Origin of the sequence: Amycolatopsis sp. NBC_00348 (assembly GCF_036114655.1) — a bacterium.
Lineage (GTDB): Bacteria > Actinomycetota > Actinomycetes > Mycobacteriales > Pseudonocardiaceae > Amycolatopsis.
In genome coordinates this window covers 3007022-3064692 of the sequence record NZ_CP107994.1, presented here as the reverse complement: position 1 = coordinate 3064692, position 57671 = coordinate 3007022, and the positions used below count along the sequence as shown (strand labels likewise).

The 57671-nt window shown below is 72.7% G+C and carries 40 protein-coding genes (2 of these 40 running past the window's edge); 25 read left to right on the top strand and 15 right to left on the bottom strand.

Annotation, left to right across the window (positions count from 1 at the left end; all coding sequences use genetic code 11):
* Window positions 1–7397: the end of an SDR family NAD(P)-dependent oxidoreductase gene (locus tag OHS58_RS13455; protein ID WP_328648430.1), read on the top strand. The gene continues 20176 nt to the left of window position 1, outside the view; 7397 of the gene's 27573 nt are visible here — the last part of the coding sequence; its start codon lies beyond the left edge, outside the window; the stop codon is at window positions 7395–7397.
* A gap of 57 nt (window positions 7398–7454) precedes the next feature.
* Here OHS58_RS13455 and fbaA read toward each other — a convergent pair whose 3' ends face one another.
* A complete protein-coding gene (gene fbaA / locus OHS58_RS13450; protein WP_326945215.1) occupies window positions 7455–8486 on the bottom strand; it encodes a class II fructose-bisphosphate aldolase in 1032 nt (343 codons plus the stop codon).
* Window positions 8487–8732: 246 nt separating this feature from the next.
* Between fbaA and eno the strand changes: the two genes are divergently transcribed.
* A complete protein-coding gene (gene eno, locus OHS58_RS13445) occupies window positions 8733–10019 on the top strand; it encodes a phosphopyruvate hydratase (protein WP_328648429.1) in 1287 nt (428 codons plus the stop codon).
* 27 nt (window positions 10020–10046) lie between these two features.
* On the opposite strand, the gene OHS58_RS13440 is transcribed toward eno, so the two are convergent.
* Window positions 10047–10673, bottom strand: a complete 627-nt coding sequence (locus OHS58_RS13440; RefSeq protein WP_326953353.1) for a MerR family transcriptional regulator — start codon at window positions 10671–10673, stop codon at window positions 10047–10049.
* 201 nt (window positions 10674–10874) lie between these two features.
* Here OHS58_RS13440 and OHS58_RS13435 point away from each other — a divergent pair, with 201 nt between their 5' ends.
* Complete coding sequence (locus tag OHS58_RS13435; RefSeq protein ID WP_328648428.1) at window positions 10875–12275, top strand: class I adenylate-forming enzyme family protein; 1401 nt, start codon at window positions 10875–10877, stop codon at window positions 12273–12275.
* Window positions 12276–12357: 82 nt separating this feature from the next.
* On the opposite strand, the gene OHS58_RS13430 is transcribed toward OHS58_RS13435, so the two are convergent.
* Complete coding sequence (locus tag OHS58_RS13430; protein ID WP_328649804.1) at window positions 12358–13533, bottom strand: CaiB/BaiF CoA transferase family protein; 1176 nt, start codon at window positions 13531–13533, stop codon at window positions 12358–12360.
* 214 nt (window positions 13534–13747) lie between these two features.
* On the opposite strand from OHS58_RS13430, the gene OHS58_RS13425 reads away from it, so the two are divergent.
* The 8 genes from OHS58_RS13425 (at window position 13748) to OHS58_RS13390 (ending at window position 26448) form a co-directional block, all read left to right on the top strand.
* Window positions 13748–16573 carry an ATP-binding protein gene (locus tag OHS58_RS13425; RefSeq protein WP_326949542.1) on the top strand — a complete coding sequence of 942 codons (2826 nt, stop codon included), beginning with the start codon at window positions 13748–13750 and terminating at the stop codon, window positions 16571–16573.
* A gap of 178 nt (window positions 16574–16751) precedes the next feature.
* The gene (locus OHS58_RS13420; protein WP_328648427.1) at window positions 16752–19355 is read left to right on the top strand and encodes an AAA family ATPase; all 2604 of its coding nucleotides are present in this window, start codon (window positions 16752–16754) and stop codon (window positions 19353–19355) included.
* Between the two features lie 3 nt (window positions 19356–19358).
* The gene (locus OHS58_RS13415; RefSeq protein WP_328648426.1) at window positions 19359–22118 is read left to right on the top strand and encodes an AAA family ATPase; all 2760 of its coding nucleotides are present in this window, start codon (window positions 19359–19361) and stop codon (window positions 22116–22118) included.
* 206 nt (window positions 22119–22324) lie between these two features.
* Window positions 22325–23647: a M20/M25/M40 family metallo-hydrolase gene (locus OHS58_RS13410; protein WP_326949547.1), complete on the top strand. Its 1323-nt coding sequence runs from the start codon at window positions 22325–22327 to the stop codon at window positions 23645–23647.
* Entirely contained in the window at window positions 23647–24540 is an 894-nt protein-coding gene (locus OHS58_RS13405) for an alpha/beta fold hydrolase (protein WP_326949548.1), read from the top strand. Before OHS58_RS13410 ends, OHS58_RS13405 begins: the two co-directional genes overlap by 1 nt.
* A gap of 31 nt (window positions 24541–24571) precedes the next feature.
* Complete coding sequence (locus OHS58_RS13400; RefSeq protein ID WP_326953348.1) at window positions 24572–25171, top strand: ArsR/SmtB family transcription factor; 600 nt, start codon at window positions 24572–24574, stop codon at window positions 25169–25171.
* 1 nt (window position 25172) lies between these two features.
* The gene (locus OHS58_RS13395; protein ID WP_328648425.1) at window positions 25173–25919 is read left to right on the top strand and encodes an SRPBCC family protein; all 747 of its coding nucleotides are present in this window, start codon (window positions 25173–25175) and stop codon (window positions 25917–25919) included.
* 31 nt (window positions 25920–25950) lie between these two features.
* Window positions 25951–26448 (top strand): DUF2975 domain-containing protein, encoded by a 498-nt coding sequence (locus OHS58_RS13390; RefSeq protein WP_328648424.1) that lies wholly within the window; start codon window positions 25951–25953, stop codon window positions 26446–26448.
* 43 nt (window positions 26449–26491) lie between these two features.
* Here the strand turns inward: OHS58_RS13390 and OHS58_RS13385 are convergent, their stop codons facing one another.
* From OHS58_RS13385 to OHS58_RS13375, 3 genes are all read right to left on the bottom strand, one after another.
* A complete protein-coding gene (locus tag OHS58_RS13385; protein ID WP_247051714.1) occupies window positions 26492–26716 on the bottom strand; it encodes a DUF5703 family protein in 225 nt (74 codons plus the stop codon).
* Window positions 26713–27720: a hypothetical protein gene (locus OHS58_RS13380; protein ID WP_328648423.1), complete on the bottom strand. Its 1008-nt coding sequence runs from the start codon at window positions 27718–27720 to the stop codon at window positions 26713–26715. Before OHS58_RS13380 ends, OHS58_RS13385 begins: the two co-directional genes overlap by 4 nt.
* 130 nt (window positions 27721–27850) lie before the next feature.
* Window positions 27851–28819 carry an aldo/keto reductase gene (locus OHS58_RS13375; protein ID WP_326949552.1) on the bottom strand — a complete coding sequence of 323 codons (969 nt, stop codon included), beginning with the start codon at window positions 28817–28819 and terminating at the stop codon, window positions 27851–27853.
* An 87-nt stretch (window positions 28820–28906) separates the two neighbouring features.
* Between OHS58_RS13375 and OHS58_RS13370 the strand changes: the two genes are divergently transcribed.
* The 4 genes from OHS58_RS13370 to OHS58_RS13355 all read left to right on the top strand — a co-directional run bounded on the left by OHS58_RS13370 (window position 28907) and on the right by OHS58_RS13355 (window position 33728).
* Complete coding sequence (locus tag OHS58_RS13370) at window positions 28907–29944, top strand: LLM class F420-dependent oxidoreductase (RefSeq protein ID WP_326949553.1); 1038 nt, start codon at window positions 28907–28909, stop codon at window positions 29942–29944.
* Window position 29945: 1 nt separating this feature from the next.
* Entirely contained in the window at window positions 29946–30788 is an 843-nt protein-coding gene (locus OHS58_RS13365) for an undecaprenyl-diphosphate phosphatase (RefSeq protein ID WP_326949554.1), read from the top strand.
* 70 nt (window positions 30789–30858) lie between these two features.
* The gene (locus OHS58_RS13360; protein ID WP_326949555.1) at window positions 30859–31578 is read left to right on the top strand and encodes a histidine phosphatase family protein; all 720 of its coding nucleotides are present in this window, start codon (window positions 30859–30861) and stop codon (window positions 31576–31578) included.
* Between the two features lie 95 nt (window positions 31579–31673).
* Complete coding sequence (locus OHS58_RS13355) at window positions 31674–33728, top strand: M3 family metallopeptidase (RefSeq protein ID WP_328648422.1); 2055 nt, start codon at window positions 31674–31676, stop codon at window positions 33726–33728.
* A gap of 143 nt (window positions 33729–33871) precedes the next feature.
* On the opposite strand, the gene OHS58_RS13350 is transcribed toward OHS58_RS13355, so the two are convergent.
* Window positions 33872–34465, bottom strand: a complete 594-nt coding sequence (locus tag OHS58_RS13350; protein WP_247051721.1) for a ClpP family protease — start codon at window positions 34463–34465, stop codon at window positions 33872–33874.
* A 98-nt stretch (window positions 34466–34563) separates the two neighbouring features.
* Between OHS58_RS13350 and OHS58_RS13345 the strand changes: the two genes are divergently transcribed.
* On the top strand, window positions 34564–35427 hold the full coding sequence (locus OHS58_RS13345) for a Vgb family protein (RefSeq protein ID WP_328648421.1): 864 nt from the start codon (window positions 34564–34566) through the stop codon (window positions 35425–35427).
* A 57-nt stretch (window positions 35428–35484) separates the two neighbouring features.
* Here OHS58_RS13345 and OHS58_RS13340 read toward each other — a convergent pair whose 3' ends face one another.
* A complete protein-coding gene (locus OHS58_RS13340) occupies window positions 35485–36465 on the bottom strand; it encodes a malate dehydrogenase (RefSeq protein WP_328648420.1) in 981 nt (326 codons plus the stop codon).
* Between the two features lie 87 nt (window positions 36466–36552).
* A complete protein-coding gene (locus tag OHS58_RS13335; protein ID WP_328648419.1) occupies window positions 36553–37011 on the bottom strand; it encodes a MarR family winged helix-turn-helix transcriptional regulator in 459 nt (152 codons plus the stop codon).
* A gap of 105 nt (window positions 37012–37116) precedes the next feature.
* Between OHS58_RS13335 and OHS58_RS13330 the strand changes: the two genes are divergently transcribed.
* Together OHS58_RS13330 and OHS58_RS13325 are read left to right on the top strand one after the other, a co-directional pair.
* Window positions 37117–37518, top strand: a complete 402-nt coding sequence (locus tag OHS58_RS13330) for a nuclear transport factor 2 family protein (RefSeq protein ID WP_328648418.1) — start codon at window positions 37117–37119, stop codon at window positions 37516–37518.
* The gene (locus tag OHS58_RS13325; RefSeq protein WP_328648417.1) at window positions 37518–37886 is read left to right on the top strand and encodes a VOC family protein; all 369 of its coding nucleotides are present in this window, start codon (window positions 37518–37520) and stop codon (window positions 37884–37886) included. The genes OHS58_RS13330 and OHS58_RS13325 overlap by 1 nt, the downstream gene beginning before the upstream one ends.
* A 382-nt stretch (window positions 37887–38268) precedes the next feature.
* Here the strand turns inward: OHS58_RS13325 and OHS58_RS13320 are convergent, their stop codons facing one another.
* Together OHS58_RS13320 and OHS58_RS13315 are read right to left on the bottom strand one after the other, a co-directional pair.
* Complete coding sequence (locus OHS58_RS13320) at window positions 38269–40362, bottom strand: FUSC family protein (RefSeq protein WP_328648416.1); 2094 nt, start codon at window positions 40360–40362, stop codon at window positions 38269–38271.
* Window positions 40359–43481: a GH92 family glycosyl hydrolase gene (locus OHS58_RS13315; protein WP_328648415.1), complete on the bottom strand. Its 3123-nt coding sequence runs from the start codon at window positions 43479–43481 to the stop codon at window positions 40359–40361. Before OHS58_RS13315 ends, OHS58_RS13320 begins: the two co-directional genes overlap by 4 nt.
* Before the next feature lie 67 nt (window positions 43482–43548).
* Between OHS58_RS13315 and OHS58_RS13310 the strand changes: the two genes are divergently transcribed.
* Window positions 43549–44322, top strand: a complete 774-nt coding sequence (locus tag OHS58_RS13310) for an alpha/beta fold hydrolase (protein WP_328648414.1) — start codon at window positions 43549–43551, stop codon at window positions 44320–44322.
* 63 nt (window positions 44323–44385) lie between these two features.
* On the opposite strand, the gene OHS58_RS13305 is transcribed toward OHS58_RS13310, so the two are convergent.
* Window positions 44386–44925 (bottom strand): YciI family protein, encoded by a 540-nt coding sequence (locus tag OHS58_RS13305; RefSeq protein ID WP_328648413.1) that lies wholly within the window; start codon window positions 44923–44925, stop codon window positions 44386–44388.
* An 84-nt stretch (window positions 44926–45009) separates the two neighbouring features.
* Window positions 45010–49320, bottom strand: coding sequence for a GH92 family glycosyl hydrolase (locus OHS58_RS13300; RefSeq protein WP_328649803.1), 4311 nt, complete (start codon window positions 49318–49320; stop codon window positions 45010–45012).
* Between the two features lie 152 nt (window positions 49321–49472).
* Between OHS58_RS13300 and OHS58_RS13295 the strand changes: the two genes are divergently transcribed.
* Both OHS58_RS13295 and OHS58_RS13290 read left to right on the top strand, forming a co-directional pair.
* Window positions 49473–49676, top strand: coding sequence for a hypothetical protein (locus OHS58_RS13295; RefSeq protein ID WP_328648412.1), 204 nt, complete (start codon window positions 49473–49475; stop codon window positions 49674–49676).
* Window positions 49677–49717: 41 nt separating this feature from the next.
* A complete protein-coding gene (locus tag OHS58_RS13290) occupies window positions 49718–50362 on the top strand; it encodes a class I SAM-dependent methyltransferase (RefSeq protein ID WP_328648411.1) in 645 nt (214 codons plus the stop codon).
* 192 nt (window positions 50363–50554) lie between these two features.
* Here OHS58_RS13290 and OHS58_RS13285 read toward each other — a convergent pair whose 3' ends face one another.
* Entirely contained in the window at window positions 50555–51853 is a 1299-nt protein-coding gene (locus OHS58_RS13285) for a M20/M25/M40 family metallo-hydrolase (RefSeq protein ID WP_328648410.1), read from the bottom strand.
* Window positions 51846–52673 (bottom strand): M55 family metallopeptidase, encoded by an 828-nt coding sequence (locus OHS58_RS13280; protein ID WP_328648409.1) that lies wholly within the window; start codon window positions 52671–52673, stop codon window positions 51846–51848. The genes OHS58_RS13285 and OHS58_RS13280 overlap by 8 nt, the downstream gene beginning before the upstream one ends.
* 180 nt (window positions 52674–52853) lie before the next feature.
* Here OHS58_RS13280 and OHS58_RS13275 point away from each other — a divergent pair, with 180 nt between their 5' ends.
* The 4 genes in view from OHS58_RS13275 to OHS58_RS13260 are tightly spaced (at most 3 nt apart) and all read left to right on the top strand, a layout consistent with a single transcriptional unit that may run on beyond the window.
* Entirely contained in the window at window positions 52854–54686 is a 1833-nt protein-coding gene (locus OHS58_RS13275; RefSeq protein ID WP_328648408.1) for an ABC transporter substrate-binding protein, read from the top strand.
* A 3-nt stretch (window positions 54687–54689) separates the two neighbouring features.
* A complete protein-coding gene (locus tag OHS58_RS13270) occupies window positions 54690–55709 on the top strand; it encodes an ABC transporter permease (RefSeq protein WP_326949573.1) in 1020 nt (339 codons plus the stop codon).
* Window positions 55706–56608, top strand: a complete 903-nt coding sequence (locus OHS58_RS13265; RefSeq protein ID WP_326949574.1) for an ABC transporter permease — start codon at window positions 55706–55708, stop codon at window positions 56606–56608. Before OHS58_RS13270 ends, OHS58_RS13265 begins: the two co-directional genes overlap by 4 nt.
* Window positions 56605–57671, top strand: partial view of an ABC transporter ATP-binding protein gene (locus tag OHS58_RS13260; protein WP_326949575.1) — the 5' portion only. It continues 583 nt past the right edge of the window; only the first 1067 of its 1650 coding nucleotides appear in the window; its start codon is at window positions 56605–56607; its stop codon lies off the right edge, out of view. The genes OHS58_RS13265 and OHS58_RS13260 overlap by 4 nt, the downstream gene beginning before the upstream one ends.

The window sequence follows — 57671 nt, the reverse complement described above, 5'->3', positions numbered from 1 at the left end:
GCCTCGGCGCGCCCGGGCACCCGCTGCTCGGCGGGTCGGTCGAGCTGGCCGAGGACGCCGGTCTGCTGTTCACCGGCCGGCTCTCGACGCAGACGCAGCCGTGGCTGGCCGACCACACGGTCCTCGGCACGACGGTGCTGCCCGGCACGGCGTTCGTCGAACTCGTCCGCCGCGCCGGCGACGAGGCCGGCTGCCCGGCCGTCCGCGAGCTGACCCTCCTGGAGCCACTGGCCCTCGACACGGCCGCGCACCTGCAGATCCGCGTCGCCGCGCCGGACGCCGCGGGCCTGCGCGACGTCGACGTGTTCTCCCGCCCCGAAGGCGACCACGGCAGCTGGACCCGGCACGCGACCGGCGTCCTGGAGCCGTCGACCGGCACGGCCGCGACCGACGTGACCCGCCCGGCCGACGCGATCCCGGTCGACGCCGACTACGAAACCCTCGCCGCGCCAGGCCTCGGTTACGGGCCCGCGTTCCAGGGCCTGCGCCGGGTCTGGCGCAGCGGCGAGGACGTCTACGCCGAGATCGAACTGGGCGAGGACACCGCCGCGTTCGGCCTGCACCCCGCGTTGCTCGACTCGGTTCTGCACGCGGTGGCCCTCACGGCGGACCACACCCGCCCGCACGTGCCGTTCAGCTGGCGCGGCGTCCGGCTGCACGCCGCCGGGGCGTCGTTCCTGCAGGCCCGCATCACCCCGGCCGGGACCGACACGGTCTCCCTGGCCCTCGCGGACGCCGACGGCAACCCGGTCGCCACGGTCGACGCCGTGACGTTCCGGCCCGCCGCGGTCACCCGCTCCCGGTCCGCCGTCAAGGACGCCCTGCTGCGGCTCGACTGGATCCCGGCCACGGCCGCACCGAGCACGTCGTCCGTGCTCCTCGAAGGCACGCTGGCCGACCTGGCGGAGGTGCCGGACCACGTCGTCGTCCCGATCTCCGGAGGAGACGTCCACGAAGTCACCGCCGGGGCGCTCACCCTGGTCCGCGACTGGCTCGCCGACCCGCGCTTCGCCGACGCGAAACTCGTTTTCCACACCCGCGGCGCCACCGACGGCACCGACCTCGCCGCGGCCGCCGTCTGGGGGCTCGTCCGCTCCGCGCAGACCGAGCACCCGGACCGCTTCCTGCTCGTCGACGGAGAACTCGCCTTCGTCGCCGGAGAACCGCAGGTCCGCGTGCGTGACGGCGAGCTGGCCGTGCCGCGCCTGGTGCGCGCCGACGTCACATCCGAGCCGTGGACCTGGGATCCCGACGGGACCGTCCTGATCACCGGCGGCACCGGGGGACTGGGCCGCCTGCTGGCCCGGCACCTGGTGCGGGAGCACGGCATGCGGCACGTGCTGCTGGTCAGCCGCAGCGCTCAGGTCGACATCGACCTCGGCGCCGAGGTGACCGTCGCGCGCTGCGACGTCACCGACCGCGCAGCGCTCAAGGCCCTGATCGACGGCCTCGAGCACCCGCTCACCGCCGTCGTCCACGCGGCCGGCGTCCTGGACGACGCGACCGTCGAGACCCTGACCGACGACCAGCTCCACCGCGTCCTGCGCACCAAGGCGGACGCCGCCTGGGCGCTGCACGAGCTGACCGCCGACCTCGCCGGGTTCGTGTTGTTCTCCTCGATCGCCGGCACCATCGGCGGCGCGGGCCAGGCGAACTACGCCGCGGGCAACGCGTTCCTCGACGCGCTGGCCCACCACCGCGCCGCGCTCGGGCTACCCGCCGTCTCGCTGGCCTGGGGCCCGTGGTCCGGCACCGACGGCATGACGGCGGACCTCACCGACGCCGACGTCCGCCGGATGGCCCGCGACGGCATCTCGGTCCTCACGGCCGAGGACGGCCTGGAGCTGTTCGACGCCGCCCTCGGCGCCGGGACGCCGGTGCTCGCGCCGGTCCGGCCGGCCGCGTCGGCGACCGGCGAGGTCGCGCCGCCGCTGCGGGGGCTGGTCCGCGCGACCACCCGCCGCGCCAAGGCGGCGAGCACCGGCGAGCTGGGCCGGCGGCTGGCCGGGCTCACCGGGGCCGAACGCCGGGACGTCGTCGCGGACCTGGTCGCCGGGCAGGTCGCCGCGGTGCTCGGGCACGCCGACAGCACGTCGATCGACCCCGGCCGGGCGTTCTCGGCCATGGGCTTCGACTCGCTCACCGGCGTCGAGCTGCGGAACCGGATCGCCACCGCGACCGGGCTGCGGCTGCCCACGACGCTCGTCTTCGACCACCCGAACGCGGCCGCGCTGACGGCCCACCTGCTCGCCGAACTGGTCGGCACGACCGAAACGGCCGCCGAGGCACGTCCGGTCCGCGCGGCCGACGACGACCCGATCGTCATCGTCGGCATGGGCTGCCGCTACCCGGGCGGCGCCGGCTCCCCGGCCGAGTTCTGGGATCTGGTCGCCGCCGGTACCGACGCGATCGGCGGCTTCCCGGCCGACCGCGGCTGGGACCTCGGCGCGCTCTACGACCCGGACCCCGACCACACGGGCACGACCTACACCCGCGAAGGCGGTTTCCTGCACGCCGCGGCCGAGTTCGACGCTGCGTTCTTCGGGATGAGCCCGCGCGAGGCCGTCGCCACCGACGTCCAGCAGCGGCTCCTGCTGGAGACGTCGTGGGAGGCCCTGGAACACGCGGGGATCGACCCGGTGAGCCTGCGCGGCTCGTCGACCGGCGTGTTCGCGGGCGTGATGTACAGCGACTACGGCGGCCTGCTCACCGGCGGCGAGTACGAAGGCCAGCAGGGTTACGGCAGCGCCCCGAGCGTCGCCTCCGGCCGCGTCGCCTACACCCTCGGCCTCGAAGGTCCCGCGGTCACGGTGGACACGGCGTGCTCGTCGTCGCTGGTGGCGCTGCACTGGGCGTCGCAGGCCCTGCGGGCGGGGGAGTGCTCGCTCGCTTTGGCCGGTGGCGTGACGGTGATGTCCACCCCGGCCACGTTCGTCGAGTTCTCGCGCCAGCGCGGGCTGTCCCCGGACGGCCGGTGCAAGGCGTTCTCCGACGACGCCGACGGCACCGGCTGGTCCGAGGGCGTCGGCCTGCTGGTGCTGGAACGCCGGTCGGACGCGCTCCGCAACGGCCACCGCATCCTCGCCGTCGTGCGGGGGAGTGCGGTCAACCAGGACGGCGCGTCCAACGGCCTCACCGCCCCGAACGGCCCGTCGCAGCAACGCGTCATCCGCCAGGCCCTGGCCAGCGCCGGACTGTCCACTTCGGACGTCGACGTCGTCGAGGCTCACGGCACCGGCACGAAACTGGGCGACCCGATCGAGGCTCAGGCCCTTCTGGCCACCTACGGCCAGGACCGGGAAACCCCGCTGCTGCTGGGCTCGGTGAAGTCCAACTTCGGGCACACCCAGGCCGCCGCCGGTGTCGCAGGCATCATCAAGATGGTCGAGGCGATGCGCCACGGAATCGTGCCCAAGTCGCTGCACGTCGGCGAGCCGTCGTCCCATGTGGACTGGGACGCCGGCGCCGTCGAGCTGGTCGGCGAAACCCGCGGCTGGCCGGAGGTCGGCCGGGCGCGGCGGGCCGGGATCTCGTCGTTCGGGATCAGCGGCACCAACGCCCACGTGATCATCGAGCAGGCTCCCGAGCCGCCCGCCGCACCGGTCGCCGGGCTCGCCGTCTGGCCGCTGTCCGCGCGCTCCGCCGCTGCGGTCCGGGCCCAGGCCGCGCGGCTCGCCGGCGTCGTCGACCGTCTGGACGCGGGCGACGTCAGTCGTGCGCTGGCCCTGCGGTCGCCGTTCCCGCACCGCGCCGCGGTGGTCTCCGAAGACCCGGCGGCCGCGCTGGCCGCGTACGTCGAGGCGGGCCCGTCCGCCGACGTCGTCGAGGGCACGGCATTGACCGGGCCGACCGCGTTCCTGTTCTCCGGACAGGGCGCGCAGCGACCGGGGATGGGCCGGCGGCTGGCCGAGCGGTTCCCGGTGTTCGCCACGGCGTTCGACGAGGTCCTGAGCCTGCTGGCCCCGGACGTCCGGGCGGCACTCGACACCGATCTCGTCGACCGCACGGAGTACACCCAGCCCGGCCTGTTCGCGTTCGAGGTCGCCGCGGCGCGGCTCCTCGAGTCGCAGGGCGTGCGCCCGGACTTCGTCACCGGCCACTCGGTGGGGGAGATCGCGGCCGCGCACATCGCGGGCGTGCTGACGCTCCAAGACGCGTGCACGCTGGTCTCCGCCCGGTCGCGCCTGATGGGCGCACTGCCCGAAGGCGGCGTGATGGTCGCCGTCCGCGCGTCCGAGGCGGACGTCTTGCCGCTGCTGAGCGACGGCGTCGACATCGCCGCGATCAACGGTCCCGAGTCGGTTGTGTTGTCCGGCCTCGAAGACGCGGTCGAAGCGGTGGCGTCGAAGTTTGCGAAGCAGCGTCGGTTGCGCGTGTCGCACGCGTTCCACTCGCTGCTGATGGAACCGATGCTGGCCGAGTTCGGCGAGGTCGTCGCGGGCCTGGAGTTCTCGACGCCGGCCGTGCCGATGATCGCGGCGGGCGACGTGACGTCACCCGGGTACTGGGTCCGGCAGGTGCGCGACGCGGTCCGTTTCGCCGACGCGGTCGACCGGCTCGCCGAGTCCGGCGTGACGCGGTTCGTCGAGGTCGGCCCGGACGCGGTGCTCGCGAGCCTGGTCGACGTCCCGGGCGCGCTCGTCGTCCCGGTGGCGCGCCGCGACCGCGACGAGGAGCGGACGTTCCTGACCGCCCTGGCCGAGCTGTACGTCTCCGGCGTCGAAGTCGCCTGGTCCACCCCCGGGCCGCGCGCGGACCTGCCGGGCTACCCGTTCGAGCACCGCCGCTTCTGGCCGCCCGTGCGTCAGGGTGACGCGCGTGGCACGGCCGGGCACCCGCTGCTCGGCGGCGTGCTCGACCTGGGCGCGTCCGGCACCGCCGTCTGCACCGGCCGGCTGTCCGCGGCGGCCCTGCCGTGGCTGGCCGACCACACGATCTTCGGCTCGATCGTGCTGCCCGGCACGGCGTTCCTCGAACTGGCCCGCCACCTCGGGACGCAGGTGGGCTGCGACCGCGTCGACGAGCTGACCCTGCTCGCCCCGCTGGTCCTGCCCGCCGACGGCGCCGCCACGATCCAGGTGTCGGCCGGCCCGGCCGACGACGCCGGGAACCGGCCGGTCGAGGTCCATTCCCTGCTCGAAGGCGGTACCTGGACCCGGCACGCCACCGGCGTGCTCACCCCGGCCACCCCGGCACCCGCGTCCGACACGGGCGAGTGGCCGCCCGCCGGAGCGTCGCCGGTGGATCTCACGGACGCCTACTCGCTGCTGGCGGACCGTGGTTTCGACTACGGCCCGGTGTTCCAGGGCCTGACGGCACTGTGGCGACAGGGCGACGAGCTGTTCGCCGAAGTGCGGCTCGACGACCCGGAGACCAGCGCGTTCGGGCTGCACCCGGCGTTGCTCGACGCCGCCCTGCACCCGAGCATGGTGGCCGACCCGGACGGCAAGCCCGCCCTGCCGTTCACCTGGCGCGGCGTGTCGTTGCACCAGACCGGCGCGGCGGACCTGCGCGTCCGGCTGGCCCCGGCGGGCCCGGACACGATCAGCATCACCATCACCGACCCGGCGGGCGCACCCGTGGCCACGGTCGACGGCCTCACGGTCCGCGAACCGGCCGCCGACCAGCTCCGGTCGAGCCACCTCTACCGGCTCACCTGGACCCCGCTGTCGGCGATCCCGGCGGCCGAGGTGACCGCCCCGGACCGCACGCTGACCGACCCGGCCCGCGCGCTCGACGACTTGGCCGCGCTGGGCACCGACGGCCCGGTCGTGGTCACCGTCCCGGCGTACCCGGGCGGCCCGACGGCCGCGACCCGCGCCGCGACCACCGCGGTCCTGGCGTTGCTGCAGGCCTGGCTGGCGGACCCGCGGTTCGACGACGTCCTCGTCCTGCGCACCAGCGGGGCCCTGACCGGCGACGACCTCGCGGCCGCCGCGGTGTGGGGCCTGGTGCGCTCGGCACAGCAGGAGAACCCGGGCCGGTTCGTCCTGGCCGACACCGACGATTCGCTGCCCTTGCGGGACTTCCTCGGTGCCGGCGAGCCGGAACTGTCCATTCGGGACGGAGCCGCGTCGGCCGCCCGGCTCGACCGGGCCGTCACCGGTCCCGACGTCACGGAGTGGGACCCGGAACGCACGGTCCTGATCACCGGTGGCACCGGCGGTCTCGGCGCCCTCGTCGCGCGGCGGCTCGCCGCGGCCGGGCAGCGGAAACTGTTACTGGTCAGCCGATCCGGCGTCGCCGAGGACGGGCTCGAAGCCGACCTTCGCGCGCTGGACGCCGCGGTCACCGTCGCCGCCTGCGACGTCGGCGACCGAGCGGCACTCGTCGCGCTGCTCGACGGCGTCGACCTCACGGCCGTGGTGCACGCCGCGGGGGTGCTCGACGACGGCGTCCTCGGGTCGCTGACGCCGGACCGCTTCGAGACGGTGCTGCGGCCCAAGGCCGACGGCGCGTGGCACCTGCACGAACTCACGGCCGGGCACGACCTCGCGGGCTTCGTGCTGTTCTCGTCGCTCGCGGGGACGATCGGCGGCGCGGGGCAGGCCAACTACGCCGCGGCGAACGCGTTCCTCGATGCCCTCGCCGTCCACCGCCACGCCCACGGCCGGCCCGCGGTCTCGCTGGCGTGGGGCCCGTGGACGCCGGAGGCGGGCATGACCGCCGCCCTGCCCGACGCCGAGATCCGGCGCCTGGCCCGGGCGGGCGTCGAGCTGCTGGCGGCCGACGACGGGCTGGCCGTGTTCGACGCGGTCCGCGCGGGCGGCGACCCCCTGGCCGTGCCGGTCCACCTGAACCTGCCGGCGCTGCGCGGCCAGGACGTCCCGCCGGTGCTGCGCAAGCTGGTGCCACCGCGCCGGACCGCGGCCCCGGCCCGGGCGGACCTCGCGCCGCGGCTGGCCGGACTGTCTCCGGCGGACCGGATCGAGGTGCTCCTGGAGGTCGTGGCCGACGCGGTGGCCGTGGTGCTGGAACACGGGCCGGCGGACGTCGTCGGGCCCGACCAGGCGTTCACCGAACTCGGCTTCGACTCGCTCACCGCCGTCGAACTGCGGCGGCGCCTGGAGGGCGCCACCGGGCTGCAGCTGCCGGCGACGCTCGCGTTCGACCAGCCGACCCCGCGCGACCTCGCGGCCTACCTCGCCGAGCTGGTCGCCCCGGAGGAGAAGCCGGAGCAGGCGATCCTCGCCGACCTCGCACGGCTGGAGAAGGTGCTGCAGGACGCCGTGCTCGACCCCGGTTCGCACGAGGAGATCGCGACTCGGCTGGAGCAGCTGCGCGGCACGTGGAGCGCCCGCGAAGACGTGGAGGGCGACGGCTTCGACTTCGACGCGGCCAGCGACGAGGACGTCTTCGCGCTGCTGGACGAGAAGCTGAGCGCCGACTGGGACTGACACACGCGAAGGGGCGGCACTTTCACGTGAAAGTGCCGCCCCTTCGTCGTTGTGGTCCTACTTGAGCTTGGTGCCGGCCGAGCCCAGGGCCTGGCAGGCCTCCACGATCCGGGCGGCCATGCCACCCTCAGCAGCCTTGAGGTAGGAGCGGGGGTCGTAGAACTTCTTGTTGCCGACCTCGCCGTCGATCTTCAGGACGCCGTCGTAGTTCTTGAAGAAGTGGTCCACGATCGGGCGGGTGAATGCGTACTGCGTGTCGGTGTCCACGTTCATCTTCACCACGCCGTAGGAGACGGCTTCGCGGATTTCTTCCGGCAGCGACCCGGAGCCGCCGTGGAAGACCAGCTCGAAGGGCTTCGACCCGGCGTCGAGGCCGAGCTTCTTCGACGCGGCTTCCTGACCGCCCTTGAGCACGTCCGGGCGCAGCTTGACGTTGCCCGGCTTGTACACGCCGTGCACGTTCCCGAACGTGGCGGCGAGCAGGTAGCGGCCGTTCTCGCCGGACCCGAGCGCGTCGATGGTCTTCAGGAAGTCGCCTTCGGCGGTGTAGAGCTTCTCGTTGATCTCCGCCTCGACACCGTCCTCTTCGCCGCCGACGACGCCGATCTCCACCTCGAGGATGATGTTCGCGGCCGCGGTCTTGGCCAGCAGCTCCTGCGCGATGACGAGGTTCTCGTCGAGGTCGATCGCGGAGCCGTCCCACATGTGGGACTGGAACAGCGGGTTCTGGCCGTTCTTGACGCGTTCGGCGGAGATCTCGATCAGCGGCCGGACGAACCCGTCGAGTTTGTCCTTGGGGCAGTGGTCGGTGTGCAGGGCGACGTTGACGTCGTAGCGGGCGGCGACGACCTGCGCGAACTCGGCGAGGGCGACGGAGCCGACGACCATGTCCTTGACTTTTTGGCCGGAGGCGAACTCGGCGCCGCCGGTGGAGAACTGGATGATCCCGTCGCTCTCCGCTTCGGCGAAGCCGCGGATGGCGGCGTTCACGGTTTCGGACGAGGTCACGTTGATGGCGGGGTAGGCGAACTCGTTCGCCTTGGCCCGATCCAGCATCTCCGCGTAGACCTCGGGGGTCGCGATGGGCATCGGTCAGGTCCTCTCGATCTCCGGCTGGGGAACCCGTCGAACATAGCGTGACGGCCGGTGCGCGCCGGGCCGCTGTGACCCATCGCTGGGGTTTTCCCCAGTGGGGGACGCGGTACAACGGGTCGGCTCGGCGGCCGGCGACGACGAAGTCGCGCCCGCCGGGTGCGAGTGGTGTCGACGACGACCTTCCCGTAACCGAATCCCAGGGTGCGCCGAAGTCGTGGGCACCCGCCGCCGAGGAGTGAAATGACTGCCATCGTCCAAGTCACGGGCCGGGAGATCCTGGACAGCCGGGGCAATCCGACCGTCGAGGTCGACGTCGAGCTGGCCGACGGCTCGTTCGGGCGCGCGGCGGTGCCCTCGGGCGCGTCGACGGGCACCCGGGAGGCGGTCGAGCTGCGCGACGGCGACCCGCACCGGTACCTGGGCAAGGGCGTGACCGGCGCGGTCGCGGCCGTGAACGGCGAGCTCGCCGGCGCGGTCATCGGCCTCGACGCCGACGACCAGGCCGCCGTCGACCGCGCGATGATCGAGCTCGACGGCACGGCGAACAAGGCCCGCCTCGGCGCGAACGCCATCCTCGGCGTCTCGCTGGCCGCCGCGAAGGCGGCCGCCCAGACCCACGTGCTGCCGCTCTACCGCCACCTCGGCGGCGCCGACGCGCACCTGCTGCCGACGCCGATGATGAACATCGTCAACGGCGGCGCCCACGCCGACAACGGGATCGACTACCAGGAGTTCATGATCGCCCCGGTCGGCGCGACGAACTTCGCCGACGCCGTCCGGATCGGCTCGGAGATCTTCCACACGCTGCGCAAGATCCTCCGCGACGCCGGGCACAACACCAACGTCGGCGACGAGGGCGGCTTCGCCCCGCAGCTCGGCTCGGCCGACGAGGCACTCGACTTCGTGGTCCGCGCCGTCGAGAAGGCCGGCTACGTGGCGGGCGACGACGTCGTGCTGATGCTCGACCTCGCGGCGTCGGAGTTCTACGAGGAGGGCGTCTACCACTACCGCGGCGAAGGGCGGAAGCGCTCGGCCGAGGAGCACGTCGACTACCTGGCCGGGCTCGTCGACCGGTACCCGATCGCGTCGATCGAGGACGCCATGGCCCAGGACGACATCGCCGGCTGGCAGCTCGTCACGCGCGCGCTGGGGGAGCGCTGCCAGCTCGTCGGCGACGACGTCTTCTGCACCAACGTGGAGCTGCTGAAGCACGGCATCGAAAACGGCGTCGGCAACGCGATCCTGGTCAAGGTCAACCAGATCGGCACGCTCACCGAGACGCTGGAGGCCGTCGAGGTCGCCTACCAGGCCGGCTACGGCGTCGTGCTCTCGCACCGGTCCGGCGAGACCGAGGACACCACCATCGCGGACCTCGCGGTCGCCGTCGACTGCGGCCAGATCAAGACGGGTTCGCTCTCCCGCGCCGACCGCACGGCCAAGTACAACCAGCTGCTGCGGATCGAAGAAGACCTCGGCAGCACCGCCGTGTACGCGGGCCGGCACCCGCTGACCCGGAAGGCGCGCTGAGGAAAGACCGCGGAGGCCTGGCGCGAGTCAGGCCTCCGCGGTTTCCGCCCGGACCACGTTCACGAGCGCGAGGTGGCGGAGCCCGGCGAAGAGCCGTTCCCCGAGCAGGGTGGTGATCAACGCCGTCTCGGCGGGCCGGCGGGCGGGCCCGACGTCCGCGATCAGCCCGGCGTCGACCTCGGCGGTCGCCCGGGCCAGCGCGGCGTAGTCGGCGAGCTTGCCGGTGACGGCGCTGTGGCCGAGAGCGTGGAACGTGGCCAGGACGGTCACGAGGTTCGCGATGCTGGGATCGGCGGCGTCCACGGTGCCGCCGTCGTGCTCGCCCAGCAGGGCCCGGACCCGGTCCAGCGCCCACGCCCGGGCGGCCTCGCCGGTCGGGCGCGTGCTGACCCGGCCGTCCTGGGCGACGCCCAGCACGACGGGGGAGGCGTGGCCGGAGTCGAGCGCGGCCAGCACGGCGGCCACTTCGGCCAGCGAAAGGCCGCCGATCTCGCGGAGCGCGCAGACGAGCCGGAGCCGCCGGAGGTGCTCGTCGGAGTACTGCGCCTGGTTCGGCCCGATCCGGCGCCCCGCGGGCAGCAGGCCCTCACGCAGGTAGTACTTGACGGTCGCGACCGGCACCCCCGACTCCGTGCTCAGCTCAGCCATCCGCATGTGCCGGTACCCCTTCTCCGTCTCCCTGCCCGCGCACGGGAGACCCAGTGGATCGCGGACTCTCGGCGGCTGCCCAGCACCGGGCGGAAAATCTAGTGCGATGCCCACACCTCGCCACCCGTCCGGCCGGTACTGGACAAATCCTTGAACCCCATCGGCGAGACTCGGGCCAGGAGCTTGCCGGCGACGAAGGGGCGGGCCATGGCCACCATCTGCGGGACCGACGCCGCGTACACCCTCGACGAGCTCGAGGCGGACGCCGCGGGGATCGCGGCCGAACTGACCGCGCGGGGCCTCGGGCGCGGCGATCGCGTGCTGCTCAAGGCGGACAACTCGATCGGCTACGTCACGGCGGTGCTGGCCCTGGTCCACCTCGGCGCGTCGATCGTGCTGATCGACCACCGGGACAGCCCGGCGGCCACCTGCGACGTCCTCAGCCGTGCGAAGGTCAAGGCGTGCCTGGTGGACGACGCCGCCGCGGCGGCGAGCGTCGCCCCGGTCCCGGCGATCCTGCTGCCGGAGCTGGCCGCGGCCGCCCGGCCGGTGCCGGGCGGTGTCGACGCCGGTGCGTGGGCCGCGCTGCCCGACGGGCTGCTCATGTCGTCCTCGGGGTCGACCGGGCGGCCGAAGGTGGTCGTGAAGTCCGGCGCCGTGTTCCTCGCCAACCTCCGGCGCACCGCGGACACCCTCGGCTACACGCGTTCCGACGTCCTCGCGCCGTTCCTGCCGTTCTCCCACCAGTACGGCCTGTCGATCGTGCTGCTCGCCTGGCTGGTGCGCTGCTCGCTGGTGGTCGTGCCCTACCGCCGGCTCGACCACGCGCTCGGCCTGGCCGGGCTGCGCGGCGCTACCGTGCTCGACGCCGCGCCCTCGACCTACCGCAGCATGCTGAACATCACCCGGCAGCGGCCGGTCCTGCGGGCCGCGCTGCAGCGGGCGCGGATGCTGTGCGTCGGCGCGGCGCCGCTGAACCACCGGCTGGTCGCGGAGTACCGCGCGGAGTTCGGAAAGCCCCTGCTGGACGGCTACGGCAGCACGGAGCTCGGCAACATCTCCTTCGCCGTGCCCGGCAACCCGGTCGCCACCGGCCGCCCGGTCCGCGGGGTGCACGTCCGCGTCGTCGACGACTCCGACGTCGCGGTCGCGCCCGGCGAGGTGGGCGAGCTGCTCGTGCGCACCCCCGACCTGCCGACCGGGGTGCTGGACGACGCCGGCGAGGTGGCACCGGAGCCGGGCGGCTGGTTCCGCACCGGCGACTTCGGTCTGCTCGACGGCGCCGGCAACCTCCACGTCCTGGGCCGCAAGCGCGCGGTCCACCGGATGGGCTACACGCTGTACCCGGACATGATCGAGGCGCGCGTCGCGGAGGCGGGCTGCTGCGCGAAGGTCGTCGCGGTCCCGGACGAGCGCCACGGCAGCCGCCTGGTCGCCTTCGTCGAGGACGAGGCCGGCCACGCCCCGGCGTACTGGCGCGAGCGGATGGCCCGGATCCTGCCGCCGTACGAGGTCCCCAACCGGGTGGTCGTCGTCGACAGCTTCCCGCTCAACCGCAACGGCAAGCCGGACGGCCGCCGCCTGGAAGAACTGGCGGCCACCGCCTGACCCGAGCACCGGGAAAGCCCGCCTGGGTGGTCTGCCGCGGCTTGTCGTGAGTGGTCAGGGCGGTTAGAACCGCCCTAACCACTCACGACAAGCCGCGCCGTCGCAGGTCCGCGGCGTCGAAGCCGAACTCCGTGAGCACCGCGTCCGTGTGTTCGCCCAGCGCCGGGATCGGGTCGAGGCGCGGCGGGCGGCCGGGCACCGTCACCGGCGGCAGCGTCATCCGCAGCGGTCCCACCGGCGAGCCGACCTCGGCGAACCGGTCGCGCTCGGTCAGCTGCGGGTGCTCCAGGACCTCCGGCAGCTCACGGCGGCGGGCGTGCGCGATCCGGCCCTCGCTCAGCCGCGCCGCCAGCTCCTCGCCGGTCAGCGTGGCGAAGACGGCGCCGATCTCCCGTTCCAGCTCGGCCCGGTGGGCGACGCGCGCGCTGCCCGTGGCGAACCGCTCGTCGGACGTCCACTCGGGACGGCCGACCGCGTGCCGGCAGAAGGCGGCCCACTCCCGGTCGTTCTGCACGGCCAGCACCAGCTGCGTGCCGTCGCCGGCGGAGAACGTGCCGTACGGCGCGATCGCGGGGTGGCTCGTGCCCGCTCGCGGGGGCGGGGTGCCGCCGAAACCCGTGTAGTAGAGCGGGAAACCCATCCACTCGATCAGCGCGTCGAACAGGCTCACCTCCAGCTCGGTGCCCTCGCCGGTGCGTTCACGGTGGAACAACGCCGACAGGATCCCGGAGTAGGCGTACATCCCGGCGCCGATGTCGGCCGCCGGGATGCCGCTCTTCGCCGGCTCGTCCGCCGTGCCGGTCACCGACACCAGCCCGGCTTCGGACTGGATCAGCAGGTCGTACGCCTTCGCGTCGCGGTACGGGCCGGTCGAGCCGTACCCCGAGATCGAGCACGTGATCAGCCCCGGCCGTGACGCCCGCAACGCGGCGGCGCCGAGCCCGAGCCGCTCGGCGACGCCGGGGGCGAAGTTCTGCACGAAGACGTCGGCGCCGTCGATCAGCCGGCCCATCACCTCGGGCGCGGCCTCGTGCTTCAGGTCGAGCGTGACGCTCTCCTTCGACCGGTTCAGCCAGACGAAGTGGCTCGAAAGCCCGCGGACGGTCTCGTCGTAGGCCCGCGCGAAGTCGCCGCTGCCCGGCCGCTCGATCTTGAGCACCCGCGCGCCGAGGTCGGCCAGGTGCCGCGTGGCCAGCGGCGCCGCGACCGCCTGCTCGCAGGAGACGACGGTGACGCCGTCGAGCGGGAGGGAAGCCAGGGAAGACACCGCCGCATCCTGTCACCTCACCCGGACGCGGGCGGGGTGACCGGATCCCGAGGCCCGGCCAGTAAGGTGATCGAAGGGTTTCGGCCCTGTTCGGTGCCGGCCGCGACGGCGGTGTCCCGAGCGCCGGTACGCGAGCGCAAGGCGGTGCGACCCACCGCCCGGCACCGCGCCGGAAACCCCGCATCGCAGCTGAGACTGGAGATCCGTGGCCCTACGCAGCGGCCTCCGGGCCTTGCCCGGGACAGAACTGGCCGGCCGGGAGTGGGAGGTCCGGCTGCTCGCCGACCGGGCCCGGGCCGCCGCCGTCGGCGCGGGGCAGGCCGTCCTGCTGCGCGGGCCCGCGGGGATCGGCAAGACGAAGCTGCTCGCCGCCGCGCTCGACGAGCTCGACGGGATCGCCGCCACCGTGCTCACGGTGGCCTGCCCGGACAGCGGGGTCGCGGCCTACGAAGCCGTCCGGGCGCTGTTCGAGCCGCTGCAGCCGGCCGGCGCCGCCGCGGCCGACCTGCTCACCGGCAGCGCCCGGCTGGCGCTGCCGGCCCTCGTGCCCGCGCTGGGCGAGGGTCAGGGCAGCGCCGACACCTACTCCGTGATGCACGGCCTGCACTGGCTCACCGCCGGCCTGGCCGCCCGCGGCCTCGTGGTGCTCGCGCTCGACGACGTCCAGTGGTGCGACGAGACGTCGCTGCGGTGGCTGGGGTTCCTGCTGCGCCGCGCGGAAGACCTGCCGCTGCTGGTGCTGATGACCCAGCGGACCGGACCGGACGAACCCGTCCCGGAGGTGCTCGGCGAGATCGGCGCGGCCCTGAGCTGCCTGACGGTCGACCTGGCGCCGCTGTCCCCGGACGCCGTCGCCGACGTCCTGGAGTCGGCGTTCGGCGCGGCGCCGGACCCGGTCTTCGCCGCCCGCGTCCTCGACCTCACCGGCGGGAATCCGTTCCTGCTCGACCGGGTTGTCAGCCGGGTCCGGGACGAGGGGACACCGGGTGCCGAACGCGTCGCGCTGCTCGAAAGGATCGGCCGCGAGGTCGTGGCGCGGCCGTTGCTGGACCGGCTGCCGGAAGGCGCGTTCGCCGTGGCGCGCGCGATCGCCGTGCTGAGCGGCGAAGACCTGGAGACGATCGCCGCGCTCGCCGGGACCCAGCCCGGCCCGGCGAGCGGCGCCGTGCGGGCCCTGCGCGCCGGCGAGCTGCTGGCGCCGGACCGCCTGGACTACGCGCACGACCTGATCCGCACCGCGGTGCTGGACTCCGTGCCGCCCGCCGAGCTGGCCCGGCTGCGGGAACGCGCGGCCGTCCTGCTCAACGACCGCGGCCGGCCCGCCGAGGAGGTCGCCGTCCACCTGCTGCTGCTCGACTCGGTGCCGCAGCCGTGGATGGTCAACGTGCTGCGTGACGCCGCCGTCTCGGCCGAGGGCCGGGGCGCGCCCTCGGCCGCCGCCCGGTACCTGACCCGCGCGCTGCGGGCCGACGAGGACGACGTCGCCGTGCTGGTGCACCTGTCCCGGGTGCAGGGGCAGCTGGACCCGGCGTCGTCCCTGCGGCACCTGGAGCGGGTGCTGGGCCTGGTGACCGATCCGCGCCGCCGGGTGCCGGTCGTCATGCAGTACACGATGATCTCGCTGGCCGCGCAGAACTCCCAGCGGGCCTACGCGCTGGGCGAAGAGGCGCTGGACGCCCTGGTCGCGGCCGGTGGTCCGGACCCGTCGCCCGCCGACCGGGCCCTGCGGATGCTGCTCGAGTCCGCGCTGCTGCTCTCGGGCCTCGACGAGAAGTCCGGCGTGCCCCGGGTCAGCGCGCGGCTGCGCGACGTCACGCCGCCGGCCGGCGACACCGCCGAGGAACGCCAGCTGCTCGGCATGCTCTCGTCGCTGGGCACGCTGCAGGGCCGGCCGGCGGCCGAAGTGGCCGACCAGGCGAGCCGGGTCCTGCTGATCGGCGACGTCGCCCCCGGCGGCTGGGCCGTGCTGGGCGCCGTCCTCTCGCTCTACCTCGGTGACCACGGCGAGCCGGCGCTGACCGCGATCAACGAGCTGCTCAACCACGCCCAGAGCCGTGGTGAGGCGTGGACCTACGCCCTCGGCGCGAGCACCCGCGCGCTGATGCACGAGTTCACCGGGAACCTCGCGGAAGGGCTGTCGGACGCGCAGTACTCGTTCGACGTCGTCACGCAGGAGCGGTGGGCCCCGGGTGTCTCCATGCCGCAGGCGGCGCTCGGCGCGATGCTGGTCCGCCAAGGTGACCCGGTCCGCGCCGAGGAGGTGCTGGACACGGTGACCCGGCCGCGGCTGTCGGAGTTCACCCTGGAGTACCACTGGTTCCTGATGGCCCGGGCCCGGGCGCGGGCGGCGCAGGGCGACGTCGAAGGCGCGCTGACCGTGCTGCGTACATGCGGGGACAGCCTGCGCGGCAGCGGCATCGGCAACCCGGTGCTGGCGCCGTGGTGGTACGACTCGGCCGAGCTGCTGGCGGGCCTCGGCCGGGTGGCCGAGGGCGTGGCCGTGCTCGACGAGGTCGAGCCGGCGGTCCGCCGCTGGGGCACCACGCGGGCCCTCGGCATGCTGGAGACCGGCCGCGGGGTGCTGGCCGACGGCGACGCGGCGATCGAGCGGCTGTCGGCGGCCGCCGACGTGCTGGCCGGCTCGCCCGCCAAGCTGGAGCTCGCGAAGGCCGAATACCTGCTGGGCCGACGGCTGCTGCGCCGGGGCGACACCGAGGGCGCGCGGGAACGGCTGCGCCGCTCGATCGACCTGTCCGTGCTCAGCCGGGACAGGCAGCAGCTCGGGCTGGCGCTGCCGGCGCTGACCGAGGCGGGCGGGCGGATGCGCAGCGGGACCGACTCGCCGGCGGACGCACTGAGCGGCAGCGAGCGGCGGGTCGCCGAGCGGGCCGCGACCGGCGCGACCAACCGGGAGATCGCCGAGTCGCTGTTCCTCACCCAGCGCACCGTCGAGGTGCACCTGACCAGCGTCTACCGCAAGCTGGGCATCAAGGGCCGGGCGGATCTCGCGGAGGCCCTGCGCACCTGGTGAGCCACGGTATCCCTTACCCGCCGTCACGCATTGCCCGCTTGTGCCACCCGGAATGGCCAAGGGGGACGGAAATGCCCGTCCGGCGGCCACGGCGTCGGCGGATGCCGTAGTGCGGAGCTAGCCTCCCTGGTGGATCCACCAGTCCGAGCGCCCGTCGTCGCGCCGAGGGAGGTCGTCCGTGCCGTACCACCGGCCACTGTCCGTGATCAACTCCGGACACCACCGCCCGGCCGGGCGGTTGATCGGCCGGGAGCGCCAGCTCGCCCTGCTCGACGACCTCGTCGACGGCCTCTTCGCGGGCCGTCCCGCCCGGGCCGGCGTCTCGGGTGCCGCCGGGACCGGCCGCACGGCCCTGCTGCGCCACGTGCTCGCCACCGCCCGCGAACGCGGCGCCGTCGCCGGCCTGGCGTCGTGCTCGCCGGTGGAGACCGGGATCCCGTTCAGCACGGCGTCGCAGCTGGTCGCCGCCCTGCACTCGCCGGCGCGGTTCGCGGACCTGGCGACCGGGTGCTTCGCCGGCCCGTGCGACGCCACCGTGCCGCTGCTGTGCGACGTGTTCGCGGAGCTGGCCGCCGACGGGCCGCTGGTGCTGGCGATCGACGACCTCCAGTGGGCCGACGCCTGGTCGCTGCGGTGCTTCGCGGCGATGGCCGTCCGGCCCGGCCCGATCCTGCTGGTCGCGGCCGCGCACGGCCCGCTGGCCCGCTACCTCGGCGACGGCCCGGGTAGCCAACTGGACCTGCCGCCGCTGACCGAGGCGGAGACCGCGGCGTTGCTGCGGGAGATCCCGGGGGCCCCGGGCGGGGCGGCGTTCACCACGGCGGCGCTGAGCATCGCGGCCGGCCGGCCCGCGGTGCTGCGCGAGATCGTGACGCGCTGGAGCGCCGACGGGCGCCCGCCCGAGCCCGAGCAGGTACCCCACCTGGTGCGGATCGGGCGCGCGGTGACGTCGGCGCGCGCCGCCCGCGTCCGGCGCGGTCTGCCGGCCGACGCGCTGGCGCTGCTGCGGGCGATGTCGGTGTCCACATCGGACGTCGTGCTCGCGGGCCGGCTGGCCGGCCTGCCGGAGACCGCGGTCGCCGGTGCGCTGGAACCGCTCGTGGCGAGCGGCCTGGTGGCGGCCGGGCGGCCCGCCGAACCGCACCTGGCGGCGGAAGTGCTGGCGGAGCTGGACGCCGACGCCCGCGGCGACCTGCACCGGCGGGCGGCGGAGCTGGCGCACGGCACCGGCGCCGGCGCGACGGTGGCGGCCGACCTGCTCTGCGCGGCGCCGGCGGTGGGGGAGCCGTGGGCGCGGACGGTCCTGGTGGAGGCGGCGGAGCAGTGGTTCCTGCAGGGCCGCACGTCGGCGGCGGCCGACGCGCTGCGCCGGGTGCTGCTGGAGCCGCTGGAACCGGCGGAGCGCGCGGCGTTGCTGCTGCGCCTGGCGTCGATGGAGGTGACGCGGGACCCCGAGGCGGCGGACGGGCGGCTGCGCAGGATCCTGGCCGAACCCGGACTGAGCACGTTGCCCGCGGCCGTGACGGCGGCCGACCTCCTCCTGGCCCGCGGCGACGTCGAGACGACCCGGCGCGCGGTGGCGGAGCTACGCGGCCGCGCGTTGGTGTCCACTGTGGAAAGTGACGTGGTGGACGCCCCCGTCTCGTCCACTGTGGACTCGGACCTGGTCGCCCTCGGCCGGATCGCCGAGGAGGAAGCCGCGGTGGACCCGGTCATGCCCGTCGCGCCGCTCCTCTGGACCGCCCGGCCCGGCGGTCCCGCCGAAGCCGGGGCCGAAGCCTGGTGGCTCGCGACCCGGGGCGAGGACCGCCGCCGGGCGCTCGACCTGGCCGAGCAGGCTCTCATCGTGCGTGAGGACGCGCCGCTCATGCCGCGGATCGCCGCCTGCCGGGCCTTGTTGTGCTGCGACGAACTGGAGTCCGCCGCCGAAGGGCTCACCGCCGTCGCCGCCGCGGCCCGGCGCCGGGCCGCCAAGGCCGCCGCCGCGCAGGCGCTGCTGCACCGGGCCGTCGTGAACCTGCGGCGCAACCGGCCCGACGACGCCCTCCACGACCTCACCGCCGCCGGGCGGGAGCTGCCGGTCCGGTGCTGGCACCCCGCGCTCGTCCCGGCCTACCTCGCCGTCGAGATCTCCGCGCACCTCAAGCTGGGCCGGACCGAACGCGCCCGCCGGCTCGCCGCCGAACCGCTTCCGCGCGGCGGCGAGCACACCGCGGGGCAGGCGTTCCTCCTGTACGCGCGGGCCGAGCTGGCCCTGGCCGCCGACGAGCTGGAGGCCGCCCTCGCCGCGGCCCGCGAGTGCGGCCGGATCCTGCGGTCCCGGCAGTGGGTCAACCCGATGCTGTGCCCGTGGCGCACGATCGCCGGCTTCGCGTTGCGCAGCCTCGGCGACGGCGCGGCGGCCGCGGCGCTCTCGGCCGAGGAACTGTCGCTGGCCGGCTACTGGGGCACCGACGGGGCCTTCGACGCCCTGCGCGAACGCGCGGTCGCCGAACTGCGGCGCAGCGTGCCCGCACAGCGGCGGCCGGCCGAGCCGGTGCCCGAACCCGTGCTGCCGCCGGGACGCCGGTTCGAGCCGCGCCGGCCGGAGGTGCTCTCGCCCGCCGAACAGGACGTCGCCGCGCTCGCCGCGCGCGGGCTGCCGAACCGCGAGATCGCCCGGGAGCTCTCGATCGCGCTGCGCACGGTCGAGCTGCGGCTGACGAAGGTGTACCGCAAGCTCGGTCTCAAGGGCCGCTCCGCGCTCACCGAGCGCTGGGCGACCTGGACGCTGGGGGACTGACCGGTGCTGCTGGAACGGGAAGCGCACCTGTCGGTGCTGGACGAGGCGGTGCGCGACGCCGACGCCGGGAGCGGCGGCCTGTTGCTGATCCACGGCGAGGCCGGTGCCGGTGGCTCGGCGCTGCTGCGGCACCTGGCCCAGCTCGGCGCGGCCCACGGCGCGCGGATCCTGCGTTCGAGCGGGGCGCAGCTCGAGCAGGCCTTCCCGCTCGGCGTCGTCCGGCAGCTCGTGCTGCCGATCCTCGCCGACCCGGACGACCCGGCGCTGCCGCCGGTGGCCCGGCAGGTGCTCAGCCCGCTGGCCGACGGCTCGGCCGGTCCGGCGGAGCTGGCGTCCCTGCTGCACGGGTTGCACGCGCTGCTGGCGCGGCTGAGCCGGTCCCGCGGGGTGGTCGTGCTCGTCGACGACCTGCACTGGGCGGACGAGCTTTCCTTGCGGGCCCTGGCTTTCCTGGTCGCCCGGCTGTCCGGGATGCGCGTCCTGATCGGCGCGGTCCTGCGCGACGGCGCGGGCGCGCGCACCGCGTTCGTGCCGGAGATCGAGGCCGCCGCCCGGCACCACGTGCGAGCCGAGCCGCTGTCGCTCGCCGCGACCGGGCGGCTGGTCGCCGCGCGCTTCGACGCCGGTCACGACCCGGAGTTCGCGGCGGCCTGCCACGAGCTCACCGGCGGCCGTCCCAAGGACCTGCGGGCCCTGCTGGACCGGGCGTTCTCCCACCGGTTGACGGCGAAGGCCGACGACCGCGCCCGGCTGCGTGCCCTCGGCGCGGACCTCCGCCGCGAGCGGCTGCGGGTGCTCGTCCGGCGTGATCCGGAGGTCGAGGCCTTCGCCCGGGCCGTGGTCGTGCTGGGGCGGCACGCCGAACCCGCGCTCGTCGCGGCGCTGAGCGGGCTGGCCGACGCCGCCTGCAGCGCGGCGCGCGCCGCGCTGCAGGGCCCTTGGCTCACCGTCGCCGCAGACGGCCGGCTGGTGCCCGAAGCCGCGCTGGTGCGGGTGGTCGAAGAGACCGCGTCGGCCGCGGACACCGCCGCCGCCCACCGCACCGCGGCCGGGCTGCTGACCGCGCGGGGCTACCCCGCGGAGGACATCGCCGGGCAGCTGCTGCGCGTGGACACCCTGTGCGGCGGCCCGGAGATCGAGATGCTGCGGGCGGCCGCCGTCGGCGCGCTGCGCCGGGGCGCGCCCGAGTCCGCGGCGCGCTACCTGCGGCGGGCGCTGCTGGAACTGCCGCCGGGCAGCGCCGGGCGCGCGCCGCTGCTCGTCGAGCTGGCCGCCGCCGAGCTCGGGCCCGACCCGGCGTCCGCTGTCCGGCACCTGGTCCAGGCCGCGCCGCTGCTGCCGACGGTCCGCGACCGGGCCGCGGCGGTCACCCGGATCCCGTTCACGATCACCGCGCGCGGCCCGCTGGTGACCGAGCTCGTGCGCGCCGTCGCCGGCGAGCTCGGCCCGGCCACTGCCCTGACCGGGCACGACCGCGACCTCGCCCTGCGGCTGGAAGCACACGACTGGTTCGCCGCGCTGGAGGACCCGGCCCGGCTGGCCGCGGCCCCGGCCCGGCTGCGCGAGCTGACCGACACCCCGGCGGGTCCCGGGGCGGCCGAACGCGAGCTGCGGGCCGTGCTGCTGCTGGCCGCGACGCTGGCCGGGCGGATCGACGCCGAGGAAGCCGCGCGCCGGGCGACCTGCCTGCTGGACCACGAGCCCGCGCGGTCCGTCCGCGCCGGGGCCATGCTGCGGATCGTCCCGGTGGTCCTGGTCGCGGCGGGCCGCGTCGACGTCGTGACGCCGTGGCTGTCGGCCACCGGCGCGGCGGGCACCGCGGCGACCCAGGCGCTGCTGGACGTGCACCGGGCGCTGGCGCTGCTGGCCCGCGGCCGGGCCGCGGCGGCCGGGGAACCGGCGGGCCGGGCGTTCCGGCTCGCCGAGCCCGCCGGCTACGACGTGCTCGCGCTGCCGGCCACGATCCTCGGCCTGGTCGCGACCGCGACCGGCGACCGCACGCTGACCCGCACGGTGCTGGACGACCTCCCGGCCGGCGACGGCCTCGCCGTGCTCGCCGTCCAGCGGAGCCTGCGCGGAACGCTGGCCGCCGCCGACGACCCCGGCGCGGCGCTGGCGCAGTTCCTCGACTGCGGGCGCCGGCTCGACCGGGCCGGCTGGCGCAACCCAGCCCTCTACCCGTGGCGCACGTCGGCGGCGCTGCTGGCCCACCGCCTCGGCCGCACCGACGAAGCCGGACGCCTGGCCGAAGAACACCACCGCCGCTGCGTCGCGTGGGGCGCACCCGCAACGGTCGGCCGCGCCCTGCGAGTCCTCGCGGCATTGGACGCCGGCCGCGACGGAATCAGGCTGCTGCACGAGGCGGTCGAGCTGCTCGCCCGCTCACCGGACGACCTGGAGGAGGCCAAGGCCCGAGCCGACCTGGCCGAGCGGCTGAGGCCCACGGAACCCGAAGCGGCGCAACGGTTGCTGGCCCGTGCCCAGGCCCTGGCGGAAACCTGCGGAATGGGCCGCCTGCTGACCCGCGAGGCCGGCCCGGTAACCCACACCGAGCCCGCTCGCGCAACAGCCGAACTGACCCGCGGCGAGGCAACGGTGGCGGAACTGGCGGTGCGCGGGAGGACGAACTCGGAGATCGCCGAGCAGCTGAGCATCAGCCGCCGAGCGGTGGAGAAGCACCTGACAAGCTCTTACCGCAAGCTGAAGATCGACGGCCGCCCGGACTTGGCAGGCGCCCTGGGCGGCCGCACCGCGGGGGAGTGACACCGCGGCGCCCGGGAAAGGTGGGGAAACGCACAGCCGGCGGCCGCCCTGACCGCAGCTTCCGGTGCCCGCGCGACGGAAGTTGTTCGCGGAGCCCCGAACGGGGGTCCGGTGACCGGTGGCCCACCCCCCGCCGAGCGGGCCGCCCACGGTCCAGCGGGTGATCGCGTCCGGCTTCCTGCTTCGCGGAATGATAGGAATGGCCGGTGACCGAACCGAACCTGATCGAAGCCGCCGCGGCCGAGGCCGTCACGCTGACCAGCGAGCTGATCCGCATCGACACCACCAACACCGGGGACCCCGAGACCCTGGTCGGCGAGCGGGCGGCGGCCGAGTACGTCGCGGAGAAGCTGACCGACGCCGGCTACGAGATCACCTACGTCGAGTCGGGTGGGAAGAACCGGCACAACGTCATCGTGCGGCTCGAAGGCGCCGATCGCGAGCGGGGCGGGCTGCTGATCCACGGTCACCTCGACGCCGTGCCGGCCGATCCGTCCGAATGGTCGGTCCACCCGTTCTCCGGCGCGATCCAGGACGACTACGTCTGGGGCCGCGGCGCGGTCGACATGAAGGACATGTGCGGGATGGCGCTCGCGCTGGCCCGGCACTACAAGATGCACAACGTCGTGCCGCCGCGCGACCTGGTCTTCGCGTTCCTCGCCGACGAAGAGGCGGGTGGCAAGTACGGCGCCCAGTGGCTGGTCGAGAACCGGCCCGAGCTGTTCGAGGGCGTCACCGAGGCGATCAGCGAGGTCGGCGGCTTCTCGATCACGCTGAAGGACGACGTCCGCGCGTACCTGATCGAGACGGCGGAGAAGGGCATCCGCTGGATGAAGCTGCGCGTGCGCGGCACCGCCGGGCACGGCTCGATGATCCACCGCGACAACGCCGTGACGAAGCTGGCCGAAGCCGTCGCGAAGCTCGGCAACCACCGCTTCCCGCTGGTGCTCACCGACTCCGTGAAGGAGTTCCTCGCCGGCGTCACCGAGATCACCGGCTGGGACTTCCCGGAGGACGACCTGGAGGGCTCGGTCGCCAAGCTGGGCAACATCTCCCGGATGATCGGCGCGACCCTGCGCGACACGGCCAACCCGACGATGCTCACCGCCGGCTACAAGTCGAACGTCATCCCGTCGGTGGCCGAGGCGTCGGTGGACTGCCGGATCCTGCCCGGCCGGCTCGAGGCGTTCGACCGCGAGCTCGACGAGCTCCTCGGCCCGGACATCGAGAAGGAGTGGATGGAGCTGCCGCCGGTCGAGACGACCTTCGACGGCGCGCTCGTCGACGCCATGACCGCGGCGATCCTGGCCGAGGACCCGGGCGCGAAGACGTTGCCGTACATGCTTTCCGGCGGCACCGACGCGAAGTCCTTCCAGGACCTCGGCATCCGCAACTTCGGTTTCGCGCCGCTCAAGCTGCCCGCGGACCTCGACTTCTCGGCCCTGTTCCACGGCGTCGACGAGCGCGTCCCGATCGAGGCGCTCAAGTTCGGCACCCGCGTGCTGGACCGGTTCCTGCGCACGTCCTGATGACCGGCTTCGCGCTCGCCGACGGGACGCCCCTGGCGGTCGTCCGCCGGGGCGACCCGGACGCGCCGGTCGCGGTGGTGTTCGTCCACGGCTACGCGCTCGACCAGCGCAGCTGGGACCGGATCGCGCCACTGGTGCCGGACGCCGCCGAGGGGCCGGTGGCCGTGCTGACCTACGACCAGCGCGGCCACGGCGGGTCCGGGCGGGCGCGCCGCGGGACGGCGACCATGGCGCAGCTCGGCGACGACCTCGCCGAGTTGCTGGAGCGCGAGGTCCCGGCCGGGCGGGTGGTGCTGGTCGGGCACGACATGGGCGGCCTGGCGATCATGTCGCTGTCCCAGCGGCACCCGGAGCTGTTCCGCGCCCGGGTGTCCGGGCTGGCGCTGCTCGCGACGTCGTCGGGCACGCTGGCCACGGAGGTCTCGGCGACCTGGCCGAACGCACTGGGCAAGCTGGCCCGCGACCTCGAAGCGGTGCTCGGCTCGAAGCTGTTCGGTGTGGTGCACGAGCGCACGAGCCGCGCGGTGAGTGCCGGGCTGCGGTGGTGGCTCTTCGGCGACGATCCCGAGCCGGACCTGGTCGAGCTGACCGTGCAGATGATCCGCGGCAACTGGCCGCACACCGTCTCCCTGTTCCGCCCGGCCCTGGACGCCTACGCGCGCGACGCGGCGTTGACGCAGGTCAGCGGCCTGCCGGTGACGGCGATCGTGGGGGAGCGGGACCGCATCGTCCGGGCCGCCGACGTCGAGCAGTGGGCCGGCGGCCTCGACGACGGGACGGCCGTGGTGCTGCCGGGTGTCGGGCACGTCGTGCCGCTGGAGGCCGCGCCGCAGGTGCTGCCGCGGATCCTCGCCCTGGTGAACGCGAGTTACCGACAAGACGAGAGTTCTTGACAACTCTTCTGTTCGGCACGATGCTGGGCGCATGTTCTCCGTGGCGGTGATCGAAGACCCGGCGGCGGCCGAGGTTTCGCTGGACCCCATCCGGGCCCGGCTCCTGGCCGAGCTGGCGGAACCGGCGTCCGCGACGATGCTGGCCGGGCGGGTCGACCTGCCGCGGCAGAAGGTCAACTACCACCTGCGGGCGCTGGAGGCGCACGGCCTGGTGGAGCTGGTCGAGGAGCGCCGGAAGGGCAACGTCACCGAGCGGATGATGCGGGCGACGGCGTCCTCGTACGTCATCTCGCCGGCGGCCCTGGCCGCGGTGCAGCCGGACCCGGCCCGGTCGCCGGACCGGCTCTCGGCCCGCTGGCTGCTGGCGGTGGCCGGCCGGCTGGTGCGCGACGTCGGCGTGCTCATCACCGGTGCGGCCAAGGCGAACCAGCGGGTCGCCACCTTCGCGCTCGACGGCGAGGTGCGGTTCGCCTCGGCGGCCGACCGGGCCGCGTTCGCCGAGGAGCTGGCGACGGCCGTCACCACGCTGGTGGGGAAGTACCACGACGAGACGGCCGAGAAGGGCCGTAAGCACCGGGTGATCGTCGCCGTCCACCCGAGCGTGCCGGCGACGCCGGGGGAGGAGTCCTGACATGGGCCGCGACTTCGAACGGACCGACGTCGCCGACGTCGACGCGACGCCGGAACAGCTGTGGGCGGCCATCGCCACCGGCCCGGGCATCGACTCGTGGTTCATGGGCCGCAACGAGGTCGAGGGCGGCACCGGCGGTGTCGTCCGCGGCGCCTTCGGCGGCTACCGGTCCGAGTGCGGGATCCGCGAGTGGGAGCCGCTCGAGCGGCTGGTCTACGGCACCGACACCGCGCCCGACGGCCGGCACATCGCCTACGAGTTCCTCATCGAGGGCCGCGAAGGCGGCAGCTCGGTGATCCGGTGCGTCACGAGCGGCTTCCTGCCGGGTGACGACTGGGAGGACGAGTTCGAGGCGATGACGTCGGGCCGGGCGCTGTTCCTGCGCACGCTGGTCGAGTACGTCACGCACTTCGCCGGCCGCGTCGCGGTCCCGGTCACGGCGTTCGGGCCGCCGATCCCGGACTGGACCGAAGCCTGGGCGAAACTCGGGGCCGCGCTGGGACTTCCGGCCCGGATCGCCGAAGGGGACCGGGTGCGCCTGGACCTCGACGGCCGTGCGCCGGTCGAGGGCGTCGTCTACGTGGCCGACGACCAGGCCGTCGGCATCCGCACGCCCGACGCGATGATCCGGTTCATGCGGGGCTTCCGCGGTCCGATGGTCGCGGCCCACCACGTTTTCACGCCCGGCGCGGACGGCGAGGTCGAGGAAAAGATCTGGGGCGACTGGCTGGCCCGCGTGTTCGATTGACAATCGAGCGGTAGGCATCGACTATCGATACATGCCTCGCTTACTCGTAGTCGCGCTGCAGACCGTCGTCGCCGGCGCGTTCCTCGTCGGCCTGTACGCCCAGCTCGTCGTGATCCCGACGAGCGCGGCCGACCAGGTCGAGCTGTTCCCGCCCTACGCGCCGATCCGGCTCCCCCTGGTGGCCGCGGCGATCGCGTTCGTGGCGTGCGGGCAGCTCGCGCTCGTCGGCCTCGGCATGCTGCTGCGCCGGGCGAGCCGGGGCACGGTGTTCCAGCCGTCGGCCCTCACCGGGGCGAACGTCGTGGTCGGCGCGACGGCGGCCGCGACCGTGGTCACCGCCGCGGTCTTCGCTTACGTGACCCTCGCCGACATTCCGTCACCGAGCGACGGCATGGAGGTCATCGGCCTCTGGCTGGGCACAGCCGCGGCGGTCGTGGCGGGCACGGCGGCGGTGCTGCTCCTGTTCGCCGGCCGGCAACTGCTGGTCAAGGCGATCGGCCTGCGCACCGAGCTGGACGGCGTGGTCTGACGGCCCGGGGCGGCGTCCACCCGAGGCCGGTCGATCAGGTCGATCAGGTGGGCAGGCCGCCGGGCAGGGTCTCGCCCGTCTTCTTGCGGCGCAGCCAGACCTTGCGGGTGCCGTCGGCGTAGAGCCGCACGTTCCGCAGTTCCCAGCCGGCGAACTCCGCGTGGATGGAGAGCTGGATCGCCGCCGCACGCCGGGACACGCCCGGGGGCAGGTGCAGGCGGCGGTACTCCCAATCCCCTTCGACCACCGCCTCGCTGACCGTCGTCATGGCTGGATCACCTGGGTCCCTTCTCCGGCGGCGGAGCCGATGATCACCCGGCCGCTCTGGTCCTCGACCCCCACCGAATCCGGCTGGCGCACGGTGGGGAACCGGTACTTCTCGACCGGCTCACCGCCGCGGACGTCGAACCCGACCACTTCGTTGCGTGCCGTCAGCGTCACCCAGGCGAGGCTCCGCTTGGCGTCGTAGGCGATCCCGTACGCGCCACCCGGCACCGGGTACCGCTGCCGCATGATCAGCGGCGACGCCGAGAACGCGATCAGCGCGCCCGCCCGCGCGTCGGTCACCAGGATCCGGCCGTAGGAGTCCGCGACGGCGTTGGCGGCGCCGTCACCCGCCCGCAGGCCTTCGTTGATCTTGCCGCCGGCCACGTCCACGGAGAACACGGCCGTGCGCAGGCGATCCAGCACCACGACACCGTCACCGGCCGCCAGGACGTCGTCGGCACTGTAGATCTGCCCGCCGATCGTCCGCGCCGGACCGCTCGCGGGCAGCACCTGGATGTCCTTCGCCGCCCCCATCGCGACCAGCCGGTCGGCGCCGTAGGCGATGCTCGACGCCGGCTGCCCGCCCGTCTTCGTCTCCGAGAGCTTCCGGTCCGGCAACGTCAGCTGCTGCACCACACCCTGACCCGGCTCCGCGATCTCCACCCGGCCGGGCGCCACGGTCAACCGCGAAGCCGTGCCGTATAACGGCATATTCACCGGCGGTGACGCGAGCGCGTTCAGGTCGTAGAGCTGCAAAGACGGCTGCTGAGCGAGAGCAACGACCAGCGTCGACCCCGAAACGGCCACGGCGGAAACGGCGGCGCCGGACAGGACCTGCCCGGCGGGCTTCACCGTGACAGCGGGGGAGACGGCCGGCTGCGCGGCCACCGGGTTCGCGACGATCTGCAGGTCGTCGCTGTCCGACTTGGCCGAGGAGCAGCCGGCGAGCACCAGGACACCGGCGAGCGGGATCGCGATCCGCGACGCGGCGGTGAGCCGACGCACGTTGGTGCCTCCAGATGTCCCTCGACGGGCGGTCTTCACCAGCATCCTCCACGATCGTCTTGCCGTCACGTGCATGTCACCCAACAGACACCTGCCCCAGTGATCGACACGGTGTCGATCAGCGTGCCGATCACCGGGGCCACCGCTCCGGGTAGCCGGCCTCGATCGCGCTGACGTCGTCGAGCGCCGACCGGATCGCCGGCGGGAGGGTGATGCCCTCCGCCGTGAGGGAGCCGGTGAGCTGGCCGGTGTCGCGGGCGCCGACGACCGGAGCGACCACGCCGGGCCGGTCGCGGACCCAGGCCAGCGCAACGGCGAGCGGGGACGTGCCTAGCCCGTCGGCGGCGGTCGCGACCGCCTGCACGATCCGGGCGGCGCGGTCGGTGCGGTGGTGCTCGACGTACCCGGCGAACACGCTGGAGGCGCCGCGGGAGTCGGCCGGCGTGCCACTGCGGTACTTGCCGGTCAGCACCCCGCGCCCGAGCGGTGCCCAGGGCAGCAGGCCGATGCCGTGGTGCTCGGCGGCGGGCACGACCTCGCGGTCCACCCCGCGTTCCAGCAGCGAGTACTCGACCTGGGTGGAGACGAGCGGCGCGACCGCGGCGGCCCCGGCGGCGGCCGTCGCCAGCTGCCAGCCGCAGTAGTTGGACACGCCGACGTAGCGGGCCTTGCCGCTGTTGACGGCGTATTCGAGGGCGGCGAGGGTCTCGGCGACCGGCACCGTCGGGTCCCAGGCGTGCAGCTGCCACAGGTCGACGTGGTCGGTGCCGAGGCGTTTCAGCGAGCCGTCGAGCGCCGAGAGCAGCGCGCCGCGGGAGGCGCCGCCGCCGAACGGGCCGTCGGTGCGCCGGGCGACGGCCTTCGTCGCGAGGACGATGTCGTCGCGCGGGACGAGATCACCCAGAAGTGAGCCGAGCACCCGTTCGGCTTCGCCTTCGCCGTAGATGTCGGCGGTGTCCACCAGGGTGCCGCCGGCGTCGACGAAGGCGACCAGCTGGCTCGCCGCTTCCTCCGCGTCGGTGTCGCCACCCCAGGTCATGGTGCCGAGCGCCATCCGCGAGACCCGCAGTCCCGAGCGGCCCAGCTGTCGCTTTTCCACGACCGCCGAGCCTAGTGGGCCGCCCCGGCCGGACCTGACCAAGGTGAGTCGTGTCGCCCACAAGGGCCCCCGTTAGGGTCTGGCCCCGTGCGACTCGGACTGAATCTCGGCTACTGGGGAGCGGGGAACGACCCCGCGAACCTGGCCCTGGCGAAACAAGCGGACGAACTCGGCTACGCCGTCGTGTGGGCGGCGGAGGCCTACGGTTCGGACGCCGTGACGGTGCTTTCCTGGATCGCGGCGCAGACGTCGCGGATCGACGTCGGCGCCGCGGTGCTGCAGATCCCGGCGCGGACCCCGGCGATGACCGCGATGACCGCCGCGACCCTGGACACGCTCTCGGGCGGCCGGTTCCGGCTCGGCCTCGGCGTCTCCGGCCCGCAGGTGTCCGAGGGCTGGCACGGTGTGCGGTTCGCGTCGCCGCTGGGCCGCACCCGCGAGTACGTCGGGATCGTGCGCAGCGCTCTGCGCCGCGAGCGGCTGAAGTTCGAGGGCGAGCACTTCACGCTCCCGCTGCCGGACGGCCCCGGCAAGGCGCTGCGGCTGACCGTCCGCCCGGCGCGCAAGCACATCCCGCTGTACCTGGCCGCGATCGGGCCGAAGAACCTGGCGCTGACCGGCGAGATCGCCGACGGCTGGCTGCCGGTGTTCTTCTCGCCCGCCCACGCGGGGGAGCAGCTCGCGCAGATCCGGGCCGGCGCCGACGCGGCCGGGCGGTCGATGGACGGCTTCGACGTCGTCCCGACCGTGCCCCTGGTCGTCGGCGACGACTGGCGGGCCTGCGCGGACGCCGTCCGCGGGTACGCGGCGCTCTACCTCGGCGGCATGGGCAGCCGGGAGAAGAACTTCTACAACCAGCTGGCCTGCCGGATGGGCTTCGCAGCCGAGGCCGCCGAAGTGCAGGAGAAGTACCTGGCCCGCGACCGGGCGGGGGCGATGGCGGCGGTGCCGCTGGAGTTCCTCGACGCCACGTCGCTGCTCGGACCCAAGGAACGGATCGCGGAGAAGATGACCCAATTCGCCGAAGCCGGCGTGACGACCCTGTCGGTGTCGTCGTTCAGCCCCGACCCGGGGGCCGCCCTGCGCACGGCCGTCGAGGCGCTCGAGCTGGCGGGGGTGGCCTGACGTGGGGTGGTTCGAATCGCTCGTCCTGGGCCTGGTCCAGGGTTTGACGGAGTTCCTGCCGATCTCGTCGAGCGCGCACCTGCGGATCGTCGCGGCGCTCGTCGGCTGGGACGACCCGGGTGCGGCGTTCACCGCCGTCACCCAGATCGGCACCGAGCTCGCGGTGATCCTGTACTTCGGCAAGAAGATCGGGAAGATCCTGCAGGCCTGGTTCTTCTCGCTGTACAAACCGGACTGGCGCCGGGACCCGGACGCCCGGCTGGGCTGGCTGATCATCGTCGGCTCGCTGCCGATCGTGGTGCTCGGCCTGCTGCTGCAGGACGCCATCGACAGCGCGTTCCGCGACCTGCGGATCACCGCGACCGTGCTCATCGTGTTCGGCCTGATCCTGCTGGTCGCCGACCGGATCGGGAAGCAGGAGCGCGGCCTGGACGAGCTGACCGTGCCGCACGGCCTCGGTTTCGGGTTCGCCCAGGCGCTGGCGCTCATCCCCGGCGTCTCCCGCTCGGGCGGCACGACCAGCGCGGGCCTGCTGATGGGCTACACCCGCGCCGAGGCGGCCGAGTACTCGTTCCTGCTGGCCCTGCCCGCGGTGTTCGGCTCGGGCGTGTACAAGCTCAAGGACATCGGCTCGGGCGGCGTGCCGGCCCAGTGGGGCCCGACGATCCTGGCCACGCTGGTCGCCTTCGGCGTCGGCTACCTGGTGATCGCCTGGCTGATGGCCTACATCAAGAAGCGCAGCTTCGTGCCGTTCGTGGTCTACCGCCTGGTTCTGGGCGTGCTGCTGTTCGTCCTCATCTTCACCGGCGCCCTGGACCCGAACGCCGGGCCGGTCGGCAGCTGATCGTCGCGGGTCACCCGCGTTGCCGCCCAGTACCCGGGAGGATGATCGGCGGCAACGTAGGGTGGGTCCTGTGAGTACGGTCATTCTGGTCAGGCACGGCAAGTCGACGGCCAACGGATCCGGCATCCTGGCCGGGCGGTCCCCGAAGGTGAACCTCGACGACACGGGCCGGGCCCAGGCGGAGAAGCTCGTCGAACGCCTCGACGGCGTCCCGCTGGCCGACGTGGTCGTGTCGCCGATGCTGCGGTGCAAGCAGACCGTCGCGCCGCTGCTGGCGGCGCGGGGGATCGGGAAGACCGTCGAGCCCGGGCTGTCCGAAGTGGACTACGGCGACTGGACCGGCAAGGAGCTCAAGCACCTGGCCAAGGAACCGCTCTGGCGCGTCGTGCAGGCGCACGCCTCCGCCGCGGTGTTCCCCGGCGGCGAGGGGCTCGCCCAGATGCAGGCCCGCTCGGTGGCCGCGGTCCGGGCCCACGACCGGCGGATCGCCGCCGAGCACGGCGACCACGCCGTCTGGCTGCTGTGCAGCCACGGCGACGTGATCAAGTCCCTCATCGCCGACGCCCTCGGCCAGCACCTCGACGCCTTCCAGCGGATCGTCGTCGACCCGTCGTCGATCTCGGTCGTGCGCTACACCGAGACCCGGCCGTTCGTCCTGCGCGTCAACGACCACAGCGGTGACTTCCGCGGCATCGTGCCGCCCGCGCCGAAACCGGCGAAGCGGGGCAAAAAGGCCGCGAAGGACGCCTCGAGCAGTGACGCGGTCGTCGGCGGTACCACCGGCCGGTGACCCCGGCCACCTACGGAAAGCGCTGACATCGCTCCCGGGGGAGCACGTAGGGTGGCGGGACCGAGTGTTTTCCCCGACCAGGAGCCTGCCCCGAGATGATTTCGCCGGACAATCCGTTCGCCGCACCCAGCGAGCTGCCCTACGCCCTGCCGCCCTTCGACCGGATTTCCGACGAGCACTACCGGCCCGCGTTCGAGGCGGGCCTGGCCGAGCACGCCGCCGAGATCGAGCAGATCGCGGCGCAGGACGCCGAGCCGACGTTCGAGAACACCGTCGAGGCCCTCGAACGCGCCGGGGAGCTGCTCGGCCGCGTGGCGAGCGTCTTCTACAACCTGGCCGGCTCCAACAGCACCGACGAGATCCAGGCCATCCAGGCGGAGTTCGCGCCGAAGCTGGCCGCCCACCACGACGCGATCCACCTCAACCCGCGGCTGTTCGCCCGGATCGACGCGCTCCACGCCCGGCGCGAAGAGCTGGGGCTGGACGAGGAGTCGCTGCGGCTGCTGGAACGCCGGCACACCGACTTCAGCCGCGCCGGCGCCGGGCTCGGCGAGGCCGAACAGGCCCGCCTGCGCGAGCTCAACGGGCAGCTCTCGACGCTGCAGACCAAGTTCCAGCAGAACCTGCTCAAGGACACCAACGAACTGGCCGTCGTCATCGGCGACCGCGCCGAGCTGGCCGGCTTCGGTGACAGCGCGATCGCCACCGCGGCCGAGGCAGCGGCTTCCCGCGGGGAGACCGGCAAGTACGTCATCAACCTGACGCTGCCGACCAGCCAGGCCTCGCCGCTGGAGACGCTCAGCGACCGTGACGTGCGTGAGCGGATCCACACCGCGTCGATGGCGCGTGGCAACCAGGGCAACGACCAGGACAACAACGCCGTCGTCGCCGAGATCGCGCACCTGCGCGCCGAACGCGCCGCGCTGCTGGGCTATCCGAACCACGCCGCGTACGTCATCGCGGACGAGACGGCGAAGACCGCCGAGGCGGCCGCCGGGCTGCTCGAGCGCCTCGCCCCGGCCGCCGTCGCGAACGCCCGCACCGAAGCCGCGGAGCTGCAGAAGCTGCTGGAGGCCGACGTCCCGGGCGCGAAGCTGCGGCCGTCGGACTGGCCGTACTACGCCGCGCAGGTCCGCCGTGAGCGCTTCGACGTCGACACCGAAGGACTGCGGCCGTACTTCGAGGCCGACCGGGTGTACCTGGACGGCGTCTTCTTCGCCGCCAGCAAGCTGTACGGCCTGACCTTCACCGAGCGCCACGACCTGCCCGTCTACCACCCGGAGGTCCGCACCTTCGAGGTCTTCGACACCGACGGCACCGCGCTGGGGCTGTACCTGCTCGACCTCTACACCCGCGACGCCAAGCGCGGCGGTGCCTGGATGAACACCTTCGTGGACCAGTCCGACCTGCTCGGCGAGCGCACGGTCGTGGTGAACGTGCTCAACGTCAACAAGCCGCCGGCGGGGGAGCCCACCCTGCTGACCTTCGACGAGGTCGTCACCGCGTTCCACGAGTTCGGGCACGCGCTCCACGCGCTGGTGTCGGCGGTGCGCTACCCGACGTTCTCCGGCACCAACGTGCCGCGCGACTTCGTCGAGTACCCGTCCCAGGTCAACGAGATGTGGATGCTGTGGCCGGAGGTCCTGGCCCACTACGCCAAGCACCACCTCACCGGCGAGCCGCTGCCCGCCGAGCAGGTCGAGAAGCTCCTCGCGGCCCAGCAGTACGGCGAAGGCTTCTCCACCACCGAGTACCTCGCGGCGTCGCTGCTCGACCAGGCCTGGCACGGCCTCGGCGTCGACGACCACGTGGGGGAGGTGCAGCGGTTCGAGACCGCCGCCCTCGTGAAGGCCGGTGTGTCGCTCGAAAGTGTCCCGCCGCGCTACCGCACCACCTACTTCGCGCACGTCTTCAGTGGCGGCTACAGCGCCGGGTACTACTCCTACATCTGGAGCGAAGTCCTCGACGCCGACACCGTCCAGTGGTTCCGCGAGAGCGGCGGCCTGACCCGCGAGAACGGCGACCACTTCCGCCGCACCCTGCTGGGGAAGGGGGGCAGCGTCGACCCGATGGACGCCTTCCGCGCCTTCCGCGGCCGCGACCCCGAGATCGAGCCCCTGCTCATCCGCCGCGGCATCAACGGCGTCTGAGGCATCTGACCAACCTTGCTGGACCCGGACCACCACATCCGGGTCCAGCAGCATCTCTAAGTGTATAACGCCCTATACTGCGGGGCTGATTTCAAGAAAATCAGTGGTCCTGTAGCTATTACAAGCCAGCAAAGACCAGGGAATCAGGCCGTCGCCTGTTCGCGGGTGACGATGTGGTCGATGAAGCCGTACGCCAGTGCTTCGCCGGCGTCGAACCAGCGGTCGCGGTCGGCGTCGGCGGTGATCCGCTCGACGCTCTGGCCGGTCTGCTGCGCGGTGAGCTCGGCCATGCGGAGCTTCATCTTGCCGAACACCTCGGCCTGGATGGCGATGTCCGTGGCGGCGCCGCTGATCCCGGCCGACGGCTGGTGCATGACGATCCGGGTGTTGGGCAGCAGGTAGCGCTTGCCGGGGGTGCCGGAGGTCAGCAGGAACTGGCCCATGGACGCGACGAAGCCGAGGCCCCAGGTGGAGACGTCGGGTTTGACGAGCTGCATGGTGTCGTAGATGGCCATGCCGGCGGTGACGGAGCCGCCGGGTGAGTTGATGTAGAAGGTGATGTCCTTCTCGGGGTCGTCGGCGGCGAGCAGGAGCAGCTGGGCGACGATCCGGTTGGCGACGTCGTCGGTGACTTCGGTGCCGAGGAACACGATGCGGTCGCGCAGGAGCTGTTCGTTGACGGAGTCGGTGAAGGACTGGCCGGGTGTCTGCATGTCGGGTACGGCGAGGAGGGTCATGGGCCCGACCGTAGGGTGCTGGGGGTGTGGTGGTGATCGTCGTTCGCTGTGGGCGTGCGAGTTTCGCTCCGGGCGATCACCGGGGATGGGGGTGCGTGATGGCGCCGATCGAAGAGTTCGCGGTGCCGGGCCAGGGACCGTACGGGGTTGTGGCCGGGCCGGATGGCGGGTTGTGGTTCACGCTGGTCCACAGTGGGCAGATCGGTCGCATGAGCACCGCGTATGAGGTGACGACCTACCAGCTGGACCCGGCGACGACCGGGCCGACGGTGATCACGCCGGGGCCGGACGGCGCGTTGTGGTTCACGGAGTACCAGGGGAACCGGATCGGGCGGATCACGACCGAGGGGGCGGTGTCGTCGGTCGCGGTGCCGACGCCGTACGGCATCACGGCGGGGCCGGACGGGGCGCTGTGGTTCACCGAGATCAACGCCGATCGGGTCGGCCGGATCACCGTCGAGGGTGAGGTGACGGAGTTTCCGCTGCCGGTGTCGGGTGCGTTCCCGTCCATGATCGCCGCGGGTTCCGACGGGGCGTTGTGGGTCACCTTGAACCAGGCGAACGCGATCGGGCGGATCACGACGTCCGGTGAGGTTTCGGTGTACCCGTTGCCGACGGAGGCGGCCGCGCCGGTGGGGATCGCGGCCGGGCCGGACGGGGCGTTGTGGTTCGTGGAGATCGGTGCGGGTCAGATCGGGCGGATCTCCACCGGCGGGGAGGTCGTCGAGTTCCCGTTGCCGGATCGCGGGTCGCGGCCGCACGCGATCGTGGCGGGCCCGGATGGGGCCTGCTGGTTCACGGTGTGGGGTGGTAACCGGATCGGGCGGATCACGGTGGACGGCGTGATCACCGAGGTGGAGCTGCCGACGGCGGGGTCGGAGCCGCACGGGATCGCGGTGGGTCCGGACGGTGCACTGTGGACGGCGCTGGAGATCGGGAAGCTGGCGCGGATCTCGTACTGACGCGGAAAGGGCCGCCGTCCACATCGGACGGCGACCCTTTCGCTACGAGGTACTGGCTCAGATGAGGCCGAGCTTCTGCACGGTGTCGCGCTCTTCGACGAGCTCCGCGACGGAGGCGTCGATGCGGGCGCGGGAGAAGTCGTCGATCTCGAGGCCCTGGACGATCTTGTACTCGCCGCCGGCGGCGGTGACCGGGAACGACGAGATGATGCCTTCGGGGACGTTGTAGGAGCCGTCGGAGACGACGGCGGCGGAGGTCCAGTCGCCGTCGTTGGTGCCGTTGACCCAGGTGTGGACGTGGTCGATGGCGGCGGACGCGGCCGAGGCGGCCGAGGAGAGGCCGCGGGCCTCGATGATCGCCGCGCCGCGCTTGGCGACGGTGGGGATGAAGTCGCTCTCGAGCCAGGCCTGGTCGAGGTCGACGCTCTTGCCGTTGACCTCGGCGTGCTGGACCGAGGGGTACTGGGTGGCGGAGTGGTTGCCCCAGATGGCGAGCTTCTTGATGTCGGTGACGGAGACGCCGAGCTTCTTGGAGAGCTGGGCGAGCGCGCGGTTGTGGTCGAGGCGGGTCATCGCGGTGAAGCGGTCGGCCGGCACGTCGGGGGCGTGGGACTGGGCGATGAGGGCGTTGGTGTTGGCGGGGTTGCCGACGACGAGGACCTTGATGTCGGAGGCGGCGCCGGCGTTGATGGCTTCGCCCTGGGGCTTGAAGATGCCGCCGTTGGCTTCGAGGAGGTCGCCGCGCTCCATGCCCTTGCTGCGGGGGCGGGCGCCGACGAGGAGGGCGATGTTGGTGCCTTCGAAGGCCTGCTTGGGGTCGTCGAAGATGTCGATGCCGGCGAGGAGCGGGAAGGCGCCGTCGTCGAGTTCCATCGCGGTGCCCTCGGCCGCCTTGACCGCCTGCGGGATCTCGAGGAGCCGCAGCTTCACCGGGACGTCCTGGCCGAGGAGCTGACCGGACGCGATGCGGAAGAGCAGCGCGTAGCCGATCTGGCCGGCGGCGCCGGTGACGGTCACGTTGACGGGGGCTTGGGTCATAGCGCTACTCCAGCTTGAAATCGAGACGACTTTGGCTTGTGCCTCGGAGCCTATCCCTCTCCGTGGTCGCCGTCCGGGTGCGTCCAGTCACTCTCGCCGGATCGGTTCGGGGGCGGGTTGGTCGGTGAGGTTGGCGGCGAGGCGGTGCAGGAGGGTCGCGAGGGTGGTGATCTCGTCGTCGGTGAAGCCGGCGCGGAGGCGTTTGTCGTGGGCGATGGCGGCGGTGGCGAGCTGGTGGAAGAGCTGTTCGCCGTGGTCGGTGAGTTCGACGACGTGGATGCGGCGGTTGTCGGGGTCGCGGCGGCGGGTGACGAGGCCGGTGGTTTCCATGCCGTTGAGGTGGTGGGTGAGAGTGGCGCCTTGGATGCCGACGGCGTCGGCGAGTTCGCGTTGGTTGGCGACGGGGGTGGTTTTGAGGGAGATGAGGATCTGCCAGATGGGCTGGGAGCTGCCGGCGGCGGTGAGGGCGTGGTCGAAGGCGCGGCTGGCGGTTTTGGCGGTGCGGGCGAGGACGACGCCGATGGGGGCGGTGGTGGGTGGTGGCACGGGGGGACCGTATCGCAGGTGTGGAGAGGTCTAAGCGTTTGACATCGAACGGTTAGACTTCTAACGTTTGCCTCGTCAAGTCACCGACCGGTGGGGAGCGCGATCATGAGCAGTACCGAAGAGCAGGTCAGGGCCGTGGGACGCCGGTGGGCGGACGCCGAGGTGCGGGGTGACACCGAGGCGCTCGGCGCGTTGGTCGCCGACGGCTTCCGGCTGGTCGGCCCGGTCGGGTTCGTCCTGGACGGGCCGCAGTGGCTGGCGCGCTACCGCACCGGCGACCTGGTCACGAAGTCCCTCGACTGGCGTGACGTCGAGGTGCGCGAGTTCGGGGACACGGCGATCGCGATCGGCGTCCACGAGCAGACCGCGTCGTTCAAGGGCGCGCCGGCGGACGGGAAGTTCCGCGCCACGCACGTCCTGGTGCGCGAGGACGGCGGCTGGCGGCTGGCCGGGATCCACCTCAGCGCGATCGGCGGCCCGCTGCCGTTCACGCCGGGGGTCGCGTGATGGGCGTGGAGCTGAATCACACGATCGTGTGGGCGTCGGACCGGGAGGCGTCGGCGGGCTTCTTGGCCGGGATCCTCGGGCTGCCGGTGGGGCCGGTGGCCGGGCCGTTCCGCCAGCTGCGGCTGGCGAACGGCGTCACGCTGGACTTCGCGACGGCCGAGGGCGCGGTGCACGGTCAGCACTACGCGTTCCTGGTCGGCGACGAGGAGTTCGACGCGGCGCTGGCTCGGCTGCGGGCGTCGGGGACGCCGTTCTGGGCCGACCCCTTCCACCGGGTGCCGGACGAGATCAACCACGAGCTCGGGGGCCGGGGCGTCTACTTCGCCGACCCGGACGGGCACAACCTGGAGCTGCTCACGCGGGCCTGAGGGAGGCTGCCGCGCGGTTCGGCATCGGGATCACGGACTTTTCGCGGCCCGGCGGGCGCGGTTCGGGATCGGCACCGGGCACCACGACGGCGAGGCGCGGGCGATGGGCCTGCCGTTCCCGCCGGTGGGGGAACGGTTCGAGCGGCTGGACGAGACCGTCCGGCCGGCGTTCCGGATGTGGGACGGAGACGCCTCGCCGTTCGAGGGTGCGCACTACCGGCCGGAGCGCCCGATCGGGAACCGGCGTCCCGGACGGCGGGCGCACGGTCCGGCACAAGCTGGCCGTGCTCGCGCGGCACTGTGACGAGGTGGGACGGCCGTACCGGGGAGATCGAGCAGGACGATCAGCACGCGGCTCTCGCCGGGCGACGCCGCGCCGCCCTCACGGCCGTTTCGCCGGGACCCGCGGATCGGTGGCTTCGACGTGGAAGACGCGGCCGAGGGAGACGAGGCCTTCGTCGAGGTGGCTGAGGCTGGAGAGGACGGCCCGGGTTTCGGCCTGCTCGATGCGGTCGGAGACGGGGGTGCCGTCGTCGCGCACGAGCGTGCCGGGGGTGGGGCCGCCCGGGGAGTCGAGGGCTTTGCGGAGGACGTCGATGTTGGCCAGCAGCCGGCCGGTGAACAGCCGGAGCCGGTCGACGTCGCCGCCGGCGAGCTGGCCGGGCTGGGCGCGGGCGGCGACGTGGCGGGCGCGGAAGGCGATGGTCTCCAGCGTGGTGAGCACGTGCCAGCCGTAGTCGCGGCGGGCGCTGCGCAGGTTCACCGGGTGGGTGAGCGGTTCGATCGTGGTGCGGACCTGCTCGACGGCGCGGTCGAGGTCGCGGGAGAGCTCGATGATGTTGACGTTCTCCTCCCCGGCGAGCAGGCCCTCGGCGTGTTCGAGGAACTCGGTGAGCTCGTCGAGGACTTCGGTGATGTTGTCGAGCATGACCGAGCGGGTGCGCACCGGGACGATGACGACCGCGGCGAGGATCCCGGCGGCGGCGCCGACGGCGGTCTCGGCGACGCGGATCCAGAGCACCGCGAAGCTGAACGTGCCGAGCAGGCTGTAGAGCAGGCCCAGCATGCTGGTGACGAAGAACGCCATCACCACCTGCGAGACGCGCGCGGTGTAGACCATCCCGAACACGCAGACCAGGATCAGGGCGAGGGTGGCCGGGGTGCTGCCGGCGACCAGCAGGGCGAGCAGGACACCGCCGAAAATGCCGATCAGGGTGCCGCCGAGACGGCGGACGCCCTTGACGAACGTGGCGCCGGCGCTGGAGGCACCGATGAAGACCACGAACACCGTGAGCACGGCCCAATACCAGCGCTGGTGGGAAACCAGCTCGCCGCCGAGCACGGCGAGCCCGCCGCCGACGACGGCCTGGATGGCGCTGCGGGTCTGGTTGTCGTAGGCGAACTTCTGCGTCGGTTCGTCGTCGTCGGTTTCGGCGTCGAGCGGGTCGGTCGAGGTCTCCGGGTCGGCGGCGCGCTGGGCGCGGTCGTCGGCCAGCGCCAGTTCGGCCAGGGCCTTGCGGACGCCGTCGCCGGGCGCGGCGTGCTCGTCGATGCGGCTGCCTTCGACGAGCATCCGGCTGTACTCGCCGGTCTGGCTGATCAGCGGCAGTTCGCGCGGGTCGCGTTCCATCAGGGCGCGGAAGCGGGCGAGCCGGGCGATGAGGTCGTCGCGGACTTCGGCGGTGAGCTCATCGGAGCAGGTGCGCTGCACGGTGCTGGCGAGCCACTGGACGGCGAGCTCGACCTCGATGGCGCGGCGGCGGAGCCGGTCGGTGGCGCGGGCGTCGACGACGTCGGGGGCGGCGTCCTCGATGAGCAGGACGCACTCGTGGAGCCGGCTGATGGAGCTGCGCAGCTGCTTGCGCGTCCGTTCGCTGCCGTTGACCGCGAGGTAGGCCTCGGTGGCGCGGACGACGGCGGCGAGCCGGGCGCGGAAGGCGCGGCGGACCCGGAGGAACTCGGCCTCGGGGTTGCGGCGCAGCAGCACGAACCGGACGACGGTGTTGGCCAGCACGCCGACGGCGAGCGCGAGCAGCAGCTGCGGGACCTGCTTGAGGTGGGTCTGCAGGAACATCGGGAAGAAGAACAGGAAGAACCCGATGGAGCCGAGCGCGGTGCCACGCGGGCCGAAGCGCTGGGCGTAGACCGCGACGAAGATCAGCAGAACGAAGACGATCGTGTCGAGCGGCGGCAGGACCGAGCCGAGGCTGGCGACGGTGATCGACGCGGCGCCGGTGAGGAACGCGAGGGCCAGGGTGCCGGCCTGGCCGCCGGGGGTGGCGTCGTTGACCGTGAACGCCGTCATCATCGCCGCGATCGCGCCGACCAGCATCACCGTCAGCGGCAGGTGCGCCGGCAGCAGCGCCCCGACGGCCAGGATGATGCCGAGGACCGCGGAGCCGGCCAGGCGCAGCCGGACCAGGCCGGGGTCGGCCGCCGCGAACCGGTCGAGCGCGGCGGTGCGGAGGTGGTTCATCGGGCGAGCAGCTCCCACTGGGCGAGGGTGGCCCGGCGGCCGCGGGTGGCGGTGATCCGCAGCCGGTAGCGCGCGTGCGCGGCCGGGGTGGCGAGGACGAACGGGCGGGTCTGGCGGCGCCAGCGGAACAGCTCGCCGGTGCGTTCGTCGAGCGTCGTCCAGTCGGTGCCGTCGTCGGAGCCTTCGAGGGTCCAGGCGCTGGGGTCGCCGCGGCGGGTGCCGGAGGTGAGCGTGTACATCGTGACGGCGCGAGGCTCGCCGGTGACGGTGAACTCGACGACCGGCTCGGCGCCGCGGAAGGTGACCTGGGTGCCGGTGGTGTCGTCGAACAGCGCGGTGACGCGGGTGCCGTCGGAGCTGGTCGCGGTGCCGGTGAGGTCGGTGACCGGGGCCGGCTGCTCGGCGGGCGGCGGCGGGGCGCCCCAGGTGGTCGGTTCGGTGGTGAGGTCGAAGACGAGCTCGGCGCCGCCGGCGAGGGTGGCGTGGGCGATCGTCGTGGCGTCGTGCGGTGCGCCGTCGACGGTGAGGCCGCGGACGTAGACCGTCTCGTCGGTGTTGCCGGGGGCGTGGACGACGAGCTTCTTGCCGTCGCCGAGGTGCACGGTCGCCTTCTCGAACAGCGGCGAGCCGATCGCGTAGCGCGGGCTGCCGACGGCCAGCGGGTAGAAGCCGAGGGCGCTGAAGAGGTACCAGGCGGACATCTCGCCGTTGTCCTCGTCGCCGGGGTAGCCCTGGCCGAGCTCGCTACCGAGGTAGAGCCGGCGCAGCACCTCGCGCACGACGCGCTGGGTCTTCGCGGGCGCGCCGGCGTGGTTGTAGATGTAGGGGATGTGGTGCGAGGGCTGGTTGGAGTGGCCGTACTGGCCCATCCGGACGTCGCGGGCTTCGGTCATCTCGTGGATGAGGCCGCCGTACGCGCCGGGTCGCTGGCCGGTTTCGGGGGTGGCGAAGAAGGTGTCGAGCTTGGCTTCGAGGCCGGCGTTGCCGCCGTGCAGGGCGGCGAGGCCGGGGCCGTCGTGGGGTGCGGTGAAGGCGGTGTTCCAGGCGTTGGTCTCGACGAAGTCGCCGCCCCAAGCGGCGGGGTCGTAGCCCTCGGGGGCGAACTTGCGGCCGCCGTCGCGCTTGCGGCCCTGGAAGAAGCCGATCTTCGGGTCGAAGTGGTGGACGTAGTGCTGCGCGCGCTCGCGGAAGTAGGCGGCGTAGTCGGCGTACATCCGGGCGCGCGGCCCGTCGCTTTCCCGGGAAAGTGCCGTCGAGAGGTTGGCGAGGCCGAAGTCGTTGACGCAGCCTTCCAGCGCCCAGGACAGTCCTTCGTGGACGGACGTCGGCGTGTAACCGAGGAAGATCGACCGGTCGAGTCCCTTGCGGCCGACCGAGCGATGCGGCGGGGTGACGGTGGCGTTCTTCAGCCCGGCGTCGAAGGCGGCCTCGACGTCGAAGCCGCGGACGCCCTTGAGGTAGGCGTCGGCGAACGCGACGTCGGAGCTGGTGCCGGTCATCAGGTCGGCGTACCCCGGGGACGACCACCGGGAGATCCAGCCGCCTTCGCGGTACTGCTGGACGAACCCGTCGATCATCCGGCCGCAGTGGGCCGGGGTGAGCAGCGCGTACGCGGGCCAGGTGGTGCGGTAGGTGTCCCAGAAGCCGTTGTTGACGAACATCTCGCCGTCCACGACCTTCGCGCCGGTGCGCCGGCGGGTGCTCGGCCACCGCCGGGGCACGACCGGGCTCGCGTGCCGGATCCCCTTCGGCGTGTTCTCGTGCGCGCTGTTCGGGTACAGGAACAGCCGGTAGAGGTTCGAGTAGAGCGTGGTGCGCTGGTCGTCGGTGGCGCCTTCGACCTCGATCCGGCCGAGCTGCTCCTGCCACCGCTCCCGCGCCTGCGCCCGGACCTGCTCGAACGTCGTCCCGGCGGGGATCTCCAGTTCGAGGTTGCGCTTGGCCTGGGCGAGGCTGATCAGCGACGTCGCGATCCGCAGCGTCACCTCGGGGCCGTCGAACTCGAAGTAGCCCGAGACGCGTCGCCAGGGCCGGCGGTACTTGGTGCCGCGGGTGGCCGGAGCGTCGGTCTGCGCGTAGACGAACATCCGGCGCGCGCCGGCCGAGAGGCGGCTGCGGACCCAGGTGTGGCCGGTGACGACGCCAGTGTCGGCGTTCAGCCGCAGGCCGCCGCGGTGGCCGACGTTGTCGAACAGCAGCCAGCCGTGCTTGTCGGGGAAGGTGCACCGCAGGATCGCCGCGTGGTCGGCCGGGGCGAGGTCGGCGGTCATGCCGTTGGCGAACCGGACGCCGTAGTGGTGCGGCGAGTCGGTCTCGTCGTCGTGGGAGAAGGCCAGGGCGCGCTTGCGGCGGTCCGGTTCGACCGGGCCGGTGCCGGGCATGATGTGGAAGGTGTGCCGGTCGCCCATCCACGGGCTCGGCTGGTGGCTCAGCGCGAACGCCTGCAGCGCGGGACGGTTCTGCTCGTCGTTGTGGCGGTGGTAGGAGTAGATCCAGTTGGTGACGCCGGCGTCGGTGACCGGGGTCCAGAAGTTGAACCCGTGCGGCACCGCCGTCGCGGGGAAGTTGTTGCCGCGGGAGTAGTCGCCGCTGGAGTGCGTGCCGCGGGTGGTGCGGACGAGGTCGGCGGGTTCGCGCGGCGCGTCTTCCCGCTCGGTGATCCGGACGTCGTCGAGCCAGCCGGTGATCTCGCCTTCGGGGGACGCGGTCCGCAGCACGATCCGGGCGATCCGGCGTCCGGCGAACGCGCCGAGCGGGCGGCGGACGGGGTTCCACTGGTCCACCCACAGCGTCTTGTCGTCCACGGGGTCGAACCCGGCCGACGTGCCGTCGGCGAACTCGACGTCGAGGCTGACCCAGGTCGCGTGGTAGGCCGGGATCTCCCCGTCGGACCGCGGGAAGACCACATAGGACAGCTCGGTGCGGTCGGTGACGGGTGCGTCGAGTTCGAACAGGACACCGTACGGACGCGCGGTGTAGCGCAGGGCGCGGGCCCCGGTGAAGCCGACGCCGGTCTTGGCCGTGGGGGACCGGTCCGGCCCACGATCGACCCGCAGCGCGGGGTCCACCGGCTGCGGGTCACCGGTTTCGAAAGAGGAGAAGAACACGGCGTCGGACATGTGCCCACCGTATCGGCCGAACGGCGTAGCGTGTGGCCCGGCAGACTCGACGCAGGGGGAGGGGCGCGTGGGCACGCACACCGTCCGGCACGAGGGCGCCGACCTCACCTACGACCTCCGGGGCGCCGGCCCGCTCCTGCTCCTGATCGCCGGCCTCGGCGGTGACGCCACGCGCTACGCCGGTCTCGCGGAGCAGCTGTCGGACGACTACACCGTGGTGACCTACGACCGGCGGCGCACCGGGCGCAGCACCGGCCGCGACACCGACTTCGACCTGGCGCAGCAGGCCCGGGACGCCGCCGCGGTCATCCGCTCGGCCCGCCCCGCCACGGCCCGCGCGGTGGTGTTCGGCCAGGGCGGCGGCGGTTCGATCGCGTTCGAGCTGGCCGCGCACCAGCCGGACGTCGTCACCGAGCTCGTCGTCCACGACGCCCCCAGCCTGGCGCTGCTGCCCGACGCCCCGCAGCGGCTGGCGTTCGCCCGGCAGGTCCGGACCACCTACACGCAGCGCGGCGCGGTGCCGGCACTGGAGCTGCTCGGCGCGTCCCCGGCCGACTTCCCCGAACCGGCGGCCGCCGACTACTTCCTGCGCCGGGAGTTCCTGCCGATCGCCCTGTCCACCCCGGACCTCGACGCCGTCCGCCGCACCGGGATCCCGGTGGTCACCGCCGCGGGTGCCGGCAACCGGGACGCTTGCCACGCCCAGGCCGCGCGGCTGCAGGCCGAGCACCTGGCCTGCCGGTACGTCGAGTTCCCCGGCGACCACCTCGGCTTCGTGTCCGAACCGGGGCCTTTCGCCGACGCCCTCGCCAAGGAACTGGCCGGCCTGCGCCGCCCCTGACGAAAGCCGTGAAGGCCTCCTTCCCGGCTCTTACGGCCGGTAAGGGGGCCTTCACGGCTTCGCTCAGGCGGGGCGGCCGCCGAACTGCCAGGCGTGCACCTCGATCGCGGCGTAGCGGTCCGCGGTGAGGACGGCGCGGGCGGCGTCCGGGTCCGGGGCCCGCAGCAGCACCGCGGTCCCGAGCCACGCTTCGCCGTCGTCGGACAGCAGGGGCCCGTACGCGATCAGCTCGTCCCGTCCCGGCGGGACCTCGAGGTCGGCCGGTGTCCCGGAACCGAGGCCGAGCACCAGGTACCGGCGGCCACCGGTGCGCCCACCCGGGAAGTCGCCCATGGTGCGGCCCAGGGTGTTGCGCCACCGGCGCAGCAGCACGTCCCGGTACGCCCCGGCCTGGTAGCCCGGCTCGTCGAAGGCGAACGCGCGGGCCGCGGCGGGATCCGGCAGGTCGAGGACGTGGACGCTGCCGGTGGGCGTGTCCCCGTCCATCGTGGGGCCGCGGGCGATCATCGGGAAGCGGTCCATGTAGGTCCAGTGCGCCTCCCGCAGCTCCTGGCGCAGCACCGCGGACCCGGGCCGGTCCCGGTGGTAGCAGAAGAACTCCATCTCACCCCTCCGAAAGCCGTGAAGGCCTCCTTCCCGGCGGTAAGAGCCGGTAAGGAGGCCTTCACGGACCTGACTACTGCGGGACTAGATCTTCGCGCACTGCCCGGCGGACGGGCCGCGGACGGTGTTCGGCAGGTCGTAGTCCGTCGGGGCCGGGGAGTTGATCGCACACGCCAGCGGGCCGCCGATCGTGCTCGACGTGAGCACCGGCCCGTGGTTGCCGGTCAGCGCCACCGGGCCGCCGACCGTCGTCAGCTCGATCGACACCTGCCCGGTCACCCCGGTGATCGCCACCGGGCCGTCCACCTTCGTGCGGTTGAGCACGACCTGGGCGGCACCCGTCGCCGCGAGCGGGCCCTTGACCTCGCCGCCGCGGACGATCAGCGAAGCGCCGCCGCCCACGGTGACCGGGCCCGAGACCGTCGCGTCCTGCAGGCACACCGTGCCGCTCGAGACGTTCAGCGGTCCCTTGCGCTCACCGGTGATGGTCTGCGTGCAGGAGGCGTCCGGCTTGCCCAGCAGCTCGAACTCGGCCAGCTGCGCCGGGGCGCCGGTGCTGGTCGCGGTGACTTCGAGCTTGTAGTAGGCGTAGTGCGCCGGGTTGGCCACCTTGAACGCGCGGGTCTGCTGCCGCCAGGCGAAGCTCTGGTTCGTCTGCTGGTCCGCGACCGCCCACGTCTTGCCGTCGTAGGAGCCCTTCAGCGTCCAGCTCTTCGGGTCGCCCGCACCGGTCTGGGACGTCAGCGTGTAGTGGCTGACGGCTTCGTCGGTCGAGTTGAGCTGGTACTGCAGGGCGCCGGTGACGGCGGCCTGGGTGCGTGAGGTGTTGTCGAGCAACGCCCCCGCGTCGGAGCCGTCCGAAGTGGACAGCGTGCCCTTGCCGGGCCCGGTTTCGTCGTGCAACGGCGTCGGCACCGCGTTGTCCTTGGTGATCGACGTCGGCGCGTCGTTCGGGGCGGTGCCCCACTTCGACGGGTTGGGGCCCATGTCGAAGTCGATCGTGCCGCCCTTGGCGATGACGTCCTGCGGCAGCGACGTCGAGCTGTAGGCCTTGCCGTTGACCTTCACGCCCTGGACGTAGACGTTCTTCGCGCTGTTCTTCGGCGCGTTGATCGTCAGGTCCTTGCCGCCGGCCAGGTGGATCGTCGCCTTCTTGAACAGCGGTGACCCGATCGCGTAGTTCGGGCTGCCCATCTGCAGCGGGTAGAAGCCCAGCGCGCTGAAGATGTACCACGCGGACATCTCGCCGTTGTCCTCGTCGCCGGCGTAACCCTGGCCGATCTCGGCGCCGTTGTAGAGCCGCGAGAGCGCCTCACGGACCTTCGCCTGCGTCTTCGACGGCTGACCCGCGTAGTCGTACATGTAGAGCAGGTGGTGCGAAGGCTGGTTGGAGTGGCCGTACTGGCCCATCCGCACGTCCCGCGCTTCCCGCATCTCGTGGATCACGCCACCGTAGGAACCCGGGTAGTTGGCGGTCTCCTGGTCGGCGAAGAACTGGTCCAGCTTGGTCGCCAGGCCCGCCTGACCTCCGTAGAGGTTGGCCAGGCCCTTGCCGTCCTGCGGCACGGTGAACGCCATGCCCCAGCCGTCGGTCTCGGTGTAGTCGCCGCCCCACGAGCGCGGGTCGTACTGGTCCTTCGTCTTGGTGAACTTGCCGTTCGCGTCCTTGCCCTGGAAGAACCCGACGCTCGGGTCGTACAGGTTCACGTACTGCTGGGCGCGGCTGGTGAAGTACTCGTAGTTCTCCTGGTACTCCGCCTTGCGCGGGTCGTTCGGCGCCGCTTCGTCGGCCAGCTTCTTCGACAGGTTGGCGATGCCGAAGTCGTTGACGTACCCCTCGATCGCCCACGAGAAGCCCTCGCTGGCGGTGTTGGGCGTGTAGCCGAGGAAGATGCCCTGGTCCAGGCCCTTGCGCCCGACCGCGGAGTTCGGCGGGGTCACCGTGGCGTTCTTCAGCGCCGCGTCGTAGGCCGACTTGACGTCGAAGTTCTTGACGCCCTTGAGGTAGGCGTCGGCGAACGCGACGTCGGAGCTGGTGCCGGTCATCAGGTCCGCGTAACCGGGGGAGGACCAGCGCGCGATCCAGCCGCCGTCGCGGTACTGCTGCACGAACCCGTCGACCATCTTCCCGGCCATGTCCGGCGTGAGCAGCGAGTACGCCGGCCACGTCGTGCGGTAGGTGTCCCAGAACCCGTTGTTGACGTAGGTCTGGCCGTCGACCACCTTCGACCCGGTCTGGGTCGCGGTGTCCGGGCCGGTCTTCGGCGACACCGGGCTCGCGTACTTGTAGGCGGGCTTGGCGGCGGTGCCGGTGTTCTCGAACCCGGAGTTCGGGTACAGGAACAGCCGGTACAGGTTCGAGTAGAGCGTCGTGAGCTGGTCCTTCGACGCGCCCTCGACCTCGATCACCTTGAGCTGGTCGTCCCACGCCTTCTGCGCGGCGTCACGCACCGAGTCGAACGTCGCGGCCGGGGCGATCTCCATGGCGAGGTTCTTCTTCGCCTGGTCCAGGCTGATCAGCGACGTCGCGATCTTCATGTTGACCGTCTTGTCGGCGCCCGCGGCGAACCGCAGGTAGCCGGTGACGTTGTCGCGGCCCTGCCCGGTGAGCTTGCCGCCCGCGGTGACCGGCTTGTCGAACGTCGCGTAGACGAACATCCGGCCCGCGCCGGCCGAGACGTTGGTCTCGGTGTACCCCGAGAGCGTGCCGGTGGCGGGGTCGAGCGTGAGCCCGGCGGAGTTGTTGACGCTGTCGAAGATCAGGCTCGAGTCCGCGCCCGGGAACGAGAACTTCATCATCGCCGCGTGGTCGGTCGGCGCGATCTCGGTCTTGATCCCGTTCTGGAACTGCACGCCGTAGTAGTGCGCCCGCGCGACCTCGTCGCTGTGCTTGAACGGCAGCGCCCGCGCGTCGCGGTTGGCGTCGGGCACCCCGGTGGCCGCGGACGGCATCACCTGGAACGCCTCCCGGTCACCCATCCACGGGCTCGGCTCGTGGCTCACGCTGAACGCCTGCAGCTGCGGGAGGTTCTGCGCGTTGTTCTGGGTGCTGTAGTTGTAGAGCCAGCTGCTCGACCCGGCGTCGGTCACCGGCGTCCAGAAGTTGAACCCGTGCGGCACCGCCGTGGCGGGGAAGTTGTTGCCGCGGGAGAACGTGCTGTTGGCCATCGTGCCGCGCGTGGTCACGACGTTGTCGCTCGGCCGGGTGCTCGACGGCGGCGTCGGCGTGGCCGAGACCTTCACGTCGTCCAGCCAGCCCTGCAGCGTGCCGGGGCCGTTCGGGTTGTCGTACCCGACGAGGATCCGGTCGATGGTCTTGCCCTTGGCGACCGAGCCGATCGCCGAGCGCACCAGGTTCCACTGGTTGGCGTAGAGCACCTTCGAGGCGCCCTGGCCCTCCGGGGTCAGCGGGAAGCCGTACTGGTCGGTGGCGCCGAGGTTGCGCAGGTAGGTGCCGTCGGTGAAGGCCAGGTCGATCGCGACGTTGGTGCTCGGGTACTTCAGGTCGCCGGTGATGAACTGCGGCTGCACCTTGTACGAGAGCTCGGTCGAGGCCACGACCGGGACGTTGACGTCGAAGACCTTGTTGTACGACCAGCCGTGCCCGGCCTCGGTCTGGCTGCCGGAGTAGCGGAACGCCTTGAGCCCGGTGAAGCCGGCGCGGTTCTTGTTCGTGTACCCGCCGGTCGGGCCGGAGTCGGTGAAGCTGCGCATGTTCGGCAGCGGCGGCGGCGTCGGGTCGTCGTTGGCCAGCAGCAGCTCGGCGGCCTGCAGGATGTCGCCGCCGTTGTTGGCCGTCACGTTCAGCCGGAAGAACTTGTACGGCGCGCTCGGCGCGGCCAGCTTGTAGTCCTTCTGCTGGAACCGGGCGCTGAACGTCTGGCCGGCCTGCTTGTCCAGGTCCGTCCAGGTCTGCGCGTCGTCCGACCCCTGCAGGGTCCAGTCCTTGGGGTCGCGCTCGTCGTGGTCGTTGGCCGAGGTGATCGCGTAGTGCGTCACCGACGTGGCCTCCGACAGGTTCACCTGCGCCCACGCGGTCGGGTCCCAGGACAGCCACTTCGTGTCCGGCGTGCCGTCGACGAGGTTGGCGACGACCTCGCCGCCGTCGGTGTTCTCACTGCTCGCGCTGGTCTCGGTGACCTTGCCGCGGATGTCGCCGGGGATCGCGGTGCCGTTCGCGCCGTTGACGCCGAACGCGCGCGGCTTCCCGGCCGCGTCGGTGTCGACGGTGTCGGTCCACGTCGGCTGGGGGTCACCCGGCTCGAACGAAGACGAGAAGTCGGCGGGAAGGGCGTCCTCGGCGGCGTAAGCGGCCGCGGGGAGGGCGACCAGGCCGGCGGCGACCACGGTGGCGGCCAGCATCATGGCGACCGGTGGTCTGGCGCTTCGGGGCATCATTGCTCCAAGCTCTGGAGGGGATGAACAACGGCACCGCGCGACGGGGAAACCGGCGGCGCGGTAGGAAGACAAACGCGCGGGTGACATCGATGTCAAGACCGGTCGGCAAACCTGGCCAGAACTGGACAACCCAACCACCGGGGGACCTGGTGAGAACGGTCCGGACCATCGCCGCGGTCGTGACGCCCCTGCTCGTGACCACCGCCTTCACCCCGGCGGCCACCGGCTCCACCGTCCGGCCGAGCACCGCCTGCGGCGATCCGGCCCGCGGGTTCACCCTGCCGGCCGCCACCACCCACATCACCGCGGCCGCCATCGTCGCCGCGAATGGCACCGGCCCGGTCGCGCGGTAAATCGGTCACGCGGCTCCGGGGTCGTCGCTAAAGTCGTGATCATGTCGACCCCGGAGCCCGCCGACCGTGTCCTGTCCCGTGCCTCGCTCGCCGAGGGCAACCCGACCGCGTGGTTCGACGAGCTTTACACCGCCGCCGCCCGCGGTGAGGCGGAAGTCCCGTGGACCCGCGGCAAGCCCCAAGCGGACCTGGTGACCTGGGCGGCCGAGCACCCCGGCGAGGGCCGCCGCGCCCTGGTCGTCGGCAGCGCCCTCGGCGACGACTCGGAGCTGCTGGCGGCCGCGGGGTGGGTGGTGACGGGCTTCGACATCGCCCCGACGGCGGTCGAGGCCGCCCGCGTCCGCTTCCCGGAGTCCGCGGTGGACTACGTCGTGGCCGATCTGCTGAAGCCGCCGGGGGAGTGGCACCAGGCGTTCGACCTGGTCGTCGAGATCATGAACATCCAGGCGATGCCCCGCGACTTCCGCCCCGCGGCGCTCACGTCGCTGGCCGGGTTCCTCGCCCCGGGCGGCACGGCGCTGGTCAGCGAGGTCGCGGAGGAGAGCACGGACGTCGAGACGTGGGTCAGCCCGCCGTGGCCGTTCAGCCGCGCGGAGATCGAGTCGATCGCCCAGGACGGCGTACGCCTGGTCAGCCTGGGCACGGTCCGCGACGGCGCCCGCCACTGGGCCACCTTCACCCGGTAACGCGCCCGGCCCGCCCGCGACTCACCGGGCAGCCGAGGTCGGCGCGGAGTCGCAGGTCTAGCCGCGGAGGCGCCGGTAAGCGGTCTGCCGCGGCTTGTCGTGAGTGTTTAGGAGGGTTCTAACCCTCCTAAACACTCACGACCCCTGCGGCACAGCGCGGAGGCGGAGGCGCGCGTCGGAGGTTCGGGACGTCTAGCAGCTCTCCAGGAACCGGGACAGCACCCGCGTCCCGAAGTGCAGGCCCTCCACCGGGACCCGCTCGTCCACCCCGTGCGCCATCGCCCGGTACGGGAACCCCGCCGGCAGCCAGAGCGGCGCGAAGCCGTAGTTCACGATCCCGAGCTGGGCGAACGCCTTCGCGTCGGTGCCACCGCCCATGCAGTACGGCACCACCACCGCCTCGGGGTCTTCGGCCTGCAAAGCCGCGGCCATCGACGCGAACCACGGCGAGTCCACCGGGGCCTGCACCGGCGGCTGGTGCGCGACGAACTCCCGCGTGACGCCTTCGCCGAGCAGCTCGTCCAGCTCCGCGAACAGCGCGTCCTCGGTGCCCGGCAGCACCCGGACGTCGACCTGGGCGGTCGCCGTCGTCGGGATCACGTTCACCTTGTAGCCCGCGTCCAGCATCGTCGGGGTCGTGCTGTTGCGGACCGTCGGCACCACCAGCCCGCCCGCCGGACCCAGGGCCGCCACCGTGGCGTCCACATCGGACAGGTCCACCGGAATGCCCAAAGCCGCGCCGGTCCGCTCCAGGAACGCCTGCACCGTCGGGGTCAGCGACACCGGCCACTGGTGCGCCGCGATCCGGTGCAACGCGTCCACCAACCGGGTGACGGCGTTCTCGTCGTTGGGCCGCGACCCGTGCCCGGCGCGGCCGCGGGCGGTGAGGCGCAGGTGCGCCGTGCCGCGCTCGGCCGTCCCGACCGGGTACAGGTGCACGATCCGGCCGTCGGCGGCGGGCACGTGGTAGGTGTAGCCGCCCGACTCGCTGATCGCCGCCGCACAGCCCTCGAACAGCTCCGGGTGCGCCGCGACCAGCCAGTGCGCGCCGTAGTCGCCGCGGTCCTCCTCGTCGGCGACGAACGCCAGCACGACGTCACGCCGCGGCCGCGCGCCGCCGGCCAGCGCGGCCAGCACCATCGCGACGAAGTCCTTCATGTCGGTCGCGCCGCGGCCCCACAGGTAGCCGTCGCGGACCTCGCCGGAGAACGGTGGCACCGACCAGTCCGCGGCGTCCGCCGGGACGACGTCCAGGTGGCCCTGCACCAGCAGGGCGGGCAGCGACGGGTCGGTGCCCGCGACGCGCGCGATCACACTGGCCCGGCCCGGCGCGGCCTCGAAGATCTTCGACGGGATGCCGAGCCCGTCCAGGAACGCGGCCACGTACTCCGCCGCCGGCCGCTCCGGCGAAGCGTCACCCCCACCGCGGTTGGTGGTGTCGAACCGGATCAGGTCCGCGCAGATCCCGACAACGTCGGCCACGTCAGCCATAGATGCCCTGCACCGCCCCCGCCGCGATCGCCGTCACGACCTTGAACGCCTTCATCGCCTCGGTCATCGTCACCGCGTCGAACCCGACGCGCCGGACGCCGATCTGCTCCACCGTCGGGATCACCGCGGTGGCCTGGGCCAGGTGGCTCGCGTCGAACTCGACCTCGATCCGGTGCGGCCCGACCCGCCGCTCCAGGCGACCGGCCTGCGCCATCGCGTCGGCGGCCGCGGTCGTCAGCAGCTCCGCCGTGCGCGCGGGCGGCAGGCAGATCGCCGCGTACCGGCTGACGCACTCCTTCACCTGGACCAGCTCCGCGTCCGGTGCGTAATCACGCGCGTCTTCGCATGTTTCGTCGTCACCCGAAACGAGCAGGACGGGCACGCCGTACTCCGCGGCCATCGCCGCGTTCAACCGGCCCTCGCTCGCCGGGACGTCGTCCAGCCACACCCCGGTGATCTGGTTCTCCAGGTACGTGTGGGAAAGCACCCCGTCGAACCCGGCACCGGCGTGGTAGCCCAGGAAGACGACACCGTCCACACCGGAGTCGGCGCCCTGCATCATCGACAGCGGCTTGTGCCGCCCGGTCAGCAGCCGCGCCCGCGGGTCGAGGTCCTCCAGCAGCAGGTTCCGCTGCGAGGAATGCGCCTCGTTCACCAGGACGTCGCCGGCCCCGGCGTCGAACAGCCCGGCCAGCACCGCGTTGACGTCGCCGGTGAACAGCCGCCGGAAGCGGTCCCACTGCGGCGAACCGGGCACGACGTCGTCGGTCCAGGTGACGCCGGTGGCGCCCTCCATGTCCGCCGAGATCATGATGCGCATGCGGGGCACTCTAACCAGCCCGCGCGACCCGCGAGCACCGAATCCCGCCTTCCGAATGTCACGCAGCGTGAACTTTGTCCGGTCGATAACGATCGGACACCTGCCGAGGTGGCAACATATTGCGCGGTTGTCCGGGTATGTGGTTACTTCTCGTCCTTGGGGAGGCTCACAGCGAGAACGATGGGGTGGTTTTTGGTGCATTTCCAACGCAGACCCGGCCGGTTCGGCCGCGTGGCGGCGATCGTCGCCGTCGCGACACTGGGGGCGATCCCGCTCGCCGCGCCGGCGCAGGCGCAGCAGGGCAAGGTGCTGCGGGTCGCGCTGACCACGGGTATCGACCACCTGAACCCGTTCACCGCGTCACTCGCGGCGTCCACCCAGGTGGGCCGGTTCATCTACGAGTTCCTCACCATCCCCTCGGCCGAGACCGCGCAGGCCTCGCCCGCGCTCGCCGAGTCGTGGACGCCGTCGGCGGACAAGCTGACCTGGACGTACAAGATCCGCTCCGGCGCCAAGTGGAGTGACGGGCAGCCGGTCACGGCCAAGGACGCCGCGTTCACGTTCAACCGGATGCTGACCGACGAGAACGCCCGCACCGCCAACGGCAGCTACGTGACCAACTTCGACACGGTCACCGCGCCCGACGACACCACGCTGGTCATCAAGACCAAGACCGTGCAGTCGGACATGAACCTGCTCGACGTCCCGATCGTCCCGGAGCACATCTGGGCGCCGATCAAGGACCTCAACGACCCCAAGACCGACGACATCTCGGTCGTGGGCGTCAGCGACGGGCCCTACCAGCTCACCGAGTACAAGCAGAACGAGTACGTCAAGTTCAAGGCCAACAAGGACTACTGGCGCACCGCGCCGAAGGTCGACGAACTGCAGCTGCTCATCTTCAAGGACGCCGAGGCCGCGGTGAACGCGCTGCGCCAGGGCGAGGTCGACGTCATCAACCGGCTCACCCCGACCCAGTTCGACTCGCTCAACGGCCAGCCGAACATCACGACCAACGCCGCCCCGAGCCGCCGCTACGACGAGATCAACCTCAACTTCGGCGTCCAGAACAACCAGAACCAGCCGATCGGCAACGGCAACCCGGTCCTCAAGGACATCCGGCTGCGCAAGGCGATCGTGCAGGCCATCGACAAGCAGACGATCGTCGACCGGGTCGCCGGCGGCCACGCCCAGCTCGGCACCGGCATCGTCCCGCCGATCTACCAGGCCTACCACTGGGAGCCCTCCGGCGCCGACAAGGTCGGGTTCGACATCGCCGGCGCCAACACCGCGCTCGACCAGGCCGGGTACGTCAAGGGTGCCGACGGCGTCCGCGCCGCGCCCGGCGGCGCGAAGCTGGAACTGCGGCTGACCGGGCACGCGAACCGGCCCTACGACCAGCGGCTCGCGCAGTACGTCTCCGGCTGGCTCAAGGACATCGGCATCACGGTCAAGCAGGAGCTCGTCTCCGACGACGAGCTCAACGACCGCACCACGGCCGGCAACTACGACCTGGCGATCTCCGGCTACGCGACCAACCCGGACCCGGACTCCGCGCTGCAGCTGCACACCTGCGCGGCCCGGCCGAACGCCCAGGGCAAGGGCGCCACGACCGACACGTTCTTCTGCGACCCCGAGTTCGACGCGCTGCGCGCCAAGCAGCTCACCGAGACCGACGACACGCAGCGTGCGGCCACGGTGAAGCAGGCCCAGGCCCGCCTGGCCGGCCAGGCCGTCAACGTCGTGCTCGACTACCAGAACGCGCTCGAGGCGTACCGCTCGGACAAGTTCTCCGGCTTCGCCAAGCAGCCGCAGCCCGAGGGCGCGATCCTCGAGCAGTCCGGCTACTGGGGCGTCTACGGAGCCACCCCGGCCGGCACCGAGGCCTCGGCCGACTCCGGGGACAGCGGCACGGTCGTGTGGATCGTCGTCGGCGTCATCGTCGTGGTGATCGTGGCCGGCGGGCTCGTCATCATCAGCCGCCGCAACAAGACGTCCGAAGACCGCGAGTAGCGCATGACCGCCCCCGAACAAGCCGCGGCGCTCGTCGACCCCGACGAGCGCCGCGGCGGGACCGGCACCGCCCGGTTCGTCCTCAAGAAGGTCGTCGAAGCGCTCGTCAGCATCCTGCTGGTGATCGTGCTGTTCTTCTTCCTGTTCCGGATGCTGCCCGGCGACCCGGTCGCCACGATGATCCGCGACCGGCCGACCGACCCGAAGCAGATCGCGGAGATCCGGGAGCGCCTCGGCGTCGACCGGCCCGTGTTCCAGCAGTTCGGCGACTACCTGTGGAAGCTGCTGCACGGCGACTTCGGTACGTCCTACCTGGAGCAGCGCCCGGTCGCCGACATGATCGGCGAACGCCTCTGGCCGACGATCCTGCTGGTCGGCAGCGCGACCGTGCTCGCCATCGCGCTCGGGTTGTGGCTGGGCACGCGTGCGGCCTGGCGCCGCGACAGCGTGTTCGACCGCACCCAGACCGGCATCGCGCTCACGCTGTGGTCGGTCCCGCAGTTCTGGCTCGGCCTGATCCTGCTGGTCGCGACCAACGGCCTGTTCCCCAGCCGCGGCATGCACTCCCCGGATGCGGCACCGGACGTCTTCTCCCAGACCCTCGACGTCCTGCACCACCTGGTGCTGCCGTGCGTGACGCTGCTGGCGGTGTTCTACGCCCAGTACATGCTGATCATGCGGTCGTCGCTGCTGGGGGAGATGAACGCCGACTACCTGACCACGGCCCGCGCCAAGGGGCTGAAGGACGACCTGGTCCGCCGTCGCCACGCCGTGCCGAACGCGCTGCTGCCCACCACGACGCTGGTGTTCATGCAGTTCGGCGCGGTCGTCGCCGGCGCCGTGTCGGTCGAGGCGGTGTTCAGCTGGCCGGGCCTCGGGCAGCTGACCTACCAGGCCCTGCACGGCCCGGACCTGCCGGTGCTGCAAGGGGTCTTCGTCGTCCTCGCCGGCGCCGTCGTGCTGATGAACCTGCTCGCGGAGCTGCTCTACCGCGTGCTCGACCCGAGGGTGCGCACCTCATGACCACCGAGTCCATCGAATCGCCGCGGGCGATCGCCTGGCGGCGGCGTCGCCAGTCCGCGGCGCGCACCTGGACCGAGTTCGCCGCCCAGAAGGGCGCGCTCACCGGGTTGATCCTGCTCGCCGTCACGGTCGTGATGGCGCTGCTGCTGCCGGTGATCAGCGACGAGGGCGGCCTCGACGTCACCAAGGCCGATGGCGGCGCGCTGCGCCCGCCGAGTGGCCAGTACTGGCTCGGCACCGACATCGACGGCCGGTCCGTGCTGCTCATGACGCTCTGGGGCGCCCGGATCTCGCTGCTCGTCGGGTTCTCCGCGACGGTGCTGTCCGTGCTGATCGGCACGCTCATCGGCATCACCGCCGCCCACTTCGGCGGCTGGGTCTCGACGATCCTGCTGCGGTTCACCGACTTCTTCCTGGTCCTGCCCTCACTGGTGCTGGCCATCGCCCTCTCGGCCGTGCTGCCCCAAGGCGTCACCACGGTCATCGTCGCGATCGGCCTGACCTCCTGGCCCGGCACCGCGCGGCTGGTCCGCGCCCAGACGCTGACCATCGAGAGCCGGCCCTACATCGAGCGCGCCCGGGCCCTGGGCGGGGGCCACCTGCACGTCGTCGGCAAGCACGTCCTGCCCGGCGTCGCGCCGCTCGTGCTGGCCAACACGACCCTGGTCGTCGGCAACGCCGTCATCGCCGACGCCACCCTGGCCTTCCTCGGCGTCGGCGACCCGAACGCCGTCTCCTGGGGCGCGATGCTGGAAACCGCCCTCAACAACGGCGCCGTCACCCGCGGCGCCTGGTGGAACCTGCTCCCGCCGGGCATCGCCATCGTGCTCGTCGTGCTCTGCTTCACCCTGGTCGGCCGGGGACTGGAGACCGTGCTCAACCCGAGGTTGAAGAAGTGACCCCGCTGCTGCAGCTCAAGGACCTCACCGTCACCTACGAGACGGCCGGCGGCGACATCCCCGCCGTGCGCGGGGTCGACCTCACCCTCGATCCCGGCGGCACGCTCGGCGTGGCGGGGGAGTCCGGCTCCGGCAAGTCCACGGTCGCGATGAGCGTCCTGCGCCTCCTGCCGCGCACGGCCAAGATCAGCGGCGAGATCCTCCTCGACGGCGAAGACGTCACCGCCATGAAGTGGGGCCGGCTGCGCGCGGTCCGCTGGGCCGAGGCGTCCGTGGTCTTCCAGGGCGCCATGCACGCGCTCAACCCCGTCCGCAAGATCGGTGAGCAGATCGCCGAGCCGCTGCGGCTGCACCCGACCGACGGCAAGATGCTGTCCGACGCCGAGATCGACGCCCGCGTCGCCGACCTGCTCACCCAGGTCGACCTGCCCCCGGGCCGCGCCGGCGCCTACCCGCATGAGCTCTCCGGCGGGCAGAAGCAACGCGTCATGATCGCGATGGCCCTGGCCTGCTCGCCCCGGCTGATCATCGCCGACGAGCCCACCACGGCGCTGGACGTCATCGTCCAGGCCCAGGTCCTCGCCCTGCTCTCGCGCCTGGTCGCCGAACAGGACATCGGGCTGATCATGATCAGCCACGACCTGTCCGTGCTCGCCGCCACCTGCGAGCGCATCGCCGTGATGTACGACGGCGAGATCGTCGAGGAACGCCCCAGCGCCGAGCTGATGTCCGACCCGCGGCACCCGCACAGCCAGGCGCTGGCCGCGGCGTTCCCGACCGTCGGCGACCCGGTGTCCCGGTTCGCCCCCGCCACCAGCACGCCGCTGCCGCCCGAACCGGCGTCACGCGCGGCCGGCGGCGAGCCGCTGCTGGCCGCGGAGAACCTGCGGGTGTCCTTCCGCGACCGCACCGGCAAGCGGATCGACGCCGTCGCCGGCGTCGACCTCACGGTGTCGCGCGACGAGATCGTCGCACTGGTCGGGCAGTCCGGCTCCGGCAAGACGACGCTCGCCCGCACCCTGCTCGGCCTGCAGAAACCCGACTCCGGCGTGGTCCGCTACGC

Excerpts from the sequence above, each read along its gene's own strand:
- fbaA (WP_326945215.1), bottom strand. The coding sequence starts at position 8,486 with ATGCCCATCGCGACCCCCGAGGTCTACGCGGAGATGCTGGATCGGGCC.
- eno (WP_328648429.1), top strand. The coding sequence starts at position 8,733 with ATGACTGCCATCGTCCAAGTCACGGGCCGGGAGATCCTGGACAGCCGG.
- OHS58_RS13440 (WP_326953353.1), bottom strand. The coding sequence starts at position 10,673 with ATGCGGATGGCTGAGCTGAGCACGGAGTCGGGGGTGCCGGTCGCGACC.
- OHS58_RS13435 (WP_328648428.1), top strand. The coding sequence starts at position 10,875 with ATGGCCACCATCTGCGGGACCGACGCCGCGTACACCCTCGACGAGCTC.
- OHS58_RS13405 (WP_326949548.1), top strand. The coding sequence starts at position 23,647 with ATGACCGGCTTCGCGCTCGCCGACGGGACGCCCCTGGCGGTCGTCCGC.
- OHS58_RS13400 (WP_326953348.1), top strand. The coding sequence starts at position 24,572 with ATGTTCTCCGTGGCGGTGATCGAAGACCCGGCGGCGGCCGAGGTTTCG.
- OHS58_RS13395 (WP_328648425.1), top strand. The coding sequence starts at position 25,173 with ATGGGCCGCGACTTCGAACGGACCGACGTCGCCGACGTCGACGCGACG.
- OHS58_RS13390 (WP_328648424.1), top strand. The coding sequence starts at position 25,951 with ATGCCTCGCTTACTCGTAGTCGCGCTGCAGACCGTCGTCGCCGGCGCG.
- OHS58_RS13385 (WP_247051714.1), bottom strand. The coding sequence starts at position 26,716 with ATGACGACGGTCAGCGAGGCGGTGGTCGAAGGGGATTGGGAGTACCGC.
- OHS58_RS13355 (WP_328648422.1), top strand. The coding sequence starts at position 31,674 with ATGATTTCGCCGGACAATCCGTTCGCCGCACCCAGCGAGCTGCCCTAC.
- OHS58_RS13350 (WP_247051721.1), bottom strand. The coding sequence starts at position 34,465 with ATGACCCTCCTCGCCGTACCCGACATGCAGACACCCGGCCAGTCCTTC.
- OHS58_RS13345 (WP_328648421.1), top strand. The coding sequence starts at position 34,564 with ATGGCGCCGATCGAAGAGTTCGCGGTGCCGGGCCAGGGACCGTACGGG.
- OHS58_RS13340 (WP_328648420.1), bottom strand. The coding sequence starts at position 36,465 with ATGACCCAAGCCCCCGTCAACGTGACCGTCACCGGCGCCGCCGGCCAG.
- OHS58_RS13330 (WP_328648418.1), top strand. The coding sequence starts at position 37,117 with ATGAGCAGTACCGAAGAGCAGGTCAGGGCCGTGGGACGCCGGTGGGCG.
- OHS58_RS13325 (WP_328648417.1), top strand. The coding sequence starts at position 37,518 with ATGGGCGTGGAGCTGAATCACACGATCGTGTGGGCGTCGGACCGGGAG.
- OHS58_RS13320 (WP_328648416.1), bottom strand. The coding sequence starts at position 40,362 with ATGAACCACCTCCGCACCGCCGCGCTCGACCGGTTCGCGGCGGCCGAC.
- OHS58_RS13315 (WP_328648415.1), bottom strand. The coding sequence starts at position 43,481 with ATGTCCGACGCCGTGTTCTTCTCCTCTTTCGAAACCGGTGACCCGCAG.
- OHS58_RS13305 (WP_328648413.1), bottom strand. The coding sequence starts at position 44,925 with ATGGAGTTCTTCTGCTACCACCGGGACCGGCCCGGGTCCGCGGTGCTG.
- OHS58_RS13300 (WP_328649803.1), bottom strand. The coding sequence starts at position 49,320 with ATGCCCCGAAGCGCCAGACCACCGGTCGCCATGATGCTGGCCGCCACC.
- OHS58_RS13290 (WP_328648411.1), top strand. The coding sequence starts at position 49,718 with ATGTCGACCCCGGAGCCCGCCGACCGTGTCCTGTCCCGTGCCTCGCTC.
- OHS58_RS13285 (WP_328648410.1), bottom strand. The coding sequence starts at position 51,853 with ATGGCTGACGTGGCCGACGTTGTCGGGATCTGCGCGGACCTGATCCGG.
- OHS58_RS13280 (WP_328648409.1), bottom strand. The coding sequence starts at position 52,673 with ATGCGCATCATGATCTCGGCGGACATGGAGGGCGCCACCGGCGTCACC.
- OHS58_RS13275 (WP_328648408.1), top strand. The coding sequence starts at position 52,854 with ATGGGGTGGTTTTTGGTGCATTTCCAACGCAGACCCGGCCGGTTCGGC.
- OHS58_RS13270 (WP_326949573.1), top strand. The coding sequence starts at position 54,690 with ATGACCGCCCCCGAACAAGCCGCGGCGCTCGTCGACCCCGACGAGCGC.
- OHS58_RS13265 (WP_326949574.1), top strand. The coding sequence starts at position 55,706 with ATGACCACCGAGTCCATCGAATCGCCGCGGGCGATCGCCTGGCGGCGG.